The following is a 57,671-nucleotide window of genomic DNA, read 5'->3' on the forward strand; positions in this document are numbered from 1 at the left end:
CGCGGGGTTCGCACGGGGTGGGCGCGGGGTAGGCGCTATCCGTCCGCGAGGTTGGCAGCTGCCGGCCGCGGAGGCTCACGGCTCCCACCCGCAGCCGAGGGGCGCAGCCATAACCGCATGTAGCAGCTTATTGGCGTATTTTGCTCGGTCAAAGTGGACGATAAGCGGCCCAAGGCCGCTTATCCCCTGAAAATGGGTAGCAAATCGGGGGTTTGAGGCCCAGTAAGCGGCTGCGGACCGTTTATTCGCCGGCGCGAGGGGGCCAAATCGCCGAATAGGCCGTTATCTGCGGCTATCGGCCCGCGGTGTTCGCGGTGTTCGCGGTGTTCGCGAGGTTCGCGGGGTTCGCACGGGGGGTGGGCGGTCCGTGAGGTCTGCGCCTATCCGTCCGCGCGGTCGGGATCTGCAGGCGTCCCCCGGCCTCGGCGCCACAACCAGCCCCAGCTCCGAGTCATGGGCGTTAGTCCCCGATGCCGTACTGTCGAATTTTGTAGTACAGCGCCCCGCGGGAGATGCCGAGGAGTCGCGCAGCTTTGGCCTTGTTCCCGCCAGTTTGCGCAATCGCGTGTTCGATGCGCTCGCGTTCGAGTTCTTCAGAAAGGGCGCCGAGCGGGATGGCGGCGTCCGTCAGCTCTTTAAAAGTCTTCGGGCGCATCGCAGAGGGGATGTCGGAGAAATCGAGCGGCGCGTCACCCCCGGCGATGACGAGGCGCTCCATTGTCCGCTGCACTTCCGTCAGGTTGCCGGGCCACGTGTACGTGGCGAGCGCCGCGGTAACTTCCGGCTTCAGGGTCGGCGTCGCGATCCCGAGCCGTGTGCTTGCCTGGCGCAAGTAGAAGTGGCAGATGCCTGGGATGTCCTCGCGGCGTTCGCGCAGAGGCGGAAGGGTGATTTGCTGGAACAGGTACAACAACTCCGGATCAAGCAGAGGCGTCGAAGCCTCACCGCGACAGGACGCGATGATGCGGCAACGCAGCGCCGTAAATTCGCCGTCCGTCGTTGTATAACCGCTGTCGCGAATGGCCTGCGCCAGTTTGACCTGCGTCGGGATGGGCATCTTGTCGATGTGCCGCAGGTATACTGTGCCTTCGGCCGCGAGTTCGAGTTTGCCGAGCTTTTTCGACGACTCCTGCGCGAAGTAGTGTGCGCCTTGCCCGAACAGTTCAATGTCGAGCAGCCCTTCCGTCAGGGCGCGGCAGTCGAGTGTGATAAACGGAGCGGAGGGGTGCACGCTGTGCGCGTATCTGGCCAGGAGCGCTTTGCCGACGCCGCTTTCGCCGATGACCAAAAGCGACGAGGTGGGGTCGAGCGCTTCCAGTTTTTCAAGGAAGGTGAGCGTCTCTTTGAGATCTCGGTTGGCTGTATCGAAAATCGGCTGCCACTCTTCGCTGCCGCCCACATCGTGCTGGTGAAACCGCTCGTCGTTCAAGCGAACGACGTCGGTGATATCGCGTTCGATCGAGATCGCGCCGATTAGGTCACCCCGCTCGTCCGTCACTGGCACGGTGTTAATGTACACATGTTTGTCTGGCCGTGGTTGGTGGTACACGCCGTAGACGGGCAACCCGTTGTCGATGACCTGCAGCAACATCAGCGACGCCCGTTGGAAGAACTGCGCGATGGGCTGCCCCACGATGTCTTCGCGGGGGATTTTATACAGTTGCTCTGCCGCTTTGTTCCAGTTGAGAACCGTCCCCGACCTGTCGACGACGGTCACCGCTTCGGTCATCGCGTCTAGCAGGCTGTCGTAAAACGGGAGTCTCTGGTTTTGGCGATCATTCGACATCGGCCACACACCATCCACGCAAAATTTGTCACATCACCCTGTCAGACCATCTGACGGACCATCTGTCGGACCGTCTGACGGAGCGTCTGACGGAGCGTCTGTCGGACCATATAACGGACCATCTCGCACTGGACCATCCGACGAACCATCTCGCACTGGACCGACAGGAACTGGGTCCAGACCCACCAGATCCACATCCACTATAGGGGAAAAGTGCCCACTTTCCTAGTTGCGCAGACCACACAGCGGACGTTAAAATACAGATGTGATTTATTTTGAACGATTTGTAAGCATGTGATTAAAATTGAACACATGCATTGGGCCATGACCCAGTGAGGAGGACGTCCTATGACAGTCAAGCCTTATCAAAACGAACCGGTGATCGATTGGAGCACGCCGGAGCGCGCTGCCGAGCTGAAGAAAGCGATTGCGCAGGTGCGATCGCAGTTCGGTCACACCTACCCGCTTGTCATTGACGGCCAGGCCATCACGACCGAGCGCGTATTGCCGTCCGTTAACCCGGCGCAGCATGAAGAAGTTGTCGGCAATGTCAGCCAGGCGACGCAGGACCACATTGACCGCGCGATTGAGGCGGCGAGCCGGGCGTTCGAAACTTGGTCGCAGACTTCCTTTGAAGAGCGCGCCATGTACCTGTTCAAGGCCGCGCAAGTCATGCGCAACCGCAAGGCAGAACTGATGGCGTGGCAGATTCTCGAGTCCGGCAAGAACTGGGCCGAGGCGGACGGCGACGTCAACGAAGCTATCGACTTTCTCGAGTTTTATGCGAGAAACGCGATTGAACTCGACAAAGGCGTGGAACTCAATCCGTGGCCGGGTGAAGACAACCGGTTGATGTACGTCCCGCTCGGGGTTGGCGTCGTGATCCCACCCTGGAACTTCCCGCTCGCGATTCTGACCGGCACGGTCACCTCTGCGCTTGTCACGGGCAACACGGTGCTGCTGAAGCCATCTCCGCTGTCGTCTGTGATGGCGGCAAAGTTCGTGGAAATTATGCAAGAGCTGCAACTTCCGGCTGGCGTGCTGAACTTTGTACCGGGCGACCCGGCGGAGATTGGCGACTACATGACCGGCCACAAGGATGTGCGGTTCATTTCGTTTACGGGATCGAAGGCAGTCGGTCTGCACATCGACGAGGTCGCACACCGTCGCATCGACAACCAGCGCTGGATTAAGCGCGTCGTTGCCGAAATGGGCGGCAAGGACGGCAGTGTCGTCGATGAGACGGCCGACCTCGATTGGGCAGCGGCGGAAATCGTCGCGGCAGCGTTTGGGTTCCAAGGGCAGAAGTGCTCAGCGGGATCACGCGCGATTATCCATGAAGCTGTGTACGACGAACTGGTCGCGAAAATTGTGGAGCGCGCCGCGAAGCTGACGGTTGGCCCATCGGAAGAGAATCCGAGCGTCGGACCGGTCATCGACCCGAAGGCGTTTAACAAGATTTCGCAGTACATCGAAATTGGTAAAGGCGAAGGCCGCCTGGTGCTCGGCGGGGAAGCAGACGACGCGACTGGCTACTTTGTCACGCCGACGATTTTCGTGGACGTCGACCCGAAAGCCCGCATCATGCAGGAGGAGATTTTCGGACCGGTCCTCGGGATCTGCAAAGTGAACAGCTTCGAAGAAGGCGTTCGCGTCTACAACGACACGGAGTACGGCTTGACGGGCGCTGTCTTCAGCCGGCGCCGCGACCGGCTTGAGTTTGCGCGCCGCCACATGCACTGCGGCAACCTCTACCTCAACCGCAGATGCACGGGCTCGCTCGTCGGCGTTCAGCCGTTTGGCGGCTTCGACATGTCGGGCACGGACGCGAAGGCGGGATCGAGGGACTACCTGCTGAACTTCGTGCAGGCGAAGACGGTCACGGACCGGTTCTAAGCGGACGGCCGCGGGTGGCGCCGGCCTGGTGACCTTGCTCCGTCGGCGGCGAGGCGGTTCTCATTTCAACTTCCGAAATCTTGTCCCCGGCCGTTTTGCCAGGCCGGGGGCGAGTGTCTGGATAAGGGAGACTTCATCATGGAAGCTGCGATGCGCTCATTCTTTTTGCATCTTGCGCAGAATCGGACGCTGTCCAATATGGCCAAGCGGTACGGCCTTCGCTACGGCGCGCAGCGCTTTGTCGCTGGCGAGACGATCGAGAGCGCGATCGATACGGTTCGCAAGTTGAACCGGAGTGGTATGGGTGTCACGCTCGACCACCTCGGCGAGTTCGTCGAAGACGAACGGGACGCGCGCGCGTCCACTGACTTTTGCCTGCACACGCTGGAGGCGATTCACGCGGCTAGCGTCAATTCGTCGCTGAGCCTGAAGATGACACAGCTCGGGCTCGACATCCGCAAGGACCTCTGTCGCGATCACATGATCGAGATTTTGGACTACGCCTCCGCCCGCGACATCTGGGTCAACATTGACATGGAAGACTTCGGTCACTGCCAAGTCACGCTCGATTTGTTCCGGGACTTCGCGGCTTCATACGACAAGGTGCAGACGGTGATTCAGGCGTACCTGTACCGCAGCGAGAAGGACGTGGAGGAGCTCGCGCAGATGGGGGCAAGCATTCGCATCGTCAAAGGCGCCTACAAGGAGCCGGCGACGGTGGCCTACCCGGAGAAGTCGGACGTGGACGCCAACTACAAGCGCCTGCTCGACATCCACTTGCCGAGTCCTGGGCTGACCTCCATCGCGACGCACGACGAGCACATGATTGATCACGCGAAGCGGGTCATCGCTGAGCACGGGCTGTCGCCGGACAAGTATGAGTTCCAGATGCTATACGGCATTCGTAGCGACCTGCAGGAGCAACTGGCCCGCGAAGGCTACCCGGTACGCATCTACGTCCCCTACGGCGACGACTGGTACGGCTACTTCATGCGCCGCCTCGCCGAGCGCCCGGCCAACGTCGGGTTCGTCGTGCGCGGCATGTTCCACTGAGGAGTTTGTTGGCCGCCGGGTAGGGCGCGGCTGGTGGTGCGCGGCAGGGTGCGCGGCAGGGTGCGCGGCGTGCGGGGCCAGGGTCGGGGTAGGGCGCGGCTCGGCTGGTGGTGAGCGGGCAGAGTCGGGGTAGGGCGCGGCAGGTGGTGCGCGGCGATAGCGGCAGATAATGGCTTATTCGCCTCTCAGCCGTGGAAATAGTGACAATTAGGATGCCCCAAACCGCTTATCGACGGTTTGGGGCCTTGATTTAGGTGATCACGGCCGTGTTAAGCGGACGTGAACCGCCTATTCGCCTCGAAAAACCCCCAAAAAGGCTGTATAAGCGGTTCTGTGCCGTAATGTGGCGGCCCTGGATAGGCGGCCCCGTAGCGAGGGGGGGCCGAGGCTAGGGCGGGGGGCAAAGCCCGTGAGCCGAGAGCCGTGAGCGACGGGGTGGGCGGACCCGACCGCGGTTCATTGGATGATCAGCGGGATGAAGCAGCGTTCTGAGTTGATTAGCGACGCTGGCGTCGCTATCCTTTCATCTCTGGGTCGAACTGGCCCCTGTGAAGTGCAATAACGTCGCTGCAGCGCTCCATGACCGCGATTTGTGACATATTCGCCCTGATCCCGGCCGTTTCGCACAGGGCATCAGTCAATTTGCGACCCTGGCGTCGCAATCCGCTCGTCTGTGGCCCTTACGCTCCGCCCCTCTACTCCGCATTGCCTCATCCCGAGATATCGCGTTGTACCCCTTCTTCGCCCACTGGAAATGCCGTATGATGAGGGCGTATCCGGCACTCCGCGCACCCCGTAGTCGTCCCGGCACGCATCATCCTAGCCTTGAGCCGACCGCGCCGACCGCGCCGACCGAGCCGACCGCGCCGACCGCGCCGACCGCGCCGACCGCGCCGACCGTGCCGACCGTGCCGACCGTGCGTCGTGCGTCGTGCGTCGTGCGTCGTGCGTCGTGCGTCGTGCGTCGTGCGTCGTGCGTCGTGCGTCGTGCGTCGTGCGTCGTGCGTCGTGCGTCGTGCGTCGTGCGTCGTGCGTCGTGCGTCGTGCGTCGTGCGTCGTGCGGCCGCGACCCGGTCAGAGTGCAGAGTACCCCCCAAAGGAGCAGATAGTTTGCGATCGTACCCATTGTCCGTGCTGATGATGCTTATCGCTGGCGGCAGTTACGGCGTTACGGCAACCCTCATCGACCTGTCCTACCGGGGCGGCTTTCCGCAGAGCACGCTAATGCCGGCGATGTACGGGTGCGCTGTGTTGATCACGGTCGTGATCTACCTGGTCAGGCGCAAACGTGAGCCGCTCCCGAGCCGGCGCGACCTCTGGCTTCTCGCCGGGACCGGTGCGGCCAGCGCTGTGGCGTCGTTTTCGTACTTCTACGCGCTGCGGCTGATGCCGGCGTCCGTCATGATCGTGCTTCTGTTCCAGTTCACGTGGATGGTGATGCTGATTGACGCGATCATCAGCCGGAAAGTTCCGTCGCCGTCGCAGTGGCTCGGCATGGCGGTGATCGTCGCCGGGACGTTTCTGTCGGTCGGCCGGCTGGGCCCGCATGGTACGCAAGGCACCTCGGGGGCGCACGGCCTGCACATGACTGTTGTGGGCATCGGCGTCGGGTTGCTCGCGGCTATCTGCTATGCCATCGCGCTGGTCCTGCCGCAGCACGTCCAGAACAACTCGAGCCCGGCCCTGCGCACCGCGACATCGACGATCGTCTCAGCCGCCGTCATCACTGTCGCATTTCCGCACTATGGCGCGACCCTGCACAGCATCGTGCACGGCCTGTGGTTGTGGGCGCTCGTGATCGCACTCGTGGGCCAAGTCATTCCAACTCTGTTGATGCTGATCGCGATCCCGGTGATTGGCGGCCGTCTCGCCGGCGTCCTCGGTGCGATCGAGCTCCCGGTCACGGTGCTTGTAGCCTTTCTCGTGCTCGGTGAGCACGTGTCGGCTCTCAGTTGGCTTGGCGTGGCGCTCATCTTGGTCGGCATCGTAGCGAGTGAAGGGGTCGGTGTCGGGCGGTATTTGCGTGAGCGTCGCCGCGGTCGGCGAACCGCGCGGCCGCACAGCGGCGGCCAGAACCACGGCGAGCTGAACCACAGCGAGCTGAATGGATGCAGCCAGGGTGGGCGGAGTCACGGCGAGCGGAGCCAAGGTGGTCAGCAGCCGGACACTGCAACCGACGTGGCGGAATGAAGCTGTTTGTGCGAAGTGGCGTGCTGTGGGTCGGGGTGGCCGTGATCGACTGAAAAGCGAAACGTCAGCGACGCGTGCGTCGCTGATTCACGACAAACCGGCTCAACATGTCAGGTGTCATATATTATCATTCAAATAATTCGGCTAATTTAGTACAATGCAATGATTAAAGACAGCGCGGTTATTGTGTGGCTGCGAGAGCGCGGGAGAGCGTTACAAGCGTGATGTGGGTTGGTGCTAGGAGGCAGACCGTGCCAGGAGGCAGACAACCGTGTTAGGATGCAGACCGTGCTAGGATGCAGTTAGGCGCGGCTGAACGAGGACAATCAAAGGTGAGCGACGCGAGCGTCGCTAATCGACTGTCTGACCCCGAATTCGCGACTCCTCTCGTATTGTGCCCTCCGGCGCGTCGTGCGGTTGATTAGGCCATGGCGATGGCGATGGCGCCCGGCCGCGACACTCGGGAGCCGTTCGAGATCCAGCGGCGATGGCATGGCGATACGATAGAACAGGAGGAGCGATCCTTGGACTTTGAAACGATCGACCGGCTGAACGAGAGGCAGGTTGTCGAGCTGTACGAGATGTATCAAATGGAGTGGTGGACGCGCGGCAGAAGGCTGGACGACGTCCAGGCAGCGGTTGCCAACTCGGACGTGATCGTCGCGATCATGAAAATCGAAACTGAGGAACTCGTCGCGTTCTCACGCGTGCTGACCGACTACGTGTACAAGGCAATTATCTTTGACGTGATCGTGAAAGCGCCCTACCGCGGCGAGCGCCTTGGGCGTCGAATCATGGATACAATTACCGCCTATCCGTCCCTCCGCAAGGTAAAGCACTTCGAGCTTTACTGCCGACCCGAAATGGTGCCGTTCTATCAGAAGTGGGGGTTCACAAGTGATCTCGGTGAACTCGAGTTCATCAGGCGCGGCTGACAAGATACGGCGGACAGGATGCTTCTGACGTGGCACGTGGCACGCGGCTGACAAGATGCGGCTGACGTGCCTGACGAGATGCGGCTGACAAGATGCGGCTGACAAGATGCGGCTGACGTGGCGCTCGGCGGGCCAGCAGCGCTCGGCTTCAGTCCGTTACTCGGCGGGTCGCTTCGTAAAATAGACTGTGCAGCACGTAACGGCATTATCCATAACCCAGGTCGGTCCAGCGGGATCGGCCTATTTTACGTCCCGAAAAAATTGAAAACGCATACGTCGAAAGCACACGTTGACGTAACCTTTGGTTTTGTATTATGATCTTCTCTTGTGGGCCAGCCACTTTTATTACTAAAGACACTAACTTTACGGAAGGGTGCGGCGATTGTGACACTCAACTTAGCTCAGACGCGCGGCGCGCGTTACAAATGGGTCGCTCTATCGAATACAACGCTCGGCGTGCTGATGGCGTCGCTAAACGCCAGCATTCTGATTATTTCGCTGCCCGTCATTTTCACTGGGCTGAAAGTTAACCCGCTTGCGAGTAACCAAACGGGCTTGCTGTTGTGGGTGCTCCTCGGATTTAACGTCGCGACGACGGTATTCCTCGTGACGTTCGGCCGATTATCCGATATCTTCGGGCGTGTGAAACTCTACAACCTAGGCTTCCTTGTCTTTACCTTCGGTTCCATCCTGTGCTCAATCACGTGGAGTAAAGGCACGGCTGGCGAGGTTGAGTTGATTATCTTCCGACTCGTTCAAGGTGTCGGCGGCGCATTCCTATTCGCCAACAGCGCCGCAATCTTAACGGATGCATTCCCGGCCAACCAGCGTGGCTTGGCACTGGGGCTGAACCAGATTTCCGCTGTTGGCGGCGGCGTCATCGGCCTTGTGGTCGGCGGGCTGCTCGCGGCGACGGGGGACTGGCGCTGGATCTTCCTCGTTAACGTCCCGATTGGCATCATCGGCACCATCTGGGCCTACATCGGCCTGCACGAGATCGACCGCGAACACACGTCGCCGAAGCTGGACATGCTCGGCAACCTTACACTCGGCCTTGGTGTGCTTGGGCTGATGATTGGTTTGACCTACGGGATCATGCCGTACGGACATCACGCAATGGGCTGGAGTAATCCGTTTGTCATCACATCGCTTATCGTCGGCGTTCTCATGCTCATCGCGTTCATCGTCGTGGAGAACGTCGTCTCTGAGCCGCTGTTCCACATGGACCTGTTTTTGATCCCGGCGTTTGCCCTCGGCAACTTCGCCAACTTCCTCTCGGCGCTCGCCCGTGGCGGACTGCAGTTTATGCTCATCATCTGGCTGCAAGGCATTTGGCTGCCGCTGCACGGTGTGAGTTTCGCCAACACGCCGCTGCAGGCTGGTATTGACACACTGCCGCAGATGGTGGGGTTTTTGGCCGCAGGGCCGCTCAGTGGTTGGCTGTCCGACCGTTTTGGCGCCCGCGCCTTCGCAACCGTTGGCATGGCGCTGTCCGCGATTGGCTTCTACTTGCTGAACACGCTGCCGGTTGACTTCCACTATCCGCTATTTGCGGTGTACCTGGTCATCGTCGGAATGGGCATGGGCCTCTTCTCATCGCCGAACAGTGCAGAAATCATGAACTCCATACCGGTCAAGTACCGCGGCGTCGGCTCGGGCATGCGCGCGACGTTTATGAACGCGGGCCAGATGATGAGCATGGGCGTGTTTTTCTCCATCGTGATTGCGGGCTTGGCAAGTCGTTTGCCGCACGCGGTGACGGTGGGTCTAACAGCTCAAGGGTTGCCCGTTAAGGTTGTGCACGGTGTCGCATCGCTGCCACCGACAGCTTCGTTGTTCGCGGCACTCCTTGGCTACAACCCGCTCGCATCGATGCTGCCAAAGCAACTGCTTGCGGTGCTGCCGAAGCACACCGTCGCGACGGTGACCGGCCACTCGTTCTTCCCGAGCCTCATCGGACCGTCGTTCATGCACGGCCTGAGCCTCGCGTTTATGATCTCGGTTGGCCTCTCACTGGCAGCAGCACTCGCATCCTTCCTGATTCGCAACAAGGCGGCGGTTGACGCTGTGCCTGTCGTGGTGAATAACGACGTGGCGGAGGAGATTCCGTCGTAAGGCGTGCGGTGTGCGGAGGCGGTGCGGAGGCGCGGGGGCGTCGGCTTGCGGCTTGCGGGCAGACTACCCCGCGACATGGCGCTCGCGGCACATGGGGGCGCGGACCACTGTGTAGGCTAGGTGCCGCGTGTAGGCGGTGCGGCGTGATGTGAGTGCCACCGCGGACGCGTTGCGGTGTTGGTGCGCTCCAGTGCGTGACGTGGCGCTCGCGGACGCGGTGGCAAACTGAAGAGTAGGTGGCGAGGGCTGCCCCGGACGGCACGGTCTTGATGCGTGCCCCGTGGGGCGGGCCTTCGTTTGCGCGTGGCATCGAACATGAGGTTGCTGAGGGGCTTGTCCGTGCTCGGCTTGGGGTTGTCCGTGCTCGGCTTGACCGCCATCGCTATGCGCAAAAAGTCTCTTATTTGCGTCTTGTTTACATAACTAGACCTTCTAATGCTCAAAAAGTTCGCAACACCTCCCAAATGCCTCGATTTCAGCCCTTTTTGGATCTCGAACGTACTATTTGCTCGCTAACCTACCCGCTTTTGCCCTCTATTCCCACATAGCGCGCTATTTGTACCCATGGCCGCGGCTGTGCTCACATTACCTACCGCGGAGGTCCGAAACCATCGCGGTGCCTCATCCCCGTGTGTGTTTTACCGTGCTCGGCTTGACCGCCATCGGCAATTCCGCCATCGCTATGCGCAAAAAGTCTCTTATTTGAGTCTTGTTTACATAACAAGGCCTTCTAATGATCAAAAAGTTCGCAACACCTCCCAAATGCCTCGATTTCGGCCCTTTTTGGATCTCGAACGTACTATTTGCTCGCTCACCTCACCGCTTTTGCCCTCTATTCCCACATAGCGCACTATTTGCACCCATGGCTGCGGCTGTGCTCACATTACCTACCGCGGTGGTTCGAAACCATCGCGGTGCCGCATCCGCATGTGTGTTATTACCGGGGTCCCGAACTCAGGCTCCCTCGCTTCTGCAACGCGAGTGTAGTACTTGATTGGTGTATGCCCCGACGGGGCATACCGATGGAACTTGGTCCTTTGAACTTGCCCTTCCTTCGCCGCGGATGTGGTACTCTGCAACGAGAAGCGACAGATGGGAGCGACGAGTTCGTTGCGTGTTGGTCCGAACGGGACGGGGAGCAACGCCACTGCATGAACTCGTGTCAATATGACGTCCTGCGTAGGACTCTGTGCCAAAATCTGTCGAATACGAGGGCAGAGATCAGATGAATTAGGAGGATCACATGGGACTGCAGGCCGAACGCCTTTACTACACCAACAGCTACCTACGCGAGTTCTCGTCAGTTGTCGAAGAGTGCCAAGAACGGGACGGCGAAACTTGGGTTCGCCTGCGCGAATCAGCCTTTTACCCCACGTCAGGTGGGCAACCGTTCGATACGGGATATCTCCAAGTGAGCGGGGGCCGCAGTAACGATTCAGCAGGCGATCACGGTGGTACAGCGCGAGCCGCCCAAGCCGATCCCGACCCACAGGCGCAGGCCACGCCTGGCGACGGTGATGCGATGGACGTCATCAACGTGATCGCGGTGGAAGTCGAAAACGGGCACGTCTGGCACCACATCACGACTCAGCGGCCGCCAGCTCGACAGGATCCGGTCGCCCAGGTCGCGGGCCTGGCTGATGGCCATCAAAATTTGGTCGCGGGCCCAGCTGCCGCGCAAGCCGCCGCCCAGCAGACCCAGGCTGTCGAAGCGCAGACCGCGGACTGCCCCTTGAAGGTGGGCCAAGCCGTGATCGGCTACATCGACTGGGCGCGCCGCTTCGACTTCATGCAGCAACACAGCGGTCAGCACATCCTGTCGGCGTGCTTCGAGCAGATGCAGGGCGCCAACACGACCAGTTTTCACATGGGCGACACCTACTGCAGCATCGACCTCGACGTCGTCTCACTGTCGGAGGAGAAGCTGCGGGACGTGATGTGGGAGGCGAATCGCTGGATCTGGCGTGATGTCCCAATCCGAGCCCGCTTCGTCTCGCAAGCGGAGTTGGCGCAGATGCAGCTGCGCAAGGCGCCGAGCGTGACGGAAGACATCCGGATTGTCACAATTGAAGGCCTCGAGGACAACGCCTGCGGCGGCACGCACCCGTCTTCGAGTGGGCAGGTCGGGCAGATTCTCGTCACCAAGACCGAGCGCATGCGCGGCGGCGTCCGCGTGACGTTCGCCTGCGGTGAGCGGGCGTTGTCGGCGGGGAAGGAAGCAGTCCATCTCGTTCGTCACATTGCGACCGATCTGTCCGTTGGGCCCGCTGACCTGGCCGGGGCGATGGAGTCTCTGCAGAACCAGGTGAAAGAAGGCAACCGTAGGTACGAAGAGATGCGTAGCCGGTACGCCAGCTTGCTCGCCCGTGACTTCGCCGCGAACCAGACGAAAGTGATTCACGGGACGCATGTTCTGGTCGCTGTTCTGCCCATTCTCGACGACGTGCAGGACGTGAAGCGTATGGCCCTAGCGTCCGCCGAGTGGCTTTCGACGGGGCATCCGGGCGCACCGCAACTAGTCGTCTTCGTTGGCGAGAGCGGCGGCCGGACGCACGTGGTTGCGCAGGCGACGGACGGCGCAATCTCAAGTGCGGACTCGGTCATCAAAGCGGTCTTGCCGGCGCTCGGTGGTAAAGGCGGCGGCAACGCCACAGCGGCGCAAGGCTCGGCGCCGACGTCTGCCAGCGCAGTGTTGGCGGCGATTGAGGCTGCTCTGCCGAGCTGAACGATGGGTCTGCAAAGGAGCTGGTTTCCACTTTATTGCGCTAGTTTTTCGTACGCTGCTTCCCTTATGTGGTATATCATGAATTCATAGCAAATACAGATCAGGGATATGCCGGGGGGCAGCGTTGCGAAACACGAGCCGGGGGTGGGTACGTGGCGACCGACTACAGTCAGGCCCAGCGCCTGATCCAGATGTTACACATGATTCACGCCGAGCCAGGGGAGTACACCATCGAGAAGCTGGCTCATTACTTCAATGTCAGCCAGCGGACGATTATCCGAGATGTCAATGACCTACGTGATCTCGATTGTCGAATTGAGACGAAAGAAGGCACCGGCGGCTACCAAGTCTTCTATGACCCGCTTCGCCTGCCGATGCGGCTGACCGAAGAAGAGAGGGCCGCCATCGACCTGATGCCGGAGCTCGCCGCTTCGCGCAGCACGGAGCCCGGCTTCGGTGAGGTGCTAGCCGCGTATCACACCGCGATTGCGAAGGTGTACGACAAACTTGGATTCAGCAGCGGCGAGGGGAACCGGCGGGATCGGCTGACAGAGCGCATCCTGCTTAGCCCACGCGACGAGGACGGCAACCACGACGGCAGTATCATCGAGCTGTTCGACGCTGTTCAGCGGCAGTCGACAGTGGACATGATGTACTACACCGCGAGCACTGACAAATGGACGCAGCGCATGTTTGACCCCTACTACATCCTCCCTCGACACAACAACCTGTACGCCATCGGCTACTGCCACCTTTCGGATTCGTTTCGAACGTTCCGGGTCAGTCGCATGCGCAACGTCCGTTGTCTCGACCGACCGTACATCGAGCACGAGGACTTTATGCTCAAAAAAGTCGTCGAGCAGGCCTTTGGTGTCGACTCCAACGGACAACTCATCACGGCCGTGGTGCGCTTTCCTAAGCGGGTGATTGCGTACGTCAAGGAGGATATCGACAACAAGAACAGCATTCTCGAGGAGACGGAGGCAGGGTCTGACAACGTCCAGTTGAAAATCCGAACACACCTGAATGCGGAGTTCTTGCGCTGGGTGTTCCAGTATGGCTCGGACATCGAGGTCGTGGGACCAGATGAGTTGATCGCCGAGATCCGCAGGAGCGTACAGACCTTGGCACAGCGGTATTTGGGGGCTGGACAGGCCGTGGTCGAGGCATGAAAGCCTAGCTTAGGGTGGTTCTGCGCTTTAGGTTCTGGCTACGATCGCCTATTGTGGCTGTGGCGGCACGAGTGGTGTTGCGGCGATTTCCCTGGCCTGGCTTTCGATCTCGGCAATCCGCCGCAACAGCGCCTCTTTGGCGGGAAGTTGCGGCGGACAGGCGTAGTAAGCGTCCGCGTAGGCCTTCCTGGCTGCGGGCAACAGTCCGGCCAACTGGAGGGACTCCGCGAGCATGGCGAGCAGGTTCCACCGATCCAGCCCGCTCACCTCGGAGAACTGCAAGTGCGGCTGCTGCACGAGTTGTTGCAGCGATTGAATGGCGCCACGCAACATCTGGACTGCTACGGAGACGTCCGCGCGCGCGGACAAATAGGCGGGATCGACCAGATGTGGATAACGTTCAGTCAGAAGAGTGGCGTGAGCGCGCGCGGCCGCGACATCGTTGGCTTCCATGAGAACCTGCGTCAGCAGCAACTCCGCCTCTTGGCGCCAGGGGAGGGCGGGATCGGCTAAGGCAGCTTGCAGGTGCCCGACGGCTTGTGCGTAGCGCTTGGCCTGCTGACTCTCCTTCGCGAGATAGAGGTGTTGTCCGCTCGTCGGGGAGACGAGTGGCCCTGGTTTCGCGGTGGCAAACTCGGCGACAGCGTCCGCGATGCCACGGCTCATCGTCTGCACGAACGAGTCGAGCGAAAACGGTGACCGCTCGGTGGCGCTGCGCTGTAAAAAAGCCTCGATGGCGTCGAGGTAGCCGTTGTACTGTGCATCCGACATCTGGGTGAGGTAGGCGTAGAGTTCTTCGTGCGTGTTGAAGTGACCGCGGTCGATGAAGCACTCGGGCGGAATTGTGTCTGTGACGTGGCTGTCTCCCCAGTACACCGGGACGCACCCTGCGAAGAACGAGTCGAAGATTTTCTCCGTCAGGTACCCAGGCATCCCTTTCGCGTTTTCGTAGCAGATGGAAAACTTGTAGTTGGACAGCACCTGCTTTTTGCCGTGCGCAATTCCTTTGTAGTTTTTGATCCCGACCTTCTCCCACCCTCTCCCGTACAAGTGCAGGTCGTCTGGGTGGTGCGTGTTAAACCACAGCAGGGTATTGACGCGTTCGGAGTACAACTGCTGCGGGTGGGTGAAGTATTTGTGGCCGTTCATCATCACGCACAAACTGGCTCGCTCTTTGCGGCGCAGCATGGGCACGCTGAAGTCGTAACAAAATGAGTTGAATTTGATGTATTTGTGACCGTCTACCATCTGGTCGAACTCGGTGAACACCTTGACGAAAGCGTCGTGATTGCTCATCTGGTGCGACGATGGGTACACGACGGGGGGTTCGTAGTTCCACAGAATCATCGGCTTGTTGTGTTGGCGGGCGTAGGTGTAGACGGGATCGCCGGTTGCGGGCACTTCGTGGAAGACGAAGACGTCAATCTCCTCTGCTTGGAACCGCTGGGCTTGGTCAAACCGCCAGCCGATGGTGTTCCCGTACGCCTGTAGAGCGCGCAGGCCGGCGAATAGGTCCTCGCCAAAGTCGGTGCGATTGGGCTGGAAAAACAGCTTGTTCTCTCCAACCCAGATGCTGTAAAACGCGACGTTCATCCGGTGCGGCCCCTTTCGTTACGGCTTGCGGCAGCAGACTCGCCCGACAAGTTCCGATACACTTCGACAAGCTCATGCGCGCCGGTTCGATAACAATCTACAAGCATCTCAGGCAACATCCTTCTCATGATATATCAACGGAGTGAATGGTGGATACGGCAGAATAGCATTCGCGTGGAGGCGGCGCCGAGCGGCAAAAAGAGCGTTTGCTCTGCTCCATCCGCTCAGTCACGCCGCCCGGCACAACCCGCGCTTGCGCCAACCTGCGAGGTTGAGGCGACCGCTCGCTCGTGCTAGACTGAGGCGGTTGATGAGAGGGTGGGAGAGTAAATGAACATAGATGAAGTGTTTTTACAGTCGACGGCTGCCATTGTACGCGAGGCGGGGGCCATCATTGAGCAGATTGCAGAAGCGGGTTTCGAAACGGAGTATAAGGAGCGGCATGATCCGGTGACGACCGCCGATCACGCAGCGAACGACTACCTCAAGGAGCATCTGCTCGCCTTGTTGCCCGAGGCCGGGTGGCTGTCAGAGGAGACTCGGGACAACGCGGATCGGCTCGACAAGGAGTATGTGTGGATCGTCGACCCGATCGACGGGACGAAGGAGTTTGTCCAGCGCGTGCCACAGTACGCTGTGTCGGTGGCACTGGCGAAGAACGGCGTGGCCATCCTGGGTGTGGTCTACAACCCGGCCAACGGCGAGTGCTTCACGGCGCTCCAAGGCGCGGGGGCCTGGTTGAATGACGAGGTGATGAAGGCGGATCACCCGTCCGAGCAACGCCTCGCGGTGCTCGGTAGCCGCTCGGAGATGAAACGCGGCGAGTTCGAGCCATTTCTGGACGTGATGGACGTGGCGGCAGTCGGGTCAATCGCCTACAAGCTCGCTCTGATTGCCGCCGGCCGGGCAAACGCGACGTTCAGCCTCGGCCCAAAGAATGAGTGGGACATTGCAGCGGGCGTGATTTTGGTCCAGGCCGCCGGCGGCCGCGCCACGGACAAGGCCGGCACTGACTTCACGTTTAATCAGAGAGACACGTTGACAAACGGGATCTTCGCGGCGACCGCTGCGGATTATGACCGGGTGCTGGAGCTCATCAAAGGTCGGTGAGGGCGACGAGCGGTGAGGGCCGAGCGGTGAGAGCGACGTGCGGTGTTGGTATGTTGGCATAATCGGGATCATAACGACCTCAAAGCGCGCTATCACCGCAAAGGTTACATAATACGACCCTTTAGTGCGCTTAAAGGTTACTACTCAGGTACCCCGTCGCAAGGCACCCCAAAAGGGGGTGTTGAGGACACCCCTTGCGACAGACTTTTTGGGCTACTTTTGTCAGGTCCCTGCGAAGACCGGCTGGCCACGAAGGACCGAAACCAGGGAAGGAAGTAGAGGAAGGTTCTGTTTTAACAGGCTAGAGATAAGGCTGCGGAGTACGGAGAAGGTCTTACCGCCCTCCTGTGTACGAAAGAGCCCGGAGACCTTCTGTTTCACCTTGGTCATCCGAATGTCCCGTTCCGCCTGGTTGTTGTCAAAGGGCACGTTCGCATCCCAAAGGAAGCGAAGGATGGACTCCTTGTGCGACTCAAATCGCTGTCCTAAATTAGCGGCTTTGCTTTTGCACTTTCGTCCACGTGGTCCTGTTTTCGTCGGCACAGGATCCAGCGCCCATTCAGTTTTGCCTAGCTCAAGAATGGCATCGTAAGCCGTCTCAATCTCGGCAATGGTTTCATCAGCGAGCGGGAGACCCTTCTCCCGGGCGTCCCTAGTGAGCTTCCAAGCGCCTCGGAGCAATTCCTTCATCTGCTTAGCCCACTGATGTCCATCATTGTCCAGGATACCTTGACATTCGCGCAGGAGGTGAGCATTGCATAGCGCATGCTCAAATGAGTAGATGGGTCGGAAGTAGGCCGAGAGGCAGTCATGAACGACGACGCCCTTAAAGGTGTCCAGTATCCCCATGCCTTCAATCGCGCCGGTACCACGCTGTGGATAAGTGTCCATGAGCGTCCATTCTGGATTGGACACGACATGCAACCAATGTTGTTTGTTGACGATACGTACACCCGTTTCGTCGGTATGGAGCAGCGGCGCATTGCACAAGTTCTCCCGAATGACGGGGATGGCGCTTAACTCCACGGCACCCGCCATGCTCTCTAATTGGCTCAACAGGGTCGCTTCACTGGGCCGTTGTCCAGTTAGGTCGGCATAGAACTGTCCGATTCGGTCTAAAGGGAGCATATGATAGGCATTTAAATATGTGGTCCATGCTGCAAATCCATCCCCATACTGCACTGGAGCTTTGACGCCATCCGGGAAGCTGGCACGTTGCAATGTATTGCAGCAGGGACAGCGCTTTTCCTCGGCTTGGTGCTCTGTCACAACGAGACGAGGTGCGGGCAAGTCGAATACCTGACGTTTCACGAGGCCCTTCGTGGCTACCGTTTCCAACGATGCGGCACAGTTGGGACAGGCGTTAAGCTTGTGGACGATGACCTCATCGGGGGTCTTGCTCATGAGCAGAGTGTGCCCGCTATGCCCTTTGGGGCCGCCTCTCTTACCACCCGGCTGGCGTGAATTCGTTGGTTTACGAAATCCATCACTAGATGGAGGCTTACTGGAATTGCGGCTGTTCTGGTTCACTTGGCTCTCGAGGACCCTTACACGCTCTTTTAACTCGCGGATTTCAGCCGCCTGTTGCTCAACGATAGCTACGAGTCCTCGTACCAAATCAACAACCGCATCAGGTCCCTGTTCATATACTTGCAAAATGCATTCACGTTCCATTGCTTTAAATTCCAGTTCAAATTCCATTCGAAAGTACCTCCCTTGCATTGGGCACCAGGGCATACACATAAACATCCTTGCGTGTAACGCTCAAGGTATGGTGCGTGTCATTGCGGCTTCTCCCTTGCGTCTGGCCGACTTGAATCCAGTTAGCAGCCCGGTAGCACGTGCCACGGAATCGTTGCTGTTCGACAAACGTCTCCAGCAGGTGCACCGGATGACCATACTTGTCCATCCAGTCTCGGCAGATGCGACTGGCGATGCGGCTGAGGAGATGACTAGCCAGATTGGGAACGGTGACCCAAGGGAGGATGAGAAAGCGCATGTTGTTTGTCACAAGGGATAAGGAATTCCGACGAACACCCGGTGTCCAGCGAATCCACGCGTCGCGTGGCGCAACTTTCCAAGCAGCAGACCCAAAGAGCAGGCACGCTAATGGGCGTCCGTACCGGTCGTAGACAAGATACTTCATGTTTTCACCGACCGCGCCGCAGAATCCCAGGTAATGATATGCGGCGAGCAAATGTCGGAACAAAACTGATGATGCGGATGTCTTTACAATCTCGATTCGCAGCGGCAACAGATCTCGCAAGGGACCCGAAACGGGGGTAGTGTCATGGGCAACGGAACGAACGATTCTTGTCGCGTTTCCAACGCCGACGGCGCGAGGGGCTGGAAGTCGAATGTATTTCAGTCGCTCAAGTTTGAGCAACATGGTACGACAGGCCATGTCTTTTAGCTGGCCATTGCCGTTTGTCCAGTTCCAAGTCGCACACAGTTCGCGCGATAACCGAGTGCGATTCCAGTCAGGGTGACAATGGATGAGTTCACGTATCCATGCAATATCTTGTTCGGTAAGGTGGCGTCCTTGTATCTGCATACCACCATTCTACAAACAAAAGACCGCTGAGTCCAGCTATTTCTAGCCTGGACTCAGCGGGTACCTGAGTAGTAACGCTTAAAGTGCGCTATTCATCTCCGGATCCCGGTTTTCACCTAGTTTTATCCAGGATAACGCCGTTTCAGCGCATTATCGACTCCAGAATTGGCCGTCACGCGGTTATAACGCACTCTGAGGACACTAACGTTTCCAGATAACGCGCTCGCGGCGCGTTATGAGGGCGGATGCGGTGTCGGATGCGGAGCGGAGGTGACACCGGGATCGTGGAGATGGCGCTTCGAACTCACGGTGAAGCTATGTTGGCATAATCGGGATCATAACGACCTCAAAGCGCGTTATCACGGTGAAGGTTACATAACACGACCCTTTAGTGCGCTTAAAGTGCGCTATTCATCTCCGGATCCCGGTTTTCGCCTAGTTTTATCCAGAATAACGCCATTTCAGCGCGTTATCGACTCCAGAATTGGCCGTCACGCGGTTATAACGCACTCTGAGGACGCTAACGTTTGCGGATAACGCGCTCGCGGCGCGCTATGGAGGGCGGTCCCGGTGTCGGATGCCGTGTCGGAGTTGACCTCGGGCTGGTGGGGGTGGTGCGTCGACTCACGGTGAAGGTATGTTGGCATAATCGGGATCATAACGACCTCAAAGCGCGCTATCACCGCGAAGGTTACATAATACGACTCTTTAGTGCGCTTAAAGTGCGCTATTCATCTCCGGATCCCGGTTTTCACCTAGTTTTATCCAGGATAACGCCATTTCAGCGCGTTATCGACTCCAGAATTGGCCGTCACGCGGTTATAACGCACTCTGAGGACGCTAACGTTTGCGGATAACGCGCCCGCGGCGCGCTATGGAGGGCGGTCCCGGTGTCGGATGCGGTTTCGGGGGCGCTGGTGGAGGTGACACCGGGCTGGTGGAGATGGTGCGTCGACTCACGGTGAAGGTATGTTGGCATAATCGGGATCATAAGGACCTCAAAGCGCGTTATCACCGCGAAGGTTACATAATACGACCCTTTAGTGCGCTTAAAGTGCGCTATTCATCTCCGGATCCCGGTTTTCACCTAGTTTTATCCAGGATAACGTCATTTTAGCGCATTATCGACTCCAGAATTGGCCGTCACGCGGTTTTAACGCACTCTGAGGACACTAACGTTTGCGGATAACGCGCTCGCGGCGCGTTATGGGGGGCGGGTCCCGGTGTCGGATGCGGTTTCGGGGGCGCTGGTGGAGGTGACACCGGGCTGGTGGGGGTGGTGCGTCGACTCACGGGGAAGGTATGTTGACATAATCGGGATCATAACGACCTCAAAGCGCGCTATCACCGCGAAGGTTACATAATACGACCCTTTAGTGCGCTTAAAGTGCGCTATTCCATCTCCGGATCCCAGTTTTCGCCTATTTTTATCCAGCATAACGCCATTTCAGCGCGTTATCGATTCCAGAATTGGCCGTCACGCGGTTTTAACGCACTCTGAGGACACTAACGTTTGCGGATAACGCGCTAGCGGGCGCGTTATGGGGGGCGGGTCCCGGTGTCGGATGCGGTCCCGATGTCGGATGCCGTCCCGGTGTCGGATGCCGTCCCGGTGTCGGATGCGGTGTCGGAGGTGCCCCCGGGCAACGGCCCCCGCGCCCTACCTCGCGTCGCCGTTGCCCTCGCCGTTGCCCTCGCCGTTGCCCTCGCCGTTGCCCTCGCCGTTGCCCTCGCCGTTGCCCTCGCCGTTGCCCTCGCCTCGCCGTTGCCCCTACCGCGCTCCGGCACGAGACGGTTCCGCGTGCGCGTACGGAAACGGCCCTTGAAAGTAATCGTTTAAGGCCAAGGAGGCGGCGCCAGTCGCGGTCGCGTTTCGGCCCAGGGAAGATAGCTCGACGCGTGCCAGTGAACCTGGGACCCCGAGTGCGGCGGTGTGGATGACTTCTTTCACCGAGTTGAGCAGATATTCTCCGGCCTCGCTCAGGCGATTGCCAATCACGACGAGGCTCGGATTCAGGCCGTTAATCACGTTACTGATTCCCATGCCGAGGTAGCGGCCGACACTGTCGACGGCTTCGATGGCGTTTTGTTCGCCGACAGCAAGCCGATGCATGATCTCGTCAAACGGCACCGCGGCCCCGGCGAGTTGGGTGTACTTGGAAACTAGTGCGCGTGTGGACGCGTACATTTCCAAACAGCCGCGGCTCCCGCATGAACAGCGCAGGCCCCGCGCTTCGACAATCATGTGCCCAAACTCACCGGCGGTGCCGCCGCTGCCGCGGATGAGTGTGTGATTTAGGACGATCCCGACGCCAATTCCAGCCCCGGTACTAAAGTATACGGCGTTTTCATCCGCTGTCCCGACGCCGAACAACTGCTCGGCCAGCGCTCCTGTGTTCGCCTCGTTGTCGATAAACACAGGCAGGTTGATATGCGCTTCCAAATATGCGCGCAGTGGTACATCGGACCAGCCTAGGTTGGGGGCGTAGAGGACGTTGCCCGAAGCAAAATCCACGAGGCCCGGCACGCCGAGACCGACGCCAATAATCCCGAGTTTTGACTGCGGTGTCTTCGTCACCTCTTCATTGATGCAGTTGACGATTTCAGCCACGACGCTGCGTACGTCCGTGGTCGGGAGCGGTGATTCATAGCTGGAGACCACTCGTCCAGCCAAGTCGACCGTAAGAACGCGGACGTAATCAATCCCAAGTTCGACACCAATCGCGTAGCCGGCAGTCGCGTTAAACCCGAGCATGCGAGGCCGGCGGCCGACGGCTGAGCGAACTGAGCCGAGTTCAATCACCAGGCCCTCCTGAATGAACTCATCGACAATGGAAGACACTGTCGCTTTGTTCAGGCCACTTTCTACCGAGATCTGCGCGCGGGAGATCGGACTCTGATTGCGGATCAGGTTCATAATGATATTTTTGTTCAATTCCTTGATAAGTGTCTGGTCGCCAGTTCTCATATGTCATGTTCCCATCTGATGAGAGGTATCTCACTTGTGTAAATCTGCTCGCGAATAAGTGACAAGTGTTAATTACTCATTATACAGTCATTTCTCGTTTGCTCACATTGAATTATACTTGTAATTGTTTTAGTGTCAAACAAACTAATGTAAACAAAGTGAGGAATGGCAGGCGTCTACGCGGCCTGCGAGGGACGTGCATTCACGAGACCGGGAGGGGTTTTCTATGTCGGACGCTAAACATCGGGCGAATGGGATGACGATGCTGCCAACGGCGGAGAGAGTGCTCGCACTTACCTTCGACGATGGGCCGGACGCAGAGTTCACGCCGAGAGTACTCAACATTTTGCGCCGCTACGGGACTTGCGCGACGTTCTTTTGCCTAGGCGCCGAGGTTGCTGCGAACCCTTTGGTCGCTATGCGCATCGTGGCAGAAGGTCATCAGATTGCCAATCACACATGGAGTCATCCGCACGCTGCAGACGTTACGGTCTCCGAGCTTTTGCGAGAGGTATCGAATACATCGGATGCAATTGCAGAGGCTACAGGCGAGCGCCCGCGCTGGTTTCGGCCACCATTCGGGGAACTTACAGACGTCCAAGCAGCGGCCATTTCAGAGGCCGGCTACAAGGTGGCGTTCTGGACGGTGGACTCGCTCGACTGGTCCGGGATTGCTGGGCCGCAGATTGTCGCGAATGTTGTGCCGGCACTGGAGAACGGCGCCATCGTCCTGCACCACAGTGCGGGGAATGTGGCGGGAATTGTCGACGCGCTGCCCGATTTGATTGAGGTGTGTCAGCGACTTGGTTTCCGATTTGTTCGCTTAGATGAAGTTAGCTAGACGAACAGTTGGGAGCGTTTTCAGCGAATCTCTCAAATTGATGTTGTAAACAGAAAGGAAACGATCTACAATTCCTTTTAGTTTATTGGATAGCCAAACTTAAGAGCCAGGGGTGAATAATGTGAAAAAGGCTAGCAAGGCATTGTTCGCAGGTGTAAGCGTTCTCGCGTTGGCCGGACTTGTTGCTGGTTGTGGTTCTACAAGCGGGACGAACTCAGGTAACAGCTCGACAGGTTCGAGCAGTGCTGCGACTAAGTTGACTTTGTGGAGCGTGGACAGTGGCGTGGCCGAACAAGTGGACCAGAAGCTGGTCTCGCAGTACAACAAAGCCAACCCGAACACACCGATTACGGCACAGTTCTTTCAATCCAATCCGTACCTCCAGAAGCTGCAAATCGCGATGGGGGCAGGCCAAGCTGCCACTATCTTCATGAACTGGGGAGGCGGGCGCCTGTACAACTACGTGACCCCTGGGAAAGTGGTGGACATCACTTCGCAGTTGAATGCGGACCCGACGTGGAAGAACAAGTACCTGCCGTCCGTTATGAAGTCCGTCACCTTTAACGGCAAGGTATACGGTGTGCCATTTGGAAACATGCAGCCGGTGAACTTCTTCTACAATAAAACGCTGTTCAAAAAGTACAACCTCACACCTCCGACGACGTGGAATCAGCTGTTGTCTGACATTCAGGTGTTTAAGTCGCATGGCGTGATTCCGATTTCGCTCGGTGCGAAGGACAACTGGCCAGACCTGATGTACTTCGAGTACCTCGTCGACCGTATTGGCGGTCAGCAGCCCTACAACAACGTCGCAGCTGGGAAGCCGAATGCTTGGAGCAATCCGGTCATTTTGCAAGCACTGAAGGATATGGAGCAACTGGTCAAGGCGGGTGCCTTCGAGCCGGGCTACAGCGCAGTCGGTTCGAACGACGGTTCCGACGCAGCCCTGCTCTACAGCGGCAAAGCAGCCATGTGGCTGATGGGCAGTTGGGGCTATGGCTCCATCATGACGAGCGACAGCAGCTTCATTTCGCAACTCGGCTGGTTCCCATTCCCGGCGGTGACGGGCGGTAAGGGCAACCCGGCTGACGTCGCAGGCAACCCGAGCGACTTCTACTCCATCCCGACATCTGCCACCCCTGCACAGCAGAAAGCGGCGATTAATTTTCTGAAGAACTACAACCTGAACCAGCAGAACATCACGAACTTGCTCAACATCGGCTACGTCCCAGCGGTGAACGGCATCAGTGCGCAGTTGCAGCAGTCTAAGGAAGCGTCGTATGAGACGTTCTACTACAACTTGGCCAAGAACGCTCCGTACTTCCAGCAGTCTTGGGACACCGCGCTGCCGGCGGCAGAAGGCAATGAACTCGATACAGACCTCGGCAAGTTCATGGTCGGTCAAATGACGACGAGCCAGTTCGTGTCAGACATGAATTCGTATCTCAACAAGTGAGTATGTAGCCGGGAGAGGGGACTCTCCCGGCCATAAGCGACATGTAAGGAGTGTGCGCAAATGCTGGGCTCCCGCATGAACTGGCAACGCTGGGTCATGATGCTGCCGGGCGTCATCTTTTTCGGGGTATTCGCGCTGCTGCCCATGTTGGTCGCTGTGTACTACAGCGGATTGAACTGGGACGGCGTCTCGAAGGCGACCTGGGTCGGGTTTTACAACTGGACGCACGCCTTTGCCAGTGGGCAGGCGCTGCACTCCCTGCGGTTGACCGTCGAACTGATGGTCCTGTGCTGGATTCTCCAGAATCCACTGAGTCTCGTGCTTGGCGTGTTTATGGCCGGCAAACAGCGGCACCGAGTTGTCTACGGCGTGGTGTACTTCATTCCGCTGCTCTTCTCCGCGGTCGCCATCGGCATCACGTGGTCGTACATCCTCGACCCCGAGTTCGGACTCGTCGACTCTCTGCTACAGTCAATCGGCATTGGCAACGGCACGGAAAACTGGCTTGGCAACCCGAGTCTGGCGATGTTTGTCGTCGCATGCATCATTGCGTGGCAGTTTATTCCGTTCAACTCCCTCTTGTATCAAAGCGGTGCAAAGCAGATTCCGGCGTCGCTCTACGAAGCAGCCATGCTGGATGGAGCTGGCCCAATCCGATCGTTCTTCCACATCACGCTGCCGCAGTTGAAGTACACGATTATCACGACGACAGTGCTCATTCTCACCGGTACGCTCACCTACTTCGACCTGATTTACGTGGTGACGAACGGTGGCCCTGGTGACTCCACCGAAGTTTTGGCGATGGACATGTACAAGGAAGCGTTCACCAATCTGAATATTGGCGCTGGCAGTGTCATCGCGGTCATTCTCGCGGCAGCAGGACTGCTTCTATCCATCCTGATCCTGAAGTTTACCGGGTTCAATCGGATGGAGAGCCAGATGGAGGGGTCGTGACTGAGATGGGGACACAGACGGCAAGTGTTCAACAAGCGAAGGTCAGACCCAGGCGCAAAACTAAAGTCACCGGTCATGGCATCGCGTTTACGGCCTTTGGCACAATCTGGCTGATTATCGCGGGGTACCCGCTGCTGTACATGGTCATGACCAGCTTCCGGACGCAAAACGGTTATTTGACTGGGAAGCCGTGGCTGCCGCCGACGCACCCGACGCTCAGCAACTACACACAGGTGCTGCAGGCTGACTTCTTTCACTACTTCCTGAACAGCGCCATCGTCTCCGTATCTTCCGTGGTCTTGATTGTGTTGTTTGCGCTGTTGCTCGCATATGTCATCGTCCGATCGCGCAGCCGCACGGTGCGCACGGTGTTTAACGCGTTTTTGGTTGGCTTGGCGCTGCCGATTCAGGCCGCCATCATCCCGGTTTACATTTTGATCAACAAGCTTGGGCTGTACGACACGCTCATCGGCATGATTCTGCCGATGGTCGCATTCGGTTTGCCGCTGTCGTTGCTCATTCTAGTGAACTTCGTTCGCGACATTCCGAACGAGCTGTATGAGTCGATGGGACTCGAGGGTGCTACGGACTTTCAGATTGTGCGCTACTTGGTGGCGCCGCTTGCGATGCCAGCCCTCGTGTCGGTCGGGATCTACGAATTCATCCAGTCGTGGAACAACTTTTTGTTCCCGCTGGTTCTCACGCAAAGCCGTTCCGTTCAGGTCCTCCCGCTTGCAATTGTCCAGTTCCAAGGGCAGCACACGATTGACGTTCCTGTCACGATGGCTGTCGTCATCTTCTCAGCGTTGCCGCTCATCTTGGCCTACATTTTTGCGGGCAAATACCTGCGCAGGGGCATCCTGGCCGGGTTCGGCAAGTAAGCAGTGCGACGACAGACTGATCGAGGTGACAGATGGACAGACAGCGAGTTGTACTAGGCATTGACGTTGGCACCTCGGGCACCAAAGTGATTGCGGTTCGTCTCGACGGCACCATCGTGTCGGTGGCGACAGCTTCCTACGAGATGATGACGCCGAAATCGGGCTACGCAGAACAGCATCCGGAGGACTGGTGGAGCGCAACTGTTTCAGCCATACAAACCGTGATGACACAAGCGGGTGACGTTTCGGTGGCAGGCATCGGCCTGTCCGGACAAATGCACGGGCTCGTGCCGCTCGACAAACAAGGCCGGGTGATTCGTCCGTCCATCATCTGGTGCGACCTGCGCTCGGACGCGGAGGCGCTGGAACTCGAACGTGCTGTTGGGCGCGACACTGTGATTCGACTCACGGAAAATCCGCCGCTGCCGAACTTTACCATCACGAAAATCCTCTGGATGAAGCACCATGAGCCTGACCTCTACAGCCGGATCGACAAGGTCCTGCTGCCAAAAGACTACGTCCGCTACCGCCTGACCGACTCGTTTGCGATGGATGTGTCGGACGCATCCGGCACGCTGATGCTCGACGTCGCGAAGCGCGCGTGGTCGAAGGAAATGTGCGAAGCGGCTGGCATCCCACTTGAATGGCTGCCGCCAGTGTACGAGTCGAACGAAGTGGTGGGCCACCTGTCGGCGACCGCGGCGCGCCTGCTCGGTTTGCCGGAAGGTGTCCCGGTCGTGGCGGGCGCGGGCGACCAAGCCGCAGGCGCCATCGGGCTTGGCATCGTCGAGCCTGGCACCGTCTCAGCCGTGTTCGGGACGTCCGGTGTCGTGTTGGCCGTCACTGACAAGTCTTTACGTGATCCTGCTGGCAGACTCCACACCTTCTGCCACGCCCAGCGCGACAGCTGGTTCGTCATGGGCGTCACGCAGGCTGCTGGCGGGTCCTTACAGTGGTACCGCAACCGGCTTGCGCAAATGGAGCAAGCGGTCGCAGCGCGCTGTGACGCCGACATCTACACGCTCCTCATGAACGAGGCGGAGACGGTGGCACCTGGTGCGGACGGGCTGTTGTTCTTGCCCTACCTGATGGGCGAGCGCAGTCCGCACCTTGACCCGCAGGCGCGCGGCGCATGGATTGGCCTCGAGTGGCGGCACACCGCGGCGCACCTGGTCCGAGCCATCCTTGAAGGCGTGTCGTTCAGCCTGCGCGACTGCTGGGAAGCGATGCAGGAGCTTGGCGTGACATCGTCCGGGTGGAAAGCATCCGGCGGGGGCGCGAGCGGCCGGCTGTGGATGGAAGTGTTCGCGAGTGTCATCGGCGAACCTGTGCAGATTTTGCAGTCGAGTCACGGTCCGGCGCTTGGCGCGGCCATCTTGGCAGCCCAAGGCATCGGCGCACTGTCCGAAGACCCGGCAGCGATTCAAGCGTGGCTTGGAACTGGCAACAGCATCCCGCCGCGCGCAGACTGGGCGGACTTTTACAACGACCTGTACCCCTTGTTCCAAGAGGGCTATCGGGTGACGAAGAACCTGATGCACGACCTGAACGGGTTGGCAGGGAGGTTGCAAGCATGAGTGAACTGTACCGGGACGCGAGTCGGCCCGTTGAAGAGCGCGTCGAACACTTGTTGTCTTTGATGACACCACAGGAAAAGAGCACGCAACTCGGTAGCTTGTGGGTGTACGAAGTGCTGGAGAAATCGACGTTCTCGAGGAGCAAGGCAGAGGCGCGGATGAAGGACGGGATTGGCCAGATCACGCGGATCGGCGGGGCCAGCAGCCTCGACCCTGTGGACGGTGCGGAGGTCGCCAACGAGATCCAGCGCTACCTCGTGAACGAGACGCGCCTTGGTATTCCGGCCTTGGTGCACGAGGAGTCGTGCAGCGGTTATATGGCCAAAGGCGCGACGCTGTTCCCGCAGACGATTGGTGTCGCGAGCACGTGGAACCCGGACTTGACGGAGAAAATGGGCGAAGTCATCCGCACCCAGATGAAGTCCGTCGGCGCGCACCAGGCCTTGGCGCCGCTGCTCGACGTCACACGCGACGCGCGCTGGGGCCGCGTCGAAGAGACGTTCGGCGAAGACCCGTACCTGGTCACGCAGATGGGACTGTCGTACGTGCGCGGTCTGCAGACTGCAGACGTGCGCGACGGTGTCATCGCGACCGGCAAACACTTCGTCGGCTACGGCGTGTCGGAGGGCGGCATGAACTGGGCGCCGCCGCACATCCCGGAGCGTGAGCTACGCGACGTCTTCCTGCAGCCGTTTGAAGCGGTTGTGCGAAAGGGCAAGCTCGGCTCCATCATGCCAGGCTACCACGAACTGGACGGCGTGCCATGTCACGCTTCGACTTCACTCCTGACGGACGTGTTGCGCAAGGAGTGGGGCTTCGACGGCATCGTGGTGTCGGACTACTTTGCGGTCGACATGCTGCACAGTTACCACCACCTAGCCGATGACAAAGGGCAAGCAGCGCGCATGGCCTTGCAAACGGGCGTCGACGTAGAGTTGCCGAGCATCGACTGCTACGGCGCAGCGCTCGTCGAGTTGATGGAGCGGGGCCTGATTGATATGGAGCTCGTCGACGCGGCTGTACGGCGCGTGCTCACTGCGAAGTTCCGCATGGGGCTGTTTGAACACCCGTACGTGGACGAGTCGCAGGTCGCCCTGGTGTTCGACAACCAGGAGCAGCGCGCTCTGGCGCGGACAATTGCGCAGCAGTCCATCGTACTCTTGAAAAACGAAGGCAACATGCTGCCGCTGCAAAAGGACGTGGGGACGATCGCCGTGATCGGCCCGAATGCACACAGCGTCCGCCACCTGCTCGGCGACTACGCGTACCCGTGCCACATCGAAACGCTGCAGGACATGACGAACACGTTTAACACGGCGGTGCCGGAAAAAATCGAGCTCGACTTAAACTTCGTCGCGATGCGCACTGTGCTTGAAGCCATCCGCGACAAGGTGTCGCCAGAGACGCGCGTCGTGTTCGCGCAAGGCACACAGACGCTAACGGGATCGCAGGCTGGCATCGACGAGGCGGTTGCCGTCGCGAAAGCGGCGGATGTCACGATTCTTGTCGTCGGAGACAAGGCGGGCCTTATCGACGGCTGTTCGTCCGGTGAGTCGCTCGACCGAGCAAGCCTCGATTTGCCGGGCCTGCAGGAGGAACTGGTTCGCGCCGTGCACGCGACGGGCACCCCGGTCGTCGCAGTGCTCGCGAACGGCCGACCGCTCTCGATTAACTGGCTGAACGACTACGTGCCGGCAATTCTCGAAGCGTGGCTGCCTGGCGAAGAGGGCGCCGCCGCAATTGCGGATGTGCTGTTTGGTGACTACAACCCGGGCGGACGCCTGCCGATGTCGGTGCCGCGGTCGGTCGGACAAGTGCCGGTCTACTACAACCACAAGCCGTCCGGCGGACGTTCGCACTGGAAGGGCGACTACGTGGAGATGAGCGCAAAGCCGCTCTACCCGTTCGGCTACGGCCTCAGCTACACAGAGTTCGCGTATTCCAACCTGGTCGTCTCGGACGCTCCCGCGCCGGTCGACGGCCGTGTAACGATTCAGGTCGACGTCACCAACACGGGCGCTGTCGCGGGCGAAGAGGTTGTGCAGTTGTACGTGCACGACCCGTACGCCAGTGTGACGCGGCCGGTGAAGGAGTTGAAAGGGTTCCGGCGCGTAGCGCTCGCGGCTGGCGAGACAAGGACCGTGACGTTCGTGCTGCCAATCTCGTCGCTTGGGTTCCACAACGTGGACCTGAACTACGTCGTTGAACCGGGCGTGTTTGAGGTGATGGTCGGGAGTTCATCCGAGGACATTCGCCTCACCTCATCGTTTGAAGTCACGGGTGAGCCGACCCTCATCAAAGACAGAGAGTACACCACAGAGGCTTTCTAACCGGAGGAGGAGATGAATCATGACATACTTTGAGGGCGTCGACAAGATTCAGTTTGAAGGCCCGGATTCGAAAAATCCGCTCGCATACAAGTACTACAATCCGGATGAAATTGTCCTTGGCCAGCGGATGGAGGACTACCTGCGCTTCTCGGTCGCGTACTGGCACACGCTCGTCGCAGACGGCACGGACCCGTTTGGCGTCGCGACAATGCAGCGCCCGTGGAATGGTTACTCCGGCATGGATTTAGCCAAGGCGCGCGTCGAAGCCGCGTTTGAGCTGATTGAGAAGCTCGGCCTGAAGTACTTTGCCTTCCACGACAGAGACATTGCTCCGGAAGGCGACACGCTGACTGAGACGAACCGCAACCTCGACGTTGTCGTCTCGATGATCAAAGACTACATGAAGTCATCCTCCGTCAAACTGCTGTGGAACACGGCGAACATGTTCAGCAACCCGCGCTTTGTGCACGGCGCCGCCACTTCGCCGAACGCGGACGTGTTCGCGTACGCGGCTGGACAGGTGAAGAAGAGCCTCGAGATTGGCAAAGAACTCGGCTCTGAGAACTACGTCTTCTGGGGCGGACGCGAAGGGTACGAGACACTGCTCAACACGGACATGGGGCTTGAACTCGACAACCTAGCGCGCTTTTACCACATGGCCATCGCGTACGCGAAGGAGATCGGCTACACCGGCCAGTTCCTGATTGAGCCGAAGCCGAAAGAACCGACGAAGCACCAGTACGACTACGACGCAGCGAGCGCCATTGCGTTCCTGTACAAATACGACCTGATTGGCGACTTCAAGCTGAACATCGAAGCGAACCACGCGACGCTCGCTGGCCACACGTTTGAGCACGAACTGCGGGTGTGCCGCACGTACGACGTCCTCGGTTCGGTCGACGCCAACCAAGGCGACCCGCTGCTCGGCTGGGACACTGACGAGTTCCCGACGGACCTCTACAACACGACGCTCGCGATGTACGAAATTATCCAAAACGGTGGCCTGCACAGCGGCGGCTTGAACTTCGACGCGAAGACGCGGCGCGCCTCGTTTGAGGCGAACGACCTGTTCTACGCGCACATCGCCGGCATTGACAGCTTCGCCAAAGGCTTCAAGGTGGCGGCGAAACTGGTCGAAGACGGCGTACTCGAAGACGTCATCGGCCAGCGGTACGGCAGCTATAAGAGCGGTGTCGGCGCGGACATTGCAGCGGGATCGACAGATTTCAAGGTACTCGCCGAGTACGCCGCACTGCGCCCGATAACGAACCAGTCGGGGCGCCAGGAGATGCTGAAGTCCATCTTCAACCAGTACCTGACGAGCCTGTAATGGCGGGGGCCAGAGTGCTGGTGGACGCGGCACGGAGGGGAGACGCAGCACGGGCGGGAGACACGGCACGGACGGGAGACACGGCACGGACGGGAGACACGGCACGGACGGGAGACACGGCACGGACGGGAGACACGGCACGGACGGGAGACGCAGTGGAATCGACTTTTCACGGGGAGCGCGCCGTCGTTTTGCAGTGGGGACACCTGCAGGCGACTGTGCTCCCCGAAGTCGGGGCCAACTTGGTCAGTTTTCGCGACCTCGCGCGCGGCTTCATGTTCTTGCACGAGCCGGGTGCGGACGAGATGGATGACTTTAGGCAGAAGCCGTATCTGTACGGCATACCGGTTCTCTTCCCCCCGAACCGCTACGACGGTGGGACGTTCACCTACGCAGGCAAGCGGGTTCAGTTGCCGGTGAACGAAGCCGAGACTGGGACACACTTGCACGGGTTCTTGTACGACACTGCTTGGGACGTCAAGGACTCCGGCAACAACCGGGGCGAGAGCTACGTGGTGTTGTCGGTGGCGGTGGATGAAGCGCACCCTTTGTATGCGCAGTGGCCGTTTTGCTTCACGGTGGAACTGCGGTACGGGCTGAACGAGTTTGGGCTCTCGCAACGCATTTCGGTGCGAAACGACGGAGACGACCTGATGCCTTGTTTGATTGGGTTCCACACGGCGTTTAACGCCCCGTTCACAGAGCACGCCGGCGCCGGGCGAGAGGGCGCAGAACCAGGAGGCGCAGAACGACGAGGAAGCGCCGAAGCTTACCGTTGCCGCATTTCTATCGGCGATCGCTGGGAACTTGACGATCGCGGCTTGCCGACCGGCGCGAAGTTGCCGCTGACCGCGTACGAGCAAGCTCTGCGCGATGAAGGGGCGTATCCGTTCGCAACGCCGATGGACAATCACTACACGGCCCTTACGCGGGGCGGATACAACCGCATGGAACTGTGGGACATGCGGTCCGATGTGACGCTCGTTTACGACGTGGGGCCACGTTTCCGCCAGTGGATGCTTTGGAACCACTCTGGTCAGCCTGGGTTCTTCTGCGCGGAGCCCCAGGTCAACGTGGTCAACGCCCCGAATCTGATGCGTGGGCCAGACGCCGGCGATGCTGCGAATCTGGTTGACTCAGTGAATGTGGTTGATGCTCCGCGAGCGGTGAATGACTGGAAGGCTGGGCTGGCTGCGGACGAAATCGGGCTGATCCCGGTGCGACCTGGTGAGGTGTGGGAAGCACATTCCCGCCTGTACGCGCGCGATGGCGGATTGAACTAGGACCCCACGCAGTCGTGGTACCTCCGCAGACGTCGTCGTGTTCGAGAGGGCGGGAGCGTGGTCCTATGGAGCGGCGTCGTAACGGAGAGAGCGGCGTCGTAACGGAGAGAGCGGCGTCGTAACGGAGAGAGCGGCGTCGTAACGGAGAGAGCGGCGTCGTAACGGAGAGAGCGGCGTCGTGCCCGAGAGAGCGGCGTCGTGCCTGAGAGAGCGGCGTCGTGCCTGAGAGAGCGACGTCGTGCCTGAGAGAGCGGCGTCGTAACGGCACAGAACAGCTTATTCGCTCAATTTCAGACGGGAAGAAGGTAGATAAGCGGCCTCAGGCCGCTTATTTCCTCTTTTGGGGCTTGAATTTGGCCATTCCGACTGCTGTAGGCCGTTGTGGGCCGCCTATTAGGCGGCCTCAGCCCGAGAAAGTATCGGATAAGCGGCTGTGTGCTGTTATTGGAGGACAGCATCCCGCGACATCCCGCGACATGCGACGACATGCGACGACATGCGACGACATGCGACGACATGCGACGACATGCGACATCGCGGTGTGGCGAAGAGCAAGGCTTTACATTTCGCGCTGATGCCCCGACCTCTTTTTGATGTCCGACATTGCCTCACGCCCCAATCCCGCTAGAAGGATGCCTACACCTAACCACTCATTGGCGGTAAGCCCAGCGAGCCTTTCTAACGGAGGGGTCAGGGTTGTGGTGATCAGCCATGTTACCGCCACAACAATCCACAACCAATGAATCCACGCACGCACATCGTTGTAATTTTGCAGGGATAGGATGAGGAGCAAGCACATGATCGAGAGAACGATGATGTCACGCTGAAGATACTCAGCGTGATCGACAAAGAGACGCACGATCAACCAGACGCCTGTAGCGAACAAAATGGTGTTGGTTAAACCATGCAGCACAGACTGATCCGCCGCGACTACTTTGTGAAGTCGCTTGTAAAGGAGGAGAGCAGATGCAAGCAGACCGAACAGCCAGCCATAGTCAGGGGCTTGTGCGAGCACCGTCCAGACGTTCAAATGGATGACTTCGGTTGGATATACCAGTAATCCCGAGAACCTTGCCGTGATAAAGTACGCTACTAAAACCTCGCCAATCATTGGTGTCAAGGTGGAGCGTAGCTGTTTGTTCTGTAGACGCAAAAACACCCACGCCGCCACGGCACACACAGATATCGCTACGAATTGTGAGGGGATTCGCTCTAAAGTAGTGAAAATCATGAGTTTTCAATCCTGTTCAGCATGGAGGTTAATTCCGCATGAGGAATTGCTCCCGAGAAGCGCGCGACAATTAAGCCTTTGCGGTTGATAAAGAACGACGTGGGGATTGCGATCACGTCGTACAAGTTGCTGGCAGCGGCCGTCTTATCAAGCAGCACCGGGTACTGAATCCCGAATTTTTTTACGAATGCTTGCACGTTAGGCAGGGTGTCCTGGTTCGTCAGATTGACGCTGATAAATGAAACCTTGTTCCCATATTTTCGATATGCCTGTACGATGTCCGGCGTTTCCGCTCGACATGGGGGACACCAAGAGGCCCAAAAGTTGATAAATATCGGCTTACCGGCGTACTGGGCGAGAGAAACGGACTGCCCGTTTGAGAGTTGGGTGAGGGTGAAAGGGGGCGCTGAATATCCCTCGAAAGGGTGGGTAATTGCCGATGGGTTAGTCGCGATTGGTGCCGATGCTTTTGGATGAGGTGTGAGGACAGTCAGCAGCAAGACAGTCACCCCTGCGCCAATCATGCTCCATTTTAGACCTAAATTCATATGACCTTCCCCCTAATCACGATCCCGACGTCCATTGTATCCATTGTGCACATCTGTGACGTGATCATCATTCCCAAATTGATATTGTGTACTTTTCCATTGGGCTGGGTGAAGAGGTCATTGTCCGATATCACCGTGTACTTAGTTCAATTTGTGTCAAGCCGTCTTGGATACTAAACATGACAAAAAACATCCGCACCTGCCACACTGTCTTCGTTAGTCAGATTGACCCTAACACGTTGGACATTACAGCAGTGGCACGAAGGTCAACGGGTGATCCAATTTCCGATGATACTTCAAGATGGTAACCCTGTATACATCGATAAGAGAGGGGTAGAAACCCAAGACTCGTTTGAGGGGGGGGTTAGAGCCTACAGACCGCATAGTCGATCAGGCGAGTGTCGAAAATGTCGCTAAACGCAGTTGTGGACGGGACTTAGCGACATTTTTCCCCTGAGTGACACCGGGATCGGCAAGAATTTAAGGATTAGTTATCACGAACGCAGGGCGGCTTCTAGTCACAATTCCGTGGATTAGTTGGCAATAGGACCGAATGCCCGTCATTAGTTCGTGGCAGCTCCTTGTAAGACGGAGAGATAAGATGTGGCTCGACCCACGAATATCAGACTGCTCACCGTCGACATGTGTTTTTGTCTTCGAGCCGAGCGACGCCAGCGTCGCTATCCGGTTCCAGAGCACACCGTTGCGGTCCTGACGATGTCGAAAATGTCGCGCTGAAAAACCGATTATGCCACATTTTTCCCACCGCCGGGGCCAGCCGGCCCTCACGAACCTCAGGATCCGCCTCGACCGCCCCTGATGCCCTGATGCCCAGTATGTCCAGCTTAGAACGTCGGCGGCGTCATGGCCCAGATGGACCTTGACGTGACATCGCCTGGATTGGCGAAGCGGTGCGGCGTCGAGGACTGAAACGAGATGCTGTCGCCTTCATACAAGTGAATCTCCTGGTCGTCTAAACGAACGATGAGTTCCCCTTCCAGTACATATCCGCATTCCTCGCCGGCATGGGTGACGAGGCCTTCAGGGTCGTGGGCTTGACCGGGATCAATCTCGACCAGTAGAAACTCTATCTGACCTTTCAGGTTCGGGCTCAGAAGTTGATAGCGCAGGTGCGAGTCAGGGAGTTGGATGATCTTGCGCTGCCCGCGGCGCACAACCATCGTTTCCTCCGCATCGCGCTTTTCGAAGAAGTCCTGCATGTGTGTATCCAACGCGTTGCAGATCCGCCAGAACACAGTCAAGGTTGGCGTCACCTTGCCACGCTCCACTTGGCTGATTAGGCTGGGGCTGACGGAGCAGGCATCAGCCAGGTCTTTGATCGTCATGCCTTTTTGTTGACGGATTTCCCGCAGCCGGTCGTGATCAAACTCAGACATTTGCAATATCCTCCACTAAGTACCGTGCAAAAATTGTGTTGATCCCGTTATAGCACATTACTGGTAAAAATGCCGTGCAAAGCGGCTGCGCTTACCAGCCTCACTTTGCACGGCACTCACGATATTTAGTCTATGGATGGGCACCGCGCATGGTTCCGTGAAGCTTTACGCCTCTGTCGCGTTGCCGGTCGAAGCAGCCTGCCGCGAATCTTTCAACCGCAGGTAGGCGACCCAGTACAGCAAGCCCACTGCGATAATGACGGCCGTCTTCACAATGTCACCCATCGCCTGCTGTGTCAGGGCGATGATCACGCCGATGATCGCGATCACGGGCGGGATCGGCCAGATTGGCATCCGGAACGGACGCTCTGCGGAGCGCTGGCGGAAGCGGGTCACGATCGCTGAGATGGCGATGAGCAGGTAGATCACGACGATAATCACGCCGGTAAATGTGATCAGGTTGTTGAGAGACGTGAAGTAGCACAGGATCGCATTGCCGACGCCGAGGAACACAAAGCCCCACTTCGGCACGTTGTGGCGGTTCATGCTGAGGAAGAACTGGTTGATCGGACCAGGCCAGCTGTTGTTGCGCGCCGAGTCGAAGTAGATGCGGGCGTACGCCAGGTTGCCACTGAGGCCGGTGTCGAACATCGCGATCACGACGCCGATAATAAGAATTGTCGCCCCGACGTGCCCTGTGACGGCCTGCGCCACGTAGGTCAGAGGCGCGCTTGACTTCATCGCCGTCGCAAAGTTCGGGATGGCGAGGGTGGAAGCCACGACGGCGAGGATCTCGACGATAACCGAGGTAAACACCGCGATCATCACAGCGCGCGGCAGGATGCGGCGCGGCTCGTGCACCTCTTCGGCGAAGTAGAGCGGCCAGTCGTAGCCGTTAAACGCAAACAGCGCGGGCACGACGCCTGCCATCATCGCCGCGAAGCTGACGCCGACTACTTTTCCATGGGAGTTCAGCGTCTCAGGGTGCAAAATGAACCCAATCGGATGGCTTGCGCCGGCGAAGGAAACACCGATGAACACGAGGATCACGGCGAGCTCGATGACGAGCATCACCATCGCGACCCAACTCGCTGCGCCGATGCGCTCCAGGGAGAACCAGGTGACGATGATCATCATAGCCACCGCGACCAAGTTCACGGGGAGTGCCGGGACAAGCGAGTTCAGGTAGGTAGCGGACGCCACCAAGATGCTGGCTGTTACTACGATCCCAAGTACGAGAAACAGTAGAACTGAGACGAATCCAAGCTGCTTACCTAAGGCTTGTCGGACGATCCGGTAAGCGCCCCCCGCACCGGGGAACATCGAACCGAGTTCGGCGTAGCAAAACGCCATCGATATTGCGATACACCCACCAATAATGAATGCCCAGAAAACCCCCGTGCCTGCAGAATCCAGTCCTGCACCGTAAACCAAGAAGACCGATGTAGTCGGCGAGATCGCGGCGATGGCAATCGCCAAGACCTGGCGCAGTCCCATCACCGGCTGAAAGCCTCGCTGCTGTGTAGTTGGCCCGTTCACAGGATCGTCCTCTCCTTCCTCAATACTTTTAATAAACTGAATGATTTGTTCCTAGATTACATTATCCTAACCATGTATGCGCTGTCAATCAGTCATTATGCGGGAAAAGCGGGCAGCGGTTTTAATACGGCTAAAATCTACTTTGTTTTGTTGCAGGATATTGAAATTGGAATCGCTGAATTCTATAATGGCTCCCGTTAAGAGTAATACGAGGCGGAGGGATGGTTCGATGTACAGGGCACCTAGTGGACACATAGTATTCGATCTGCATTCGGACATTCCGGCCGACATCGCTCTTTGGCGAGCAAAGGGGGAGAAGGCGGTCTTTGCCACGCGTCACGCGGACCGACTCGCGGCAAGCGGCGTCCGCGCTGCTGTGTTCGCGCTGTGGGTGGAACCGCAGTACCGAAACGCTGCGGCGACCAGGCTGACGCAACTGGCCGGAGCTTTGCTTGCCGATCTCGGTGAATCCCCCGAGCGCGTACAGCTAGTTCGAACAGCAGAGGAGCTCGACGCTTGTCTCTCGTCTGGTCGCTTCGCGGTGATGCTCGGCGTCGAAGGGATGACGTTTGTTGAACAGTGGCCCGCTGACATTCGGCTGACCGCTCAGATGGAGGATCGCGCGGCTGAGGGTCACGCGGCCATCCTCGACGAGCAAGCTCGTCAGTCGCTGCGCTTGCTCTCTGGCGTCGGCCTGCGCGAAGCCATCCTGGTGTGGGGAGAACGCAACGCGATCGCGAGTGGCCCCGTCCCGACCGCACAGGTGGAGGATGAGTCAGGTGGGCTCACAGACTTCGGCGGTCGTGTGGTTCGGCTGTGTGAAGACCTGGGTGTCGTAATCGACCTGTCGCATTTGAACGAAGCTTCCACAAACGACGTGCTCGCAGTTGCAAAGGGCACGGTTATCGCGTCCCACTCGAACGCGCGCGCACTCTGCGACCACCCGCGCAACTTGCGCGACGAACACATCAAGGAAGTTGGCCGCAGGGGGGGAGTCGTCGGGATCAACTCGTATGCTCGCTTTGTTCACCCGGACAGGGCGACGCTCGACCGCTACATTGACCACATCGTGTACGTGGCGGAGCTCACCGGGATTGATCACGTTGGCCTCGGCTTTGACTTTATGGACTACCTTCCGGACGACCTTGGGTTTCCGGAGCGCACGGAAGGACTGGCTCGGGTGGAGGACATACCGCAGCTGCTGCAACGGCTATCCGAACGCGGCCTGACGGATGAAGAAATAGCTAAGGTCTCATGGCAAAATGCAGCGCGCGTCATGGGAGTTGTTCGCACAAAACAGGAGGTGGGCAGCACATGTTAATCGGAGTGGCACGGGAGATCAAACAGAATGAGAACCGGGTCGGACTGACACCGGCTGGAGTCGCAACACTGACAGCGCAAGGCCACACAGTTCGCGTCGAGTCTGGCGCGGGGGTAGGGTGCGGGTTTTCGGACAAGGCGTTCCAGAACGCCGGCGCGCAAATGGTCACGCACGAAGACGCCTGGCAGGCGGAGCTCGTCGTGAAAGTGAAAGAGCCGCAACAGTCTGAGTACAAGTTTTTCCGACGCGACTTGACGCTGTTTACTTACCTCCACTTGGCGGCTGAGCCGGAACTCGCGGAAGCCCTCGTTCAGTCGGGCACGACAGCGATTGGCTACGAGACCGTGCAGGCGATGACTGGCGCGTTGCCGCTGTTGGCGCCGATGAGCGAGATCGCAGGCCGGATGGCGCCTCAGATTGGCGCCCAGTTCCTCGAGAACCACTACGGTGGCCCGGGTGTGTTGCTCGGCGGCGTACCTGGTGTGCGCGCTGCGCACGTCGTCATCGTCGGCGGGGGAGTCGTTGGCACAAACGCCGCGAAGATCGCGGTCGGCATGGGTGCCCACGTCACGATCTTCGACAAGAGCAACGAGCGCCTTGCGTTCCTGGACGACCTGTTCGGCAACAAAGTGCAGACGTTGTCGTCGAACCCATACGAACTGACTGCCAGCGCAGAGACGGCTGACCTGTTGATTGGATCTGTGTTAATTCCGGGCGCAAAAGCCCCGAAACTGATTACCACCGACATGGTGAAGTCGATGAAACCAGGCTCGGTCATCGTCGACGTCGCGATTGACCAAGGCGGCTCCGTGGAGACCATCGACCGCATCACGACACACGAAAATCCCATCTACACGGTGTTCGGCGTCAACCACTACGCGGTTGCGAACATTCCCGGCGCTGTGGCAAGGACGTCGACTGTAGCCTTGGTGAACGCAACCCTGCCGTACACGACGCAGATTGCAAAGCTCGGTTGGGAACACGCCGCACAACAGAACCTCGCGTTGCAGCGGGGCGTGCAAGTCACGAATGGGCAAGTCGTCCACGAGAGTGTCGCTCAGTCCTTGGGATTGGTCTTTCACGACTTGGTGCTGGCGTAGTTCAGCGCCACGAGGTGGAGGGATTGGATTTGATCAGGGGCACAGCATCGCTCTATCGCGGTACGTGGGCTGAAGTCGATCTCGACGCCATTACGTTCAACGTCAAATCGGTGAAGCAGCATGTCGGTCCGCGCGTTGAAGTCATGGCGGTCGTCAAGGCAAACGGGTACGGTCACGGCGCCGTGCCTGTCGCCAAGGCTGCCATCGCGGCTGGCGCAACGTGGCTTGGCGTCGCCACGCTCGGTGAGGCGCTGGAACTAAGGCAAAGCGGGATCACGGTGCCTGTACTCGTACTCGGCTATGTCTCCCCTGACGCTGCCAACGTCGCGATGGCGCAGAACATCACGCTGACGGTGGCTTCCGTGGCACACGCGGAGGGACTAGCTCGGTCGGTTGCAGCTGTGGATGGCGCTGAGTCCGCAGTTTCCGTTGGGCGGGGTGGGTACGTTGGGCAACCGACTGACGCTGCTTTGCTTGCAGGGCGGTCGCCGGGTGCGCTGTCGCTCGCGGGTCACTCGCTCAACGTCCACATCAAGTTGGACAGCGGCATGACGCGGATTGGCGTTCGCAACCCCGAAGAAGTACGCGCGGCCATTGCAGCCCTGGCGACAAACTCCGTGATCCACGTGACGGGACTGTTCACGCACTTTGCCCAGTCTGATGGGAAGGACCTGACCCATGCGAGGCGTCAACTTCGGGCCACGCTGGAGATGTTCGACGCGGCAAAGAGGGCGCTTGCGGACCTGGCGAAGGCTGGCGATGGCGCGAAGGCTGGCGATCGTGGCGTGAACGACCGGGATCGACTTATGCTTCACGCGGCGAATTCTGGTGCCATCATGCAGCTTCCGGAAAGTCACTTTGACATGGTGCGTCTCGGCATCAGCTTGTACGGTGTAGCGCCGTCCCTCTATCTGCACGCCAAGCCCGTCGTCCCGCTCCGGCAAGCTCTCAAATTGTACTCACAGATTGTGATGGTGAAGGAAGTGCCGGCTGGAACCGCGATTGGGTACGGGGGGACGTTTGTGACAAGCCGACCGACGCGTGTTGCAACGGTGCCAATCGGGTACGGGGATGGGCTTGCGAGGCTGCTCTCGAACAGAGGCAGTTTTCTCGTGCGCGGCCAGTCGTGTCCGATCGTCGGACGAGTTTGCATGGACCAGACGATGATTGACATGTCTGCAGTGCCGGGCGTCCGCGAGGGCGACACAGTCGTCGTCTATGATGACAGACTGCTGCTAGAGTCGGCTGAGCTCGCGGGCACGATCCCGTACGAACCGCTCTGCGCGATTGCGCCGAGAGTGCCTCGCGAGTACGTCGGAAGCGCTGGTGAGCTTGTGGTTGATCGCGATCACCATCGCACCGTTGGCACCGCGTATTCGGTGCTGTAACGGCAGCGAACTCCCTATTGTGTCAGATTCACGCAGGAAAGCGGTGGATAAGCGGCCCAGGGCGGCTTATCTCCCTTCATAGGGGGTTCCGATCCTCACGGCTCATCAACTCTGCGACGGGAAGCGCCGACTGACCTGCCCGCGCTCTCAACTCTTCGAAGTTGCTGTCGCTTATCTGCAGCTCCGTTCTCCGTTCAGGTGCGGTTGCTAACCTGTCACAGCTGGAAAATCACAAGTGCACACATCACAACGCTGTCGTGGCGAGGTACACTGAGTGCAGACGATCACGGACGAGGATGACATCGGTATCTGATGTTGTGGGAAACGGATCACGAAGGGAGTTGTGCACATGCGGCAGTTGCTGGAGATTACGCCTTTACCTGGATACCCGGAGGACATCGGCCGGTGGCTCTGGGCGATGGAGGCCGTGCGCGAGGAAAACTTGGAAGTCGTGGGGGGGCTTACTCAGGAAGAACTGGACTGGGAAGGTCTAGACGGGCAGGAAAACTCCATCGGATCGCTCTTGTACCACATTGCGGGTGTCGAAATGGGGTGGTTGCACTTTGACCTCCTGCAACTGAAGGAGTTCCCTCCTGAAGTGAAAGAGGACTTCCCGCATGACTTGTTCGGCGCCGACCGGCTGACAGCCATTAAAGGTGTGCCGCTCGCTGAACACCTTGGACGCCTAGAACGCAGTCGCGCCGTTTTTCTCGACGCCTTTCGCGGCATGACACTGGAAGACTGGCGGAGCTTGCGGGCGCCGGACGGCGAAAACTACGAAGTGACACCGGAATGGACTGTGTTTCACCTGGTTGAGCATGAGGCGGGGCATGCTTACCAGATCCGCAGCCTCAAGCGCCGCGCAGCTCACGCCCTCCGTCAGTAGACGATTAGGCGGGAAAGGTTAGTGACGCGCGACGCGGGCGTCGCTAACCGACTAATGGCTCGTGCGCTCAAGCTGCCGGAGTATCGGAAATGTAGGCTAACCGCTACGAAAACGGGACTTAAGCGACGCATTTTCACGTAACGCTGGGTCGCATAAGCCAGAGGCGCAGACGTAGAGAGGTAAAGAGGTAGAGAGTTCCACCCCATCGACGATGGACGGGTTGGTTGCCGTATTTAACGGCACAGAACAGCCTATTGGGCCAATTTAGGTGCCATAGACGGTAGATAAGCGGCCTAAGGCCGCTTATCACCCATTTTTGGGGGGGAATTCAGCCGATTCCGCAGTCATAAACGGTTGCGGAACGCCTATTCAACCGGGGGAACCACCAAAAATCGCGGATAAGCTGTTATGTGCGGCTAAGTTGCGCCGCAAACTGCCCGCGGCCTCCGCGCCGTCCCGCCGAGCGCCCCCGCGGGTCGCATAAGCCAGAGGCGTCGAGGTAGAGAGGTAAAGAGGTAGAGAGTTCCACCCCGTCGACGATGGACGGGTTGGTTGCCGTATTTAACGGCACAGAACAGCCTATTGGGCCAATTTAGGTGCCATAGACGGTAGATAAGCGGCCTAAGGCCGCTTATCACCCATTTTTGGGGGGGAATTCAGCCGATTCCGCGGTCATAAACGGTTGCGGAACGCCTATTTAACCGGTGGAACCACCAGAAATGGCGGATAAGCTGTTATGTGCGGTTAAGTCGCGCCGCCGCGCCGCGCCCCCGCACCGCCGCCGCAAACTGCCCGCGGCGCCGCCGCCTTACTTCACCATCGCCGCCGTGATCCCAATCTTGTCGAGCGCGAACGCGAGGTGCTCCGCAGCCTCGTGCAGGGCGTCGAGGCGGCCGGATGCGCCGAAGTGGCCGGCGCCCATGTTCACCGTCATGAGCAGAGTGTTCTGGTCTGTCTTCGTCTCGCGCAGGCGGGCGACCCACTTGGCAGGTTCCCAGTACGACACGCGCGGGTCGGTCAGGCCAGTCGTGACCAACATGTGCGGGTACGGCTTCGCCTCGACGTTGTCGTACGGGCTGTACGACTTCATGTACGCGTAATACGTCGGGTCGTTCGGATTGCCCCATTCGTCCCACTCGAGTGTCGTGAGCGGGATGGACTCGTCGAGCATCGTCGTGACGACGTCGACGAAGGGGACATCGGCCGTGATGACCTTGAACAGCGTGCCGGCGATGTTCGCCACCGCGCCCATCAAGAGGCCGCCGGCGCTGCCACCCTGGGCGGCAATCCGGTCGGACGTCGTGTAGCCGCGCGCGATGAGGTCCTGTGCTACCGCGACAAAGTCGGTGAACGTGTTCTTCTTGTGGAGGAACTTGCCTTCGTCGTACCAGCGCCGTCCCATTTCACCACCGCCGCGCACCTGTGCCGTCGCGAGCACAATGCCCGCGTCGAGGAGCGGGAGACTGGCGGCACTAAACCGCGGATCGCGGTCGATTCCGTAGCTCCCATAGCCGCTGAGGCGCAGCGGGGCAGGGCCGTGATCGAGCGCGCCTTTGCGGTAGGCGAGGTAGAGCGGAACTTTCGTGCCGTCGTCCGCCGTCGCCCATAGTCGCTCCTGCGCGTAGGCGGCCCGGTCGTACTCCCCGGGCACTTCTGCGACTTGGAGCACAGTCTGTGCGCCTGTTTTCAAGTCGATCCCGATGGTTGTTCGCGGTGTCAGCAACGACTCGTAGACGATGAGCGCCTCCGCTGTATTGAAGCTGAGGTTGTTGCCCACGCCGACGCGATAGACCGGTTCGTCCCACGTCAGTTTCGCCAGCGACCCGCCATTCTGTTCCCCGCCGCTCAGTGCCCCGTTACTCAGTGCTCCGCCATTCTGTTCCCCACCGCTCAGTGCCCCGTTACTCAGCGTCCACAGTTCCGTTAACCCGTTCTCTCGGCCGGACACGATGACGGCGTCGCGAAACGGGTGAACGCCGAGGAGGTAGCGGTTCTGGTCGTGCGGTATGACCTCAGTCCGCGCGCGATTCGACGTGTCTGTGACTGGGCAGGTCAGCAGTTTGAAGTTGGGCGCGTCTTCGTTCGTGAGGATGAGGAACGAGTTGCCCCAGTGTTCAACATCGTATTGGATGTTGGTGCGCCGGGGGTCAAATACGCGCCACTCGCTGGTCGGTTCGTCGGCTTTCAGGTAGCGGATCTCGAACGTTTCCTTGTTTTCGGCGTGCAAGAACAGGTACGCGCCGCTCTGTGACTTGCTCATGCGCATGCCATACGTGGCGTCGGTCTCTTCGTAGATGAGGGTGTCGCTGTCTGGTGAAGTCCCAAGCTCGTGGCGCCACAGTTGGAACGGACGCTGCGTGTGGTCGACGCGGATGTAGAAGAGATACCGGCCGGTTGCGTCCCACTCGAGACTCTCGTCAATGAAGACGTTGTCGATCTTATCCTGGAGCAGCTCCCCGCTTCCCAAGTCCTTCACGAATGCGGTGTAGCGATCGGTTCCGTCGCGGTTCTCGAGGTAGGCGAGGAGCGTCTGGTCGTCATTTAGCGTCTGAACCGTGACATCGAGGTACCCGCCGTCCGTTACCATGGTGTTCAAGTCGAGCAATACCTCTTCCTCAGCGGTAGCGACATCGGCCCGAGTTGCGGCGCGTTTGCGAGCATAAATCGGGTATTGAAGCGCTTTCTCCATGCGCGAGTAGTAGAAGTAATCTCCGAGCTGGACTGGGACGGCTGCTTCAACGTCCGGCACGCGCTTGACCATCGCTTGAAACAGCGCTTCTGTCAGCGGTTCAAGCGGCGCCATCTGTTCTTTGTAGTAGCGATTCTCATCCTCGAGGTAGCCAATCACCTCAGGGTTGTCTCGCTCACGCAGCCAGTAGTACTCGTCTGGTCGGACGTCGCCGTGGAGTACGTGTTGATAAGGGATTTTCTTCGCTCTCGGTGCCTGCATAGGAACCTCCCGGGTTGTCGGAATGATAGGTACACAAAACGAGTGTATCCTATCTACGGTGCAAAAAGAAATGGATGTCGAATGATGGGGAATCGTGACGAAGTTACCACAAATTTATCAACCCACTGTGCCAAAAATCGGTTAGAATAAATTGGAATGGAGAATGGCTGGTTGTTGCGGGTTCTACGCGGGTGACATCAGGTGTCACCTGCGTGATCCAATATAAAAGGTGTAGACAGAAAACTCACCACAGAGACATGACCGCAAAATGGGCGGTCGGTAAAGGGTACCATGGTGAGGGGAGGGTCTGCGATGTCGACTTGGAGTCGCTCGCAGAAAGTGTGCGCAACCTGTCGCTACTGGGGCGGGGAGCGTGCGATTCACATTCTGGGTCAGTCCGTTAAGCCGACGAGCCCGACAGGGGTGTGTCAGGGACCTGACGACAGTCTTCGCGGGACAGCTACGCCCCAGGCTTCGACCTGTGCAAAGTGGTCCTTGTTTACCGCTTAATGCAAGCTGCTCGCTTGTAGGTGACCTCGCCAGATGGCAGAGGGTGAAACAAAAATGCGTCGTTCGGGCGTTGTGGTTGAGCGCTCGGCCGACGCATTTTTGTCGGAGTTCACGGTGATTGATTGGCGAACGTCCATGATGTGCACTGACGTGGGATTACCCATCGATTCACACCTCGACAGCCGTGATACGATACAGGCAGACAGGCTGTGCAAGTTGCGACTCGCTTCGATTCAATCGACTCAATAGATGTAGTGATTCTAGCAGTCAGTGGAGGGGTACAGCGTGGAAATGTCGACGCTCGATTTGGAGCGACTAGCGGAAGCAGTCGACCTGCTCGAACACCCGACACTGGGGGACAAGCTCTCCAGACTGGTCGGGCGACCGGTCGACAAAGCCCTGCACATGATACCAAAACGTCTGCAGCGAGGGATTGATTCAGCAACTGATCGCGCAGTTCGCTCCGCGCTCGATGTTGTGCTGCGGTCAGTCGACATGACGAAAGTCGGTAAGCCGTCCGCTGACAAGACGCACAAGGTACTTGCGGCGGGGGCAGGGTTCGCTGGCGGTCTCGCCGGCGGGTGGGGCGTGTTGTTCGAGTTGCCATTTTCGACTGGCATCATGTTGCGTAGCATCGCAGACATCGCGCGCAGCGAGGGCGAGGACTTGTCACTTCCGGCAGCCCGTCTCGCCTGCATCGAAGTGCTCGCGCTCGACACCACGCACCCGCTCGCCAGCGTAGACGACTCGTGGACGGCGTCCGTGGGTGGCCAGTCTACCACGCGCGCGGCCAGCAACCGCGCGTCGCATGCGGACGGCAGTCGGGCATCCCTCGGCGCTTACTACGGCCTGCGCAGGGCACTCGATTCCGCGGTCGCCGAGGCGGTGGCGTATTTGGCGGGACAGGCCGGGTCCGTCACAGTGGCTGAAGTCGCGGCTGCCGGAGCGGCTGCAGCCGCTGGGTCCACAGCTGGGTCTATGGGTCGTGCTATCAGTGGCGCAGCCGGAGCAGGACTAGCCGGGGTTGCGGGCGCCGCCACCGACAAGGGACTCCAGGCGACTTCAGGTAAAGCTGCGCCCGCGCTCGTTCACTTGGCTCAGCGCATCGCCGAACGCTACGGTCTGACGGTTTCAGAGCAAGTCGCAGCGCAGTTGATCCCGTTCATTGGCGGGCTTGGCGGAGCGACGGTCAACTTCATTTTCACTGACCATTTTCAACGTGTCGCGCACGGACACTTCATCGTCCGGCGCTTGGAACGCAGCTATGGAGCTGAGGTTGTGGCGAGGGAGTATCAGCGAATCCGCAGGGGCGGGGAGCCGGTGTTCTCTGTTGGAGCAATCGCGGCGGCGGGGGCAGGCGAGCCTGGTGACGTTGCCGAAGTCGCCGCGCTGCCATCTGCCCGCGAACTGGCGGAAGTCGTGGTCGTTGACGGGGGCAGTGAGTGGTCTGTCCGCGACCCATCGTGATTCGAGGACACGCGGTTGCGGTACGCCTCAAGGACAACTTCGCCGCTGCGCCAGAGGTCAGCGGTGGAAGACGCAGCGTTGGTCGTACCTACAATGACACAAGTGACAGCGGCTATCGGTGCAAGTGTGGCAATCGCCCAAGTGATGAGCGAGATGAAGATGACGGGTATCAATAAGAAGATGAGTCGCGCGCGTGTCGACAAGTTCCCTTCAATCCGGACCGAAGGGTTGGTCCCGTACAGGGCGTAGCGGACCTCGGCGGCGGGAGCTGCAACCCGGATTGCGGCATAGTGCAGTGCCTCATGGAAAACCAGACAAACGGCGATGGCCGTGATTGTCAGTGAGACGTGCCACGCCCAGACCGACGGGTGAAGCCAGGTGTCAAACGACCAAAACCAACCGGGGATGGTCAATAGTCCAACTCCGTTCAGCAGCAAAGTTCGACCGTTCGTTGTCATCACCCACCTAACTGGCTTGTCCTACTGCAGCAGGATGGACCTGTTGCAAAGGCAATAAACCTTCGTTAGTGGATGTCTATGCAAAGAGGCTGCACGGTAACCCTGACAGGCGTGAAAGGGCTGGGGGGAATGGAAGTCCTCAGTCGCTGGCACGGCATTGCTGATAAATGGGGTATTACCCGTCGTTGGACGCGTCTGAATCGTGTCGGTTCGTGAGGGACTCTAGCGAAATTTCCCGGAAAATAATTGACTTCCCGATGGGACTCTCGTAGGATCTATATAAAAATTTACAGCGGATTGAGTAGTTGCTGACTGAATGCGTAGTCTGTTGTCGTTTTTCGCTTGGACCTAGGGGGGAGCGAAGTGTCAAAGTTGCAGTGGGATTATCTCCCAAGGTCATTTCGTACGATGCTCGGGGACTTGAACCGTGTCTTGCGATGCTCGCAACTGTTCATTGTCCGAAGTGAAGACGGGCTGACGCGAACCATACCTCTGTACACGCAAAAGGATGACCGCCTGACTCCCACGGGAGCTTGGCTTGACGAATTGCTCGAAACAAATGCACCGCACATCCGGCCCGTCGTGGTAGCGGATGCTTCGATGTCTGCTCACAGCCGATTGCTTCTACGCTCAAACGTCGGCGCATACGTGGCTGCACCCATCATTTTGCGGGATGACCGCCTGTTCGGCTACCTGTGCGCAACGGACGACCAACCGCGGGAGTACGAACCAAGGGAAGTCGAACTTCTCGACTGGTCCGCTGGACTAGTTGCGTATTTGGTCGATGTCGACCAGGCCACAATCGTCGACCCACTGACAGGCGCGCTCAACCGCACCTTCTTACAACGGCTGAAGTCCGGACTGCACCGCGATTTTCGACCGCCGTTTGCAGTTGTTTTTATTGATCTCGACAATTTCAAGGAGATCAATGATAAATACGGCCATAACTTTGGCGACGAGGTTCTGAAGATCGTCACGCACCGGCTCAAGCGGCGCGTGCGCCTCGACGATGCGGTGATCCGCTATGGTGGTGACGAGTTCGTAGTACTCATGAGTGGCATTGCCGACCGCAAGCAGGTTGTTGGAGCTGCCGCGCGGCGGTTGCTCGACGCTGTGGAGCGGGACTATTCCATTGAAAACCAGGGCATTCGCATCAGTGCAAGTGTCGGAGTCAGTATCTGTTCAGGAGACACGGAGGACATTGATGATCTGATTCAGGCAGCAGATACTGCCATGTACGCGCAGAAGGCGAACGGCGGCAGCGGTTTTCAGGTCTCGATGCCTGAAGATGCCCACCTAATCTCCACCCGCGAGGTTTGACCGAACACAGTATAGGAGCCAGCTGGATTGGCCGCCGCGACGAGTCGAATCTACGACCTCCCGGCACGGGAGCAGTGCACTGACGGTACACGTGAGCGTGCGAGCCATACTACCCGTTCTAGTGGAGCGCCCTTGGCACAGACCATACGTAGACACCGACACTGCGGTCTATCACGGGGTGACCACAGAGTTCGGTGAGCACGGTTGCGAGTGTTGGCGGAAGCACCGTCCCCGGCGACACGGGGACAAACAACACCCACGATACATGCGTAGCATGGAAAATGTTGCGAACATAGTTCATGGTGGCGGTCTGCGACATGTTCTGAAAAGCCGCGAGGTCGTAGGGACGCACGTGGTTTTCGGTGGGATTGTTGGCCGTGTAAACGTATCCGTTCGCGACGGGGAAGCGATAGCCACCGTCGGCGAGACTCTGCAACACATCTTCTACGTCGTTCGACAGGATGAGAGTGGGGGCGGAACCAATGCGAGCGACGATTGGGCTGCCTGGCTGTAGTGCTTGCCACGAAGGCGGTGTAGCACTATGGATAGCGACAGCAGGCGCCCAAGACGCCAAAAGGAGCAATGCCGTAGCGGCGACGGCGATTGTACTACGCTTTGGAGTCCGTTTGTTGAGCAAACTTAGGGAGTCATCTGCACGGCTCCTGAGGGCTTCTTCCAAGGCTATGAACACGACCAAGACTGTGAGGACGTCCCCGTAGAACATCAGCCTGGCTGGAAGGGCTTGGCCGATCAACGGGATCTGAGCAACAAACGCCCACGGTAGGAACACGGGAGTCCGGTGCCCGTTCACGTGCAGAATAGCACCGAGCGAGAACACTGCGATCAGGACCAGCAATGGCATGGCGACACGGACGAAGGGGCGAATCCAGCCGCGCCGCGCCGCCCAAACGAGGAGGATGAGCCCAACCACTCCGATGTACCCATCCTGCTCGGAGTAATTGATTACAACGTGTGAGGTGATGGCCGTCGTCCAGGCGCTGTGTAGCGCGTAAAGCGGTGTCGGAATGAAGAATCCAAGCAAGTCGTTAGAGACTATCACTGCTGCGTAAGTTATTGGAATGATGCCGCCTTTAGGAACATTAGGACCAAAAACGAACTCGTAGAGACCAGGACCTACCAGAATGATACAGCTGATGAGCGCTGCTGCAACGAACCGCAGCGGAATGCGCCGTAGCAGTTCGCGGGTTGACTGACGGGCAAGCAGGCCGGCCAAGGCAAAACCGATAGTGACCACAAATGCACACGTGGCAGTGACTTCGACGGATGTGTAGAATTCACCCGCGAGCAGGACACCGACGCTGACCCCGATGAGAACTGCGTGACGAGGTTTCGCGCGAAGGACACGGAGGGTGAGGTAGAAGGCAGCGAGGAGCCAGGCTGTGACCGCCAGTTGGGCGTGTGCTTGCCCCTGCGCCGTCGTATAGGGCAACAACTGAAACGCAATCCCGCCGATTCCCGCCAACCACCACCGAACGCCAAACTCCCTCAAAATCAGTCCACCTAGCCATCCGCTCACAACCAGGTTGGTGAACAACAAGGCATTGTAGGCAAATGCACCGTTGACCAGATATTCAAGCGGGCCGAACAGGGCAGCGTCGGCAGGAATAGATGTATTGACCATGAGATTGAAACCGTAGGGGTAATTGAGCATGTTGGAGACGAAGGGGTTTTCGCCGCGTACAATGGCGTGCCAAAACCAACCCAAGAACCACATCGTTTGTTGCGAATCCCCGCTCCACCCAAAGATTTGAGACGCTGGGTTAAACAAGACAGGGAAAAACACGACCAAACAGACACCAAGGTAGAGCCACCCAAATCGCCGGGTAAACGAGGCGGTGGAGGTGTGCCTCCCTTCGATTCTGTTGTCCGGGGATTGTAGAGCCAGACTCACCTGCGAACTTCCTTTCCTACCCAACTTAGCACGATTATACAACGTAAAGTGTCGAAGGTTGTCTATTTCTGCAGAGAAAATCCGTATAGGTGTGCAAATCACCTTGCGAGGGTGGGAGAAGGAGCCTGTACAACGGGGCAATCGGGTACGAACTCCTCCTGTGACCGGGTCGGATGTGGTGGTTGTTGCATACCATGAAACGGCTTGGCATCGCTATGTAAAACAGAGACTGCCCCGCCAGGCACGAAAACGCCTGTTGGGACAGCTTCATGTGACGCAAGTTTTGAATTTGAGTCAGAGCGCCAGCGTACTAGTTCGAGTGCCAGTAGCAGTGAAGGCGCGGGTCTTGGCGTCTGTCTCTCCTCAGTAACCGCCCATGCCTGCTCCGCCGCCTGCGCAGGACCCGCCCATCGCTCCGCCAAACGCTGGCACGAGTAGGAAGAACAGCACGAAGATGATCAAGAAGACTACCGCCCATTGCGTGTAACCGCCGAATGCACCCATTCTGGATAACCTCCTTTAAATTCATCGTACCGTGTAGGGTATACCGGACAAGCGCCAAGCGGGTAGGCAGAGTGGACGCGTGCGGTCAAATTGGGCGGTTAACCGGGCAGAAGCGCAGTCGATCACGGGCACAAGCGCGACCGACCCCGGCTGGTAGCGGACATCATGACCTGACATTGGACATTTGGGTAAGCTGCGGTTTGGCGCGCAACTGTGAGGCAAACGAGTAGATCACTAGCGCGGAGATCAGTACGACCGGCAGCCAAATCGCATACAGGTGCCAGTGCAGGACGAGTGCGCCACAGGTCGCTGCGCCAAGGCCGTAGAACACGATATCCGTGATCCATACAGCGATGGTCGCGGGCGACGTATGCGGACCAGGCTGGGGCTTGATAGTTGACCCAGAAGGGCCTACTGGCCCTGAAGCGGCGTCGCTACCTGTTCCTGTGGGCGTCACAGGGCCACACGCGTTCCACACGAGTGACTCCATCAGGCCAGTGGTCAGACTGGTGATCACGGTCGTCGGTATACCATTCACCCCGACTCGCCGCGCCAAGGCTCCTTGCACGCCCATGCCAAAGGTCAGCAGCAAAGTGAGTAGGAGCTTAACGCCTTCGCCACCGACGGATGAGAATGCGGACGTCGGCGTGCCGATCATCCCGATTGTGCCATGTACGAATATCTTGGCCGCAGTAGCAGTTCCAAGCGCACTTGCGTGGGGCAGATGCGGCGGATTCGTCGCTGCGGCCACGGTCGCAATGACGCCAAATAGGACCAAGGCTGTCCACTGCATCAACAGCACCCGCGACACCGTCAAATTCACCCCGGTCTCGAGTCGACGATTGCGTAACCCCAACGCTCCGGTGGCCGCGCCAAGCATGAACCCGCCGAGCGCGATGACGTAGCTCATGGGTTCAAGCCCGTCGGCGTGTACTATGGCGAGACCAAGAAAGACGGTGTTTCCTGTCATCGCGGCGACCAGTACTTGCCCGAGCGCTAAAAATCCGATGGCGTCTGCGCACCCGGACACAGCGGTCATTACAAGCACGTGCACAATCCTGCTGTCGAGTTTCCCCACGTTTCTTACACGACTCCCTTCAACGCGTCATCAACGCGCAACATCTCACAGTCCATGTTCCATGGGCCAAGCGAATGCTTGGCCGTGCTTCTCCATTGTACACGATGTCATAGTTACACCTGCACGGAGATTTGTGGAATGAGGCGTCTACCAGTGTGCGCATGCAGGCCTAGGGCATAGCGGCACTTCCGATGCTCGACGAACGCGCGTGGAGCTCGGCGGCCGAACGACAACCCTGGTTGAATTCAAAACAAATGCGCGTAACATCTCGAAATAAAAGGAAAATGATGTTTTGTATCGAATGCTTTTGACAAATGCGAAAGCGATGACACAGCACGGGGTGGGGGCGCAGTGGGGCGACAGAAACATATTCCACATCTAAAATCATACTTTTTATCCGATCGAGGTCAGGGGTTTACTGAGTATGGACTAATACTTGGCGCTGTCGCTGTGGTTGCGATTGTGGTGCTCGTTGTGGTTGGCACGCAGGTTCAAGGTATGCACCAAAGGAACGCCAACGCCGTCAACCAAGTGGCGTCGAGCAAGCCCTGAGTTGCTGCCGCCGTACGGGCGGCAGCTCGACGAGTGGGGTCTCAGGGGCGGGGTCATTCAAGCCGGGTAGAGGCACGCTGGGTCTGTTGCCAGCGCATCGCCTGTATGCGCGTAAGCGCGTGATCGCGATCCGCCACAGAGGTCCTGAAACTCGCACATGCCACACCTGCCGCTGAACGCTGATGACCGAATCTGCTTCAGCAAAGGGCTTTCGCGGTAGATTGTGGACAGCGGAGTGTCGCGAATGTTGCCAAGCGGCACCGGCAGGAAGCCGGCTGGGTAAACTGTGCCGTCGTGAGCGACGAAAACGATTCCCTTGCCATCTCGTGTACCACTCGTCTGCGCGCGCGAGGGCGACCGAGCAGGGCCGAGCCGCAGCACCAGGTCTTCCGCCAGTAATCGGTACAGAGCACTGGTGTTCACAGGCGCGGCAAGTGAACTTGAAGGGTGCGCGGTTGACTGGGGTGAGTGCTCATTCCCGGTCGCTTTTTTGCGCAAGTCAGGGTAACCATTCAAGGTCTTCTGACTCGTGTCGGCTGTATCTTCTTCCGCTGCTTTGCGAGCCATGACGACGCGGCGGAAGAAGGGGGCCTCGACCGTACGGACGACCATGCCGTATTTGGACGCGTCGTAGAGAAAGTGACAGACATCCTCTGTGGAACGTGGCGGTAGTTCCGTGACGTTCTCCGAACCACGCCCCCGTCCGACTTGGATGAGGAAAAAAACCTCCCAAATCTTCACGCCGATGCCAACGAGTAGTTCGGCCACGGCGGGAAGCTCTGATACGTTTTCCTCCATGACAACCGTGTTGACTTGGACATCGAAACCGTCACTCACGAGACCGCGCAACGCGTTCACGGTCTGCTCAAAGTGGCCGGGGATGCCGCGGACACGGTCGTGGGTGGCGGCGGTCGCCCCGTCCAAGCTGATTGACACCGTTTTAACACCGACGTCTCGCATCTTCTGGCGTGCGTCAACGGTCAGACGTGGTGTGACACTTGGCGCGATGCCAATCGGGATGTGTAAAGACTTTGCGTGCTCAGCTAATCGGAACAAGTCAGGTCGCATCATGACATCGCCGCCAGTGAAGATCAGCACTGGGTATGGCTGGCCAAACGCAACAAGGCTGTCAATGAATGTTGTTGCCTCATCTGTGGATAGTTGGCCTGGGAGCGGCGTTGCCATAGCCTCGGCACGACAGTGTCGGCAAGCGAGCAGGCACGCTTTCGTCGACTCCCAAAAGACCAAAATGGGTCGCTCATCGAACTTCAATCCCGCCATGTGAATGCGCCTCCGTTTCACGTTGAGTGTAATCCACTTGGCGCACTAGCTCATGACCCATACCACCTAGTTGGCATGGGCAAGAAGGAGTAGTCCGTCTTAACTTCCTCCGAAAGTGACCCACAAATTTAGTCCTACTGGACTATGGGAATCGGTCCTATCCTCTGACGAAAAACACCTCTGTCCCGGGTAAACTAATCGTAGCAAGAGAAGTTCGAACCTATGGAACAGAAGTCGATTAGGGGAGAAGGTGATCGGTGATGAAAGCTCATCGGGGGTCCCGCTGGAGTGAGTGGACAGCTGCCGCCGATCGCACGGTCCTACGCACCATTGAACAACATGCAAACCTGATGACGGCGATTGTGGTGTTGGGACTGTGTGGTTGGGGGATTGTAACGCTGCACATCTGGTTTGTCATCGGGGTTATCGCAGTCGGCGCGGCAGCCTACTTGCTCGGCGCGACGGTGGCTCTGATTGGCGCTTTAGTCCTGACAGCTGTTGGGACACACATGGGGCCGAGTTTTAACTTGGACGTGACGACCACGCTGTTTGAACTCGTCGGGTATGCGTTGGTGGCGCGGCTCGGGTACGGCCATCGAGTGACGCACGCAACGCTGCAGAGAAAGCAGATGGAGTTCGCGTCACATCACGACCAGATGATGCCATGGCACGTTTCCAATGAAATTCGAACTTCACTCGCTGCCGTGCGGTTCCTACTGTTCCCGGTGACGGATGAACACAATGGACGTGCCGTGGAAGAGGCTGTTAAGGAACTGGCGCGGCTGGAGAATATCTTTCAACAACTCGAGGATGAGCGGCTTCACGCGTCCGACACTCAGTGACGGAGAAACCGCTCGGTGGAGGAACCCATAGTAACGTCGCGTCGATGGACGATAGGTCATATGCAGCGAGCTGAGTTTACGAATCGTTGCGCTTACGGCTTGCCACTCGTGCTTTCATCGGTATAACCTTCACGCAGCGCGTATGCCGCGGCCTGCACGCGGTTCGTCAAGTGCAACTTTTCTAGGATATTGCGGACGTGGTTGCGAACCGTATTCTCACTGATGTAAAGAATCTGGGCGATTTCGCGATTTGTCGCACCTGTACTGAGTTTACGTAGCACGTCAAGTTCACGGTCCGTGAGCGCATCGACATCTGGCTTCGTGGAAGCAGGTTTTGGCTTTGAAAACTCAGTGATGATCTGCACTGCCAAGTCACTCGGAATCACCGGTTCACCGTTGTGTACGCGGACAATACTTTCGATCACGGTCTTTGGATTAGCGTTTTTTAAGACATATCCAGAGGCACCGCATTTCACGGCTTCGAATAAGGACTCTTCTGTGCTGGAAACAGTCAGAATCAGAACTTGTACGTTTGGATGCTGCGCTTTAATCACACGGGTGGCTTCGAGGCCAGAGCACACTGGCATATTGATGTCCATCAGGATGACATCCGGTTCTCTCGAGTTACAAAAGTCGATGGCTACCTGACCGTTTCCGGCTTGGCCGATGACCTCGATGTCAGTCGAACTGCCAAGAATAGCGCTGACGCCCTGCCGAAACAATTCGTGATCGTCGCAGAGCAGGACGGAAATTTTTGCCGTTAACTGTGTCTCCTCGTTGTTCGACGCTTCAGTCACTTCTACATCCCCCCAGAAGAACCTGTTCCTTAGGATGATGATAGCGCACCTGGCTGTGTCTGCGCACTATAGAAAAATCCGGACTCCCTTTGCGTTATAAAAACTAACATATTAAATTAGTTATGAGTGTAAAATTGGCTAATTTCATTTCAATTGTGTTATATTATCTAACATTATATATTGACTGAGGAGAATAACTGACATAAATTCAAACCATTCAGCGCTCAATTGATGACTTCATCGCGGGGGTGGAGCACATGCAGAAAATTGTTTGGTTGCCGGAAGACATTGAGCGGTTGCGGGAGGTCGTGGCGGAGGCTACGCGTCAGGGGCGGACACGGGAAGATGCGTTTAAACAGTTTGCGCAGGAGAACGGGATCAAGTCAGTGAACGCCGTCCGCTACCAGTGGATTACGGCTGGTTGTGCAGTGGTAGGCTCAGCGGGTGATTCCGACTCTGGCGCTCTAGACCCGAGCACTCCGACGCGGGATGAGGACATCCTCGATGTACTGCGGGAGAACGCCGCTCTGAAATCGGAGTTGAAACGACTGCGTTTGCTCGTCAGCACCTTGAGGCGACGAAACACTGGACTTCGGCGCGAGAGCCGGCAACTTGTCGACGCTGTGCACGCTATCCTCCAAGTAGCTCCGCACTCGACCAGCCCCGTACTTGTGATCCAAACCGGCGGTGGCCGTCATACGGAACGTCTAGCTCGACTGCTCAGCACACCGGTGCGGGAGGGTTAGTCACGAGCCGTCCATATGGACCAGGGATGGGATGCTGGGTGTCTATTTCAGTCGCGCGGTGCCTGAAGCGAGTCCGTTGCGGTGGTTTAATGCGGTGGTTTAATGCGTGACCGTGCGGCTAACGCAAGCGCACCAACGAGCCCTGACAGGTCACCGAGCCCTGGCGGGACAATGAAGGCGTCGCTGGGCTTTTCAGGACTATGCTGCTTAGGGAGAGCGTTCCCGTTGAGCGAAGCATTGACGGAAGAGTTCGTGTTTGCGGAGCTTGGCAACTCGATGTACCCGGCGAGGTACTCCCTCACTCTATCGCGCACCTTGTCGTACAGCTGTGCTTGGTGCATCACGCCTCCGCCGAGGATTACGCGCTTGGTCGACAGCACAAGCGTCAGATTGACGACCATCTGCGCGAGGTAGTCCGCTTCCATGTCCCAGGCCGGGTGGTCAGCTTCGAGGGCGCTCCCCTTACTGCCCCACCGCAACTCGACAGCCGGCCCTGACGCTAGCCCTTCCAGACAATCGCGATGGTATGGGCAACCACCTGCAAATGAATCCTGCGGATTCCGCCGTACTAACATGTGTCCGATTTCCGGGTGCAACAGGCCGTGCACGAGGTTCCCGCCAGCCAGTACTCCGCCGCCGATCCCGGTTCCAATCGTCACATACACACAGTCCGAGAGTCCAGCTGCCGCACCGTACATGGCTTCACCCAGTACAGCCGCGTTGACATCTGTTTCGATCACGACCGGGCAGCCAACTTGCGCAAACGCCCGTGGCCACTCAAATCCCTTCCACGGGGTCTTTGGCGTGTTGAGGATGGCGCCGTAGTTGGGGCGGTCGGGATCAACCTGAATCGGTCCAAAAGACCCGACACCGATGGCTTCTACCTGCTGGGACAGAAAGTAGTCCAAGATGGGGGGGATGGTTTCCTCGGGACTAGTTGTTGCCACGGATTTCATTTCGAGTACTGTCCCGGTCTCGTCTCCGATTCCGAACACCATCTTCGTTCCGCCTGCTTCGACCCCACCCAGTCTCATCGGACACACCTCATATTCCTAGTCCCACAGGGAGTTCCCGTGAGTAATCCGTGATTCTAGT

General features: G+C 58.5%; 43 protein-coding genes and 1 pseudogene. 27 read left to right on the forward strand and 17 right to left on the reverse strand.

Annotation, left to right across the window (positions count from 1 at the left end):
* Positions 1-460: 460 nt before the first annotated feature.
* On the reverse strand, positions 461-1,786 hold the full coding sequence (locus JC200_RS13085) for a sigma 54-interacting transcriptional regulator (protein ID WP_274432141.1): 1,326 nt from the start codon (positions 1,784-1,786) through the stop codon (positions 461-463).
* Positions 1,787-2,134: 348 nt separating this feature from the next.
* On the opposite strand from JC200_RS13085, the gene pruA reads away from it, so the two are divergent.
* The 7 genes from pruA (at position 2,135) to JC200_RS13120 (ending at position 13,872) form a co-directional block, all read left to right on the forward strand.
* Positions 2,135-3,682 (forward strand): L-glutamate gamma-semialdehyde dehydrogenase, encoded by a 1,548-nt coding sequence (gene pruA / locus JC200_RS13090; RefSeq protein ID WP_274432143.1) that lies wholly within the window; start codon positions 2,135-2,137, stop codon positions 3,680-3,682.
* Positions 3,683-3,820: 138 nt separating this feature from the next.
* Positions 3,821-4,735, forward strand: coding sequence for a proline dehydrogenase (locus JC200_RS13095; RefSeq protein ID WP_274432145.1), 915 nt, complete (start codon positions 3,821-3,823; stop codon positions 4,733-4,735).
* Between the two features lie 1,110 nt (positions 4,736-5,845).
* On the forward strand, positions 5,846-6,925 hold the full coding sequence (locus tag JC200_RS13100; protein WP_274432146.1) for an EamA family transporter: 1,080 nt from the start codon (positions 5,846-5,848) through the stop codon (positions 6,923-6,925).
* Positions 6,926-7,449: 524 nt separating this feature from the next.
* Positions 7,450-7,860 carry a GNAT family N-acetyltransferase gene (locus JC200_RS13105; RefSeq protein WP_274432147.1) on the forward strand — a complete coding sequence of 137 codons (411 nt, stop codon included), beginning with the start codon at positions 7,450-7,452 and terminating at the stop codon, positions 7,858-7,860.
* 384 nt (positions 7,861-8,244) lie between these two features.
* Positions 8,245-9,975: an MFS transporter gene (locus tag JC200_RS13110; protein WP_274432148.1), complete on the forward strand. Its 1,731-nt coding sequence runs from the start codon at positions 8,245-8,247 to the stop codon at positions 9,973-9,975.
* A 1,243-nt stretch (positions 9,976-11,218) separates the two neighbouring features.
* Positions 11,219-12,700, forward strand: coding sequence for a DHHA1 domain-containing protein (locus tag JC200_RS13115; RefSeq protein WP_274432149.1), 1,482 nt, complete (start codon positions 11,219-11,221; stop codon positions 12,698-12,700).
* Between the two features lie 152 nt (positions 12,701-12,852).
* Positions 12,853-13,872 carry a helix-turn-helix transcriptional regulator gene (locus JC200_RS13120; protein WP_274432150.1) on the forward strand — a complete coding sequence of 340 codons (1,020 nt, stop codon included), beginning with the start codon at positions 12,853-12,855 and terminating at the stop codon, positions 13,870-13,872.
* A gap of 48 nt (positions 13,873-13,920) precedes the next feature.
* On the opposite strand, the gene JC200_RS13125 is transcribed toward JC200_RS13120, so the two are convergent.
* Positions 13,921-15,465, reverse strand: coding sequence for a glycosyltransferase family 10 domain-containing protein (locus JC200_RS13125; protein ID WP_274432151.1), 1,545 nt, complete (start codon positions 15,463-15,465; stop codon positions 13,921-13,923).
* A 330-nt stretch (positions 15,466-15,795) separates the two neighbouring features.
* Between JC200_RS13125 and JC200_RS13130 the strand changes: the two genes are divergently transcribed.
* Entirely contained in the window at positions 15,796-16,575 is a 780-nt protein-coding gene (locus tag JC200_RS13130; protein WP_274432152.1) for a 3'(2'),5'-bisphosphate nucleotidase CysQ, read from the forward strand.
* Positions 16,576-16,797: 222 nt separating this feature from the next.
* Here the strand turns inward: JC200_RS13130 and tnpC are convergent, their stop codons facing one another.
* The 3 genes from tnpC to JC200_RS13145 form a co-directional block, all read right to left on the reverse strand.
* Positions 16,798-18,276, reverse strand: coding sequence for an IS66 family transposase (gene tnpC, locus JC200_RS13135; protein WP_274432014.1), 1,479 nt, complete (start codon positions 18,274-18,276; stop codon positions 16,798-16,800).
* Positions 18,266-19,129 carry a Druantia anti-phage system protein DruA gene (locus JC200_RS13140; RefSeq protein ID WP_274432013.1) on the reverse strand — a complete coding sequence of 288 codons (864 nt, stop codon included), beginning with the start codon at positions 19,127-19,129 and terminating at the stop codon, positions 18,266-18,268. Before JC200_RS13140 ends, tnpC begins: the two co-directional genes overlap by 11 nt.
* A 1,771-nt stretch (positions 19,130-20,900) precedes the next feature.
* On the reverse strand, positions 20,901-22,097 hold the full coding sequence (locus JC200_RS13145) for an ROK family transcriptional regulator (protein ID WP_274432153.1): 1,197 nt from the start codon (positions 22,095-22,097) through the stop codon (positions 20,901-20,903).
* A 226-nt stretch (positions 22,098-22,323) separates the two neighbouring features.
* On the opposite strand from JC200_RS13145, the gene JC200_RS13150 reads away from it, so the two are divergent.
* From JC200_RS13150 to JC200_RS13185, 8 genes are all read left to right on the forward strand, one after another.
* Positions 22,324-22,938, forward strand: a complete 615-nt coding sequence (locus JC200_RS13150) for a polysaccharide deacetylase family protein (RefSeq protein WP_274432154.1) — start codon at positions 22,324-22,326, stop codon at positions 22,936-22,938.
* Positions 22,939-23,059: 121 nt separating this feature from the next.
* Positions 23,060-24,394 (forward strand): ABC transporter substrate-binding protein, encoded by a 1,335-nt coding sequence (locus JC200_RS13155; protein WP_274432155.1) that lies wholly within the window; start codon positions 23,060-23,062, stop codon positions 24,392-24,394.
* A gap of 60 nt (positions 24,395-24,454) precedes the next feature.
* Positions 24,455-25,348, forward strand: a complete 894-nt coding sequence (locus JC200_RS13160; protein ID WP_274432157.1) for a carbohydrate ABC transporter permease — start codon at positions 24,455-24,457, stop codon at positions 25,346-25,348.
* A 5-nt stretch (positions 25,349-25,353) separates the two neighbouring features.
* On the forward strand, positions 25,354-26,229 hold the full coding sequence (locus JC200_RS13165; protein ID WP_274432158.1) for a carbohydrate ABC transporter permease: 876 nt from the start codon (positions 25,354-25,356) through the stop codon (positions 26,227-26,229).
* 32 nt (positions 26,230-26,261) lie between these two features.
* A complete protein-coding gene (xylB, locus tag JC200_RS13170; RefSeq protein WP_274432159.1) occupies positions 26,262-27,806 on the forward strand; it encodes a xylulokinase in 1,545 nt (514 codons plus the stop codon).
* Positions 27,803-30,136: a glycoside hydrolase family 3 N-terminal domain-containing protein gene (locus JC200_RS13175; RefSeq protein WP_274432160.1), complete on the forward strand. Its 2,334-nt coding sequence runs from the start codon at positions 27,803-27,805 to the stop codon at positions 30,134-30,136. The genes xylB and JC200_RS13175 overlap by 4 nt, the downstream gene beginning before the upstream one ends.
* A 19-nt stretch (positions 30,137-30,155) precedes the next feature.
* Positions 30,156-31,466 (forward strand): xylose isomerase, encoded by a 1,311-nt coding sequence (gene xylA, locus JC200_RS13180; RefSeq protein WP_274432161.1) that lies wholly within the window; start codon positions 30,156-30,158, stop codon positions 31,464-31,466.
* Between the two features lie 20 nt (positions 31,467-31,486).
* Entirely contained in the window at positions 31,487-32,749 is a 1,263-nt protein-coding gene (locus tag JC200_RS13185; protein ID WP_274432162.1) for an aldose 1-epimerase, read from the forward strand.
* Positions 32,750-33,308: 559 nt separating this feature from the next.
* Here JC200_RS13185 and JC200_RS13190 read toward each other — a convergent pair.
* The 4 genes from JC200_RS13190 to JC200_RS13205 all read right to left on the reverse strand — a co-directional run bounded on the left by JC200_RS13190 (position 33,309) and on the right by JC200_RS13205 (position 37,464).
* Positions 33,309-33,980 carry a hypothetical protein gene (locus tag JC200_RS13190; protein ID WP_274432163.1) on the reverse strand — a complete coding sequence of 224 codons (672 nt, stop codon included), beginning with the start codon at positions 33,978-33,980 and terminating at the stop codon, positions 33,309-33,311.
* The gene (locus JC200_RS13195) at positions 33,977-34,528 is read right to left on the reverse strand and encodes a TlpA family protein disulfide reductase (RefSeq protein WP_274432164.1); all 552 of its coding nucleotides are present in this window, start codon (positions 34,526-34,528) and stop codon (positions 33,977-33,979) included. The genes JC200_RS13190 and JC200_RS13195 overlap by 4 nt, the downstream gene beginning before the upstream one ends.
* Before the next feature lie 845 nt (positions 34,529-35,373).
* Positions 35,374-35,925, reverse strand: coding sequence for a helix-turn-helix domain-containing protein (locus JC200_RS13200; RefSeq protein ID WP_274432165.1), 552 nt, complete (start codon positions 35,923-35,925; stop codon positions 35,374-35,376).
* 165 nt (positions 35,926-36,090) lie between these two features.
* Positions 36,091-37,464, reverse strand: a complete 1,374-nt coding sequence (locus JC200_RS13205; RefSeq protein ID WP_274432166.1) for an APC family permease — start codon at positions 37,462-37,464, stop codon at positions 36,091-36,093.
* A gap of 229 nt (positions 37,465-37,693) precedes the next feature.
* Between JC200_RS13205 and JC200_RS13210 the strand changes: the two genes are divergently transcribed.
* From JC200_RS13210 to JC200_RS13225, 4 genes are all read left to right on the forward strand, one after another.
* Positions 37,694-38,785 carry a dipeptidase gene (locus JC200_RS13210; protein ID WP_274432167.1) on the forward strand — a complete coding sequence of 364 codons (1,092 nt, stop codon included), beginning with the start codon at positions 37,694-37,696 and terminating at the stop codon, positions 38,783-38,785.
* Positions 38,779-39,885 carry an alanine dehydrogenase gene (gene ald / locus JC200_RS13215; RefSeq protein WP_274432168.1) on the forward strand — a complete coding sequence of 369 codons (1,107 nt, stop codon included), beginning with the start codon at positions 38,779-38,781 and terminating at the stop codon, positions 39,883-39,885. The genes JC200_RS13210 and ald overlap by 7 nt, the downstream gene beginning before the upstream one ends.
* A 23-nt stretch (positions 39,886-39,908) precedes the next feature.
* Positions 39,909-41,273 carry an alanine racemase gene (gene alr, locus JC200_RS13220; RefSeq protein ID WP_274432169.1) on the forward strand — a complete coding sequence of 455 codons (1,365 nt, stop codon included), beginning with the start codon at positions 39,909-39,911 and terminating at the stop codon, positions 41,271-41,273.
* Between the two features lie 349 nt (positions 41,274-41,622).
* Positions 41,623-42,159, forward strand: a complete 537-nt coding sequence (locus JC200_RS13225; protein WP_274432170.1) for a DinB family protein — start codon at positions 41,623-41,625, stop codon at positions 42,157-42,159.
* Positions 42,160-42,967: 808 nt separating this feature from the next.
* Here the strand turns inward: JC200_RS13225 and JC200_RS13230 are convergent.
* Complete coding sequence (locus tag JC200_RS13230; RefSeq protein ID WP_274432171.1) at positions 42,968-45,109, reverse strand: S9 family peptidase; 2,142 nt, start codon at positions 45,107-45,109, stop codon at positions 42,968-42,970.
* A 312-nt stretch (positions 45,110-45,421) separates the two neighbouring features.
* Here JC200_RS13230 and JC200_RS13235 point away from each other — a divergent pair, with 312 nt between their 5' ends.
* Genes JC200_RS13235 through JC200_RS13245 form a run of 3 tightly spaced genes read left to right on the forward strand, consistent with a single transcriptional unit; the run spans position 45,422 to position 47,086 of the window.
* The gene (locus tag JC200_RS13235; protein ID WP_274432172.1) at positions 45,422-45,619 is read left to right on the forward strand and encodes a hypothetical protein; all 198 of its coding nucleotides are present in this window, start codon (positions 45,422-45,424) and stop codon (positions 45,617-45,619) included.
* A gap of 33 nt (positions 45,620-45,652) precedes the next feature.
* A complete protein-coding gene (locus tag JC200_RS13240; protein ID WP_274432173.1) occupies positions 45,653-45,868 on the forward strand; it encodes a hypothetical protein in 216 nt (71 codons plus the stop codon).
* 42 nt (positions 45,869-45,910) lie between these two features.
* Positions 45,911-47,086 (forward strand): EcsC family protein, encoded by a 1,176-nt coding sequence (locus JC200_RS13245; protein WP_274436539.1) that lies wholly within the window; start codon positions 45,911-45,913, stop codon positions 47,084-47,086.
* 110 nt (positions 47,087-47,196) lie between these two features.
* Here the strand turns inward: JC200_RS13245 and JC200_RS24470 are convergent.
* Positions 47,197-47,544 (reverse strand): annotated as a pseudogene (locus JC200_RS24470) (hypothetical protein); the annotation flags it as partial.
* A gap of 363 nt (positions 47,545-47,907) precedes the next feature.
* On the opposite strand from JC200_RS24470, the gene JC200_RS13255 reads away from it, so the two are divergent.
* Positions 47,908-48,864 (forward strand): sensor domain-containing diguanylate cyclase, encoded by a 957-nt coding sequence (locus tag JC200_RS13255; protein ID WP_274432175.1) that lies wholly within the window; start codon positions 47,908-47,910, stop codon positions 48,862-48,864.
* A gap of 118 nt (positions 48,865-48,982) precedes the next feature.
* On the opposite strand, the gene JC200_RS13260 is transcribed toward JC200_RS13255, so the two are convergent.
* The 3 genes from JC200_RS13260 to JC200_RS13270 all read right to left on the reverse strand — a co-directional run bounded on the left by JC200_RS13260 (position 48,983) and on the right by JC200_RS13270 (position 52,358).
* Positions 48,983-50,776 (reverse strand): DUF6311 domain-containing protein, encoded by a 1,794-nt coding sequence (locus JC200_RS13260; RefSeq protein ID WP_274432176.1) that lies wholly within the window; start codon positions 50,774-50,776, stop codon positions 48,983-48,985.
* Between the two features lie 363 nt (positions 50,777-51,139).
* Positions 51,140-51,280 carry a hypothetical protein gene (locus JC200_RS13265; RefSeq protein WP_274432177.1) on the reverse strand — a complete coding sequence of 47 codons (141 nt, stop codon included), beginning with the start codon at positions 51,278-51,280 and terminating at the stop codon, positions 51,140-51,142.
* A 163-nt stretch (positions 51,281-51,443) separates the two neighbouring features.
* Positions 51,444-52,358: a YoaK family protein gene (locus JC200_RS13270; protein ID WP_274432178.1), complete on the reverse strand. Its 915-nt coding sequence runs from the start codon at positions 52,356-52,358 to the stop codon at positions 51,444-51,446.
* A 351-nt stretch (positions 52,359-52,709) separates the two neighbouring features.
* On the opposite strand from JC200_RS13270, the gene JC200_RS13275 reads away from it, so the two are divergent.
* The gene (locus JC200_RS13275) at positions 52,710-52,910 is read left to right on the forward strand and encodes a Flp family type IVb pilin (protein ID WP_274432179.1); all 201 of its coding nucleotides are present in this window, start codon (positions 52,710-52,712) and stop codon (positions 52,908-52,910) included.
* Positions 52,911-52,967: 57 nt separating this feature from the next.
* Here the strand turns inward: JC200_RS13275 and JC200_RS13280 are convergent, their stop codons facing one another.
* Positions 52,968-54,191: a radical SAM protein gene (locus JC200_RS13280; RefSeq protein WP_274432180.1), complete on the reverse strand. Its 1,224-nt coding sequence runs from the start codon at positions 54,189-54,191 to the stop codon at positions 52,968-52,970.
* Positions 54,192-54,451: 260 nt separating this feature from the next.
* Here JC200_RS13280 and JC200_RS13285 point away from each other — a divergent pair, with 260 nt between their 5' ends.
* The gene (locus JC200_RS13285; RefSeq protein WP_274432181.1) at positions 54,452-55,033 is read left to right on the forward strand and encodes a hypothetical protein; all 582 of its coding nucleotides are present in this window, start codon (positions 54,452-54,454) and stop codon (positions 55,031-55,033) included.
* Positions 55,034-55,125: 92 nt separating this feature from the next.
* Here JC200_RS13285 and JC200_RS13290 read toward each other — a convergent pair whose 3' ends face one another.
* Positions 55,126-55,830: a response regulator gene (locus JC200_RS13290; protein ID WP_274432182.1), complete on the reverse strand. Its 705-nt coding sequence runs from the start codon at positions 55,828-55,830 to the stop codon at positions 55,126-55,128.
* A 257-nt stretch (positions 55,831-56,087) separates the two neighbouring features.
* Between JC200_RS13290 and JC200_RS13295 the strand changes: the two genes are divergently transcribed.
* Complete coding sequence (locus JC200_RS13295; protein WP_274432183.1) at positions 56,088-56,576, forward strand: hypothetical protein; 489 nt, start codon at positions 56,088-56,090, stop codon at positions 56,574-56,576.
* Positions 56,577-56,662: 86 nt separating this feature from the next.
* Here JC200_RS13295 and JC200_RS13300 read toward each other — a convergent pair whose 3' ends face one another.
* On the reverse strand, positions 56,663-57,610 hold the full coding sequence (locus JC200_RS13300; RefSeq protein ID WP_274432184.1) for an ROK family protein: 948 nt from the start codon (positions 57,608-57,610) through the stop codon (positions 56,663-56,665).
* Positions 57,611-57,671 lie beyond the last annotated feature (61 nt).

The sequence above is a fragment of the Alicyclobacillus sp. ALC3 genome (assembly GCF_028751195.1).
Taxonomy (GTDB): domain Bacteria; phylum Bacillota; class Bacilli; order Alicyclobacillales; family Alicyclobacillaceae; genus Alicyclobacillus_L.

Bases quoted from the DNA above. Each gene is read 5' to 3' on its own strand.
- JC200_RS13285 (WP_274432181.1), top strand. From the start codon at position 54,452: ATGAAAGCTCATCGGGGGTCCCGCTGGAGTGAGTGGACAGCTGCCGCC.
- xylB (WP_274432159.1), top strand. From the start codon at position 26,262: ATGGACAGACAGCGAGTTGTACTAGGCATTGACGTTGGCACCTCGGGC.
- JC200_RS13200 (WP_274432165.1), bottom strand. From the start codon at position 35,925: ATGTCTGAGTTTGATCACGACCGGCTGCGGGAAATCCGTCAACAAAAA.
- JC200_RS13240 (WP_274432173.1), top strand. From the start codon at position 45,653: ATGGCAGAGGGTGAAACAAAAATGCGTCGTTCGGGCGTTGTGGTTGAG.
- xylA (WP_274432161.1), top strand. From the start codon at position 30,156: ATGACATACTTTGAGGGCGTCGACAAGATTCAGTTTGAAGGCCCGGAT.
- JC200_RS13245 (WP_274436539.1), top strand. From the start codon at position 45,911: ATGTCGACGCTCGATTTGGAGCGACTAGCGGAAGCAGTCGACCTGCTC.
- JC200_RS13095 (WP_274432145.1), top strand. From the start codon at position 3,821: ATGGAAGCTGCGATGCGCTCATTCTTTTTGCATCTTGCGCAGAATCGG.
- JC200_RS13085 (WP_274432141.1), bottom strand. From the start codon at position 1,786: ATGTCGAATGATCGCCAAAACCAGAGACTCCCGTTTTACGACAGCCTG.
- tnpC (WP_274432014.1), bottom strand. From the start codon at position 18,276: ATGGAATTTGAACTGGAATTTAAAGCAATGGAACGTGAATGCATTTTG.
- JC200_RS13140 (WP_274432013.1), bottom strand. From the start codon at position 19,129: ATGCAGATACAAGGACGCCACCTTACCGAACAAGATATTGCATGGATA.
- JC200_RS13235 (WP_274432172.1), top strand. From the start codon at position 45,422: ATGTCGACTTGGAGTCGCTCGCAGAAAGTGTGCGCAACCTGTCGCTAC.
- JC200_RS13210 (WP_274432167.1), top strand. From the start codon at position 37,694: ATGTACAGGGCACCTAGTGGACACATAGTATTCGATCTGCATTCGGAC.
- JC200_RS13145 (WP_274432153.1), bottom strand. From the start codon at position 22,097: ATGAGAACTGGCGACCAGACACTTATCAAGGAATTGAACAAAAATATC.
- JC200_RS13175 (WP_274432160.1), top strand. From the start codon at position 27,803: ATGAGTGAACTGTACCGGGACGCGAGTCGGCCCGTTGAAGAGCGCGTC.
- JC200_RS13295 (WP_274432183.1), top strand. From the start codon at position 56,088: ATGCAGAAAATTGTTTGGTTGCCGGAAGACATTGAGCGGTTGCGGGAG.
- JC200_RS13125 (WP_274432151.1), bottom strand. From the start codon at position 15,465: ATGAACGTCGCGTTTTACAGCATCTGGGTTGGAGAGAACAAGCTGTTT.
- JC200_RS13280 (WP_274432180.1), bottom strand. From the start codon at position 54,191: ATGGCGGGATTGAAGTTCGATGAGCGACCCATTTTGGTCTTTTGGGAG.
- JC200_RS13130 (WP_274432152.1), top strand. From the start codon at position 15,796: ATGAACATAGATGAAGTGTTTTTACAGTCGACGGCTGCCATTGTACGC.
- JC200_RS13195 (WP_274432164.1), bottom strand. From the start codon at position 34,528: ATGAATTTAGGTCTAAAATGGAGCATGATTGGCGCAGGGGTGACTGTC.
- ald (WP_274432168.1), top strand. From the start codon at position 38,779: ATGTTAATCGGAGTGGCACGGGAGATCAAACAGAATGAGAACCGGGTC.
- JC200_RS13160 (WP_274432157.1), top strand. From the start codon at position 24,455: ATGCTGGGCTCCCGCATGAACTGGCAACGCTGGGTCATGATGCTGCCG.
- JC200_RS13165 (WP_274432158.1), top strand. From the start codon at position 25,354: ATGGGGACACAGACGGCAAGTGTTCAACAAGCGAAGGTCAGACCCAGG.
- pruA (WP_274432143.1), top strand. From the start codon at position 2,135: ATGACAGTCAAGCCTTATCAAAACGAACCGGTGATCGATTGGAGCACG.
- JC200_RS13115 (WP_274432149.1), top strand. From the start codon at position 11,219: ATGGGACTGCAGGCCGAACGCCTTTACTACACCAACAGCTACCTACGC.
- JC200_RS13150 (WP_274432154.1), top strand. From the start codon at position 22,324: ATGTCGGACGCTAAACATCGGGCGAATGGGATGACGATGCTGCCAACG.
- JC200_RS13225 (WP_274432170.1), top strand. From the start codon at position 41,623: ATGCGGCAGTTGCTGGAGATTACGCCTTTACCTGGATACCCGGAGGAC.
- JC200_RS13230 (WP_274432171.1), bottom strand. From the start codon at position 45,109: ATGCAGGCACCGAGAGCGAAGAAAATCCCTTATCAACACGTACTCCAC.
- JC200_RS13190 (WP_274432163.1), bottom strand. From the start codon at position 33,980: ATGATTTTCACTACTTTAGAGCGAATCCCCTCACAATTCGTAGCGATA.
- JC200_RS13265 (WP_274432177.1), bottom strand. From the start codon at position 51,280: ATGGGTGCATTCGGCGGTTACACGCAATGGGCGGTAGTCTTCTTGATC.
- JC200_RS13300 (WP_274432184.1), bottom strand. From the start codon at position 57,610: ATGAGACTGGGTGGGGTCGAAGCAGGCGGAACGAAGATGGTGTTCGGA.